Origin of the sequence: uncultured Fibrobacter sp. (assembly GCF_947166265.1) — a bacterium.
Taxonomy (GTDB): domain Bacteria; phylum Fibrobacterota; class Fibrobacteria; order Fibrobacterales; family Fibrobacteraceae; genus Fibrobacter.
This window is the reverse complement of the sequence record NZ_CAMVDO010000005.1, coordinates 57,672-115,342: the sequence shown is the minus strand read 5'-3', so window position 1 is coordinate 115,342 and position 57,671 is coordinate 57,672. Positions and strand designations below refer to the sequence as shown.

General features: G+C 46.2%; 48 protein-coding genes (1 of these 48 only partly in view). 36 read left to right on the top strand and 12 right to left on the bottom strand.

What is annotated here, in order from left to right; genetic code table 11:
* Positions 1 to 90 precede the first annotated feature (90 nt).
* Positions 91 to 900 (top strand): PD-(D/E)XK nuclease family transposase, encoded by an 810-nt coding sequence (locus Q0W37_RS04375; protein ID WP_297699142.1) that lies wholly within the window; start codon positions 91 to 93, stop codon positions 898 to 900.
* Between the two features lie 279 nt (positions 901 to 1,179).
* Here the strand turns inward: Q0W37_RS04375 and Q0W37_RS04370 are convergent, their stop codons facing one another.
* The 4 genes from Q0W37_RS04370 to Q0W37_RS04355 all read right to left on the bottom strand — a co-directional run bounded on the left by Q0W37_RS04370 (position 1,180) and on the right by Q0W37_RS04355 (position 8,206).
* Positions 1,180 to 3,114 (bottom strand): glycosyl hydrolase, encoded by a 1,935-nt coding sequence (locus tag Q0W37_RS04370; RefSeq protein ID WP_297699140.1) that lies wholly within the window; start codon positions 3,112 to 3,114, stop codon positions 1,180 to 1,182.
* Positions 3,115 to 3,183: 69 nt separating this feature from the next.
* Positions 3,184 to 4,944, bottom strand: a complete 1,761-nt coding sequence (locus Q0W37_RS04365; protein ID WP_297699138.1) for a glycosyl hydrolase — start codon at positions 4,942 to 4,944, stop codon at positions 3,184 to 3,186.
* A gap of 157 nt (positions 4,945 to 5,101) precedes the next feature.
* Positions 5,102 to 7,003 (bottom strand): glycosyl hydrolase, encoded by a 1,902-nt coding sequence (locus tag Q0W37_RS04360; protein ID WP_297699136.1) that lies wholly within the window; start codon positions 7,001 to 7,003, stop codon positions 5,102 to 5,104.
* A 177-nt stretch (positions 7,004 to 7,180) separates the two neighbouring features.
* Positions 7,181 to 8,206, bottom strand: coding sequence for an aldose 1-epimerase (locus tag Q0W37_RS04355; protein WP_297699134.1), 1,026 nt, complete (start codon positions 8,204 to 8,206; stop codon positions 7,181 to 7,183).
* Positions 8,207 to 8,382: 176 nt separating this feature from the next.
* Between Q0W37_RS04355 and mnmE the strand changes: the two genes are divergently transcribed.
* From mnmE to Q0W37_RS04305, 10 genes are all read left to right on the top strand, one after another.
* Entirely contained in the window at positions 8,383 to 9,786 is a 1,404-nt protein-coding gene (gene mnmE / locus Q0W37_RS04350; RefSeq protein ID WP_297699132.1) for a tRNA uridine-5-carboxymethylaminomethyl(34) synthesis GTPase MnmE, read from the top strand.
* Positions 9,787 to 9,802: 16 nt separating this feature from the next.
* The gene (locus Q0W37_RS04345; RefSeq protein ID WP_297699130.1) at positions 9,803 to 10,648 is read left to right on the top strand and encodes a GRP family sugar transporter; all 846 of its coding nucleotides are present in this window, start codon (positions 9,803 to 9,805) and stop codon (positions 10,646 to 10,648) included.
* 300 nt (positions 10,649 to 10,948) lie between these two features.
* On the top strand, positions 10,949 to 11,890 hold the full coding sequence (locus tag Q0W37_RS04340) for an aldolase catalytic domain-containing protein (protein WP_297699128.1): 942 nt from the start codon (positions 10,949 to 10,951) through the stop codon (positions 11,888 to 11,890).
* Between the two features lie 231 nt (positions 11,891 to 12,121).
* Positions 12,122 to 12,895 (top strand): phosphatase PAP2 family protein, encoded by a 774-nt coding sequence (locus Q0W37_RS04335; protein WP_297699126.1) that lies wholly within the window; start codon positions 12,122 to 12,124, stop codon positions 12,893 to 12,895.
* Between the two features lie 5 nt (positions 12,896 to 12,900).
* Entirely contained in the window at positions 12,901 to 14,217 is a 1,317-nt protein-coding gene (locus Q0W37_RS04330; RefSeq protein ID WP_297699125.1) for a histidine-type phosphatase, read from the top strand.
* A complete protein-coding gene (locus Q0W37_RS04325; RefSeq protein ID WP_297699123.1) occupies positions 14,207 to 14,692 on the top strand; it encodes an ATP-binding protein in 486 nt (161 codons plus the stop codon). The genes Q0W37_RS04330 and Q0W37_RS04325 overlap by 11 nt, the downstream gene beginning before the upstream one ends.
* A 283-nt stretch (positions 14,693 to 14,975) precedes the next feature.
* Positions 14,976 to 16,934 carry a hypothetical protein gene (locus tag Q0W37_RS04320; RefSeq protein ID WP_297699121.1) on the top strand — a complete coding sequence of 653 codons (1,959 nt, stop codon included), beginning with the start codon at positions 14,976 to 14,978 and terminating at the stop codon, positions 16,932 to 16,934.
* Positions 16,935 to 17,256: 322 nt separating this feature from the next.
* Complete coding sequence (locus Q0W37_RS04315; RefSeq protein WP_297699119.1) at positions 17,257 to 21,123, top strand: MBG domain-containing protein; 3,867 nt, start codon at positions 17,257 to 17,259, stop codon at positions 21,121 to 21,123.
* 38 nt (positions 21,124 to 21,161) lie between these two features.
* Positions 21,162 to 21,305 carry a hypothetical protein gene (locus tag Q0W37_RS04310; protein ID WP_297699117.1) on the top strand — a complete coding sequence of 48 codons (144 nt, stop codon included), beginning with the start codon at positions 21,162 to 21,164 and terminating at the stop codon, positions 21,303 to 21,305.
* Positions 21,280 to 21,426 (top strand): hypothetical protein, encoded by a 147-nt coding sequence (locus tag Q0W37_RS04305; protein ID WP_297699115.1) that lies wholly within the window; start codon positions 21,280 to 21,282, stop codon positions 21,424 to 21,426. Before Q0W37_RS04310 ends, Q0W37_RS04305 begins: the two co-directional genes overlap by 26 nt.
* Here Q0W37_RS04305 and Q0W37_RS15390 read toward each other — a convergent pair.
* Both Q0W37_RS15390 and Q0W37_RS04300 read right to left on the bottom strand, forming a co-directional pair.
* Entirely contained in the window at positions 21,420 to 21,824 is a 405-nt protein-coding gene (locus Q0W37_RS15390) for a GNAT family N-acetyltransferase (protein ID WP_367186238.1), read from the bottom strand. The two genes, Q0W37_RS04305 and Q0W37_RS15390, sit on opposite strands and share 7 nt — an antisense overlap.
* 62 nt (positions 21,825 to 21,886) lie before the next feature.
* Positions 21,887 to 22,042 (bottom strand): hypothetical protein, encoded by a 156-nt coding sequence (locus Q0W37_RS04300; RefSeq protein ID WP_297699114.1) that lies wholly within the window; start codon positions 22,040 to 22,042, stop codon positions 21,887 to 21,889.
* Between the two features lie 510 nt (positions 22,043 to 22,552).
* Between Q0W37_RS04300 and Q0W37_RS04295 the strand changes: the two genes are divergently transcribed.
* The 4 genes from Q0W37_RS04295 to Q0W37_RS04280 all read left to right on the top strand — a co-directional run bounded on the left by Q0W37_RS04295 (position 22,553) and on the right by Q0W37_RS04280 (position 24,959).
* Positions 22,553 to 22,990, top strand: a complete 438-nt coding sequence (locus Q0W37_RS04295; RefSeq protein WP_297699112.1) for a hypothetical protein — start codon at positions 22,553 to 22,555, stop codon at positions 22,988 to 22,990.
* A 36-nt stretch (positions 22,991 to 23,026) separates the two neighbouring features.
* A complete protein-coding gene (locus Q0W37_RS04290) occupies positions 23,027 to 23,464 on the top strand; it encodes a hypothetical protein (RefSeq protein WP_297699111.1) in 438 nt (145 codons plus the stop codon).
* Between the two features lie 2 nt (positions 23,465 to 23,466).
* Complete coding sequence (locus Q0W37_RS04285; RefSeq protein WP_297699109.1) at positions 23,467 to 23,907, top strand: hypothetical protein; 441 nt, start codon at positions 23,467 to 23,469, stop codon at positions 23,905 to 23,907.
* Positions 23,908 to 24,146: 239 nt separating this feature from the next.
* On the top strand, positions 24,147 to 24,959 hold the full coding sequence (locus Q0W37_RS04280; RefSeq protein WP_297699107.1) for a PD-(D/E)XK nuclease family transposase: 813 nt from the start codon (positions 24,147 to 24,149) through the stop codon (positions 24,957 to 24,959).
* 563 nt (positions 24,960 to 25,522) lie between these two features.
* Here Q0W37_RS04280 and Q0W37_RS04275 read toward each other — a convergent pair.
* Entirely contained in the window at positions 25,523 to 26,086 is a 564-nt protein-coding gene (locus tag Q0W37_RS04275) for a hypothetical protein (protein ID WP_297699105.1), read from the bottom strand.
* A 30-nt stretch (positions 26,087 to 26,116) separates the two neighbouring features.
* Positions 26,117 to 28,237: a fibrobacter succinogenes major paralogous domain-containing protein gene (locus Q0W37_RS04270; RefSeq protein WP_297699103.1), complete on the bottom strand. Its 2,121-nt coding sequence runs from the start codon at positions 28,235 to 28,237 to the stop codon at positions 26,117 to 26,119.
* 769 nt (positions 28,238 to 29,006) lie between these two features.
* On the opposite strand from Q0W37_RS04270, the gene Q0W37_RS04265 reads away from it, so the two are divergent.
* A complete protein-coding gene (locus Q0W37_RS04265; RefSeq protein ID WP_297699101.1) occupies positions 29,007 to 29,288 on the top strand; it encodes a type II toxin-antitoxin system Phd/YefM family antitoxin in 282 nt (93 codons plus the stop codon).
* 262 nt (positions 29,289 to 29,550) lie between these two features.
* Here the strand turns inward: Q0W37_RS04265 and thrS are convergent, their stop codons facing one another.
* Positions 29,551 to 31,488 carry a threonine--tRNA ligase gene (gene thrS / locus Q0W37_RS04260; RefSeq protein ID WP_297699099.1) on the bottom strand — a complete coding sequence of 646 codons (1,938 nt, stop codon included), beginning with the start codon at positions 31,486 to 31,488 and terminating at the stop codon, positions 29,551 to 29,553.
* A gap of 696 nt (positions 31,489 to 32,184) precedes the next feature.
* Between thrS and Q0W37_RS04255 the strand changes: the two genes are divergently transcribed.
* The 16 genes from Q0W37_RS04255 (at position 32,185) to Q0W37_RS04180 (ending at position 50,409) form a co-directional block, all read left to right on the top strand.
* The gene (locus tag Q0W37_RS04255; RefSeq protein ID WP_297699098.1) at positions 32,185 to 33,522 is read left to right on the top strand and encodes an ATP-binding protein; all 1,338 of its coding nucleotides are present in this window, start codon (positions 32,185 to 32,187) and stop codon (positions 33,520 to 33,522) included.
* Between the two features lie 158 nt (positions 33,523 to 33,680).
* On the top strand, positions 33,681 to 34,277 hold the full coding sequence (locus tag Q0W37_RS04250; protein ID WP_297699096.1) for a restriction endonuclease subunit S: 597 nt from the start codon (positions 33,681 to 33,683) through the stop codon (positions 34,275 to 34,277).
* Between the two features lie 2 nt (positions 34,278 to 34,279).
* Positions 34,280 to 35,833 (top strand): type I restriction-modification system subunit M, encoded by a 1,554-nt coding sequence (locus Q0W37_RS04245; protein WP_297699094.1) that lies wholly within the window; start codon positions 34,280 to 34,282, stop codon positions 35,831 to 35,833.
* A gap of 67 nt (positions 35,834 to 35,900) precedes the next feature.
* A complete protein-coding gene (locus tag Q0W37_RS04240; protein ID WP_367186240.1) occupies positions 35,901 to 36,755 on the top strand; it encodes a KilA-N domain-containing protein in 855 nt (284 codons plus the stop codon).
* A 30-nt stretch (positions 36,756 to 36,785) separates the two neighbouring features.
* A complete protein-coding gene (locus Q0W37_RS04235; RefSeq protein ID WP_297699090.1) occupies positions 36,786 to 38,819 on the top strand; it encodes a RecQ family ATP-dependent DNA helicase in 2,034 nt (677 codons plus the stop codon).
* A 26-nt stretch (positions 38,820 to 38,845) separates the two neighbouring features.
* Positions 38,846 to 39,814: a DNA-processing protein DprA gene (locus Q0W37_RS04230; protein ID WP_297699089.1), complete on the top strand. Its 969-nt coding sequence runs from the start codon at positions 38,846 to 38,848 to the stop codon at positions 39,812 to 39,814.
* Positions 39,815 to 39,840: 26 nt separating this feature from the next.
* Positions 39,841 to 40,350 (top strand): DUF6680 family protein, encoded by a 510-nt coding sequence (locus Q0W37_RS04225; protein WP_297699087.1) that lies wholly within the window; start codon positions 39,841 to 39,843, stop codon positions 40,348 to 40,350.
* Positions 40,347 to 40,865, top strand: a complete 519-nt coding sequence (locus tag Q0W37_RS04220) for a hypothetical protein (RefSeq protein ID WP_297699085.1) — start codon at positions 40,347 to 40,349, stop codon at positions 40,863 to 40,865. The genes Q0W37_RS04225 and Q0W37_RS04220 overlap by 4 nt, the downstream gene beginning before the upstream one ends.
* 6 nt (positions 40,866 to 40,871) lie before the next feature.
* On the top strand, positions 40,872 to 41,114 hold the full coding sequence (locus Q0W37_RS04215; RefSeq protein ID WP_297699083.1) for a hypothetical protein: 243 nt from the start codon (positions 40,872 to 40,874) through the stop codon (positions 41,112 to 41,114).
* Positions 41,111 to 42,244 carry a restriction endonuclease subunit S gene (locus tag Q0W37_RS04210; protein ID WP_297699081.1) on the top strand — a complete coding sequence of 378 codons (1,134 nt, stop codon included), beginning with the start codon at positions 41,111 to 41,113 and terminating at the stop codon, positions 42,242 to 42,244. The genes Q0W37_RS04215 and Q0W37_RS04210 overlap by 4 nt, the downstream gene beginning before the upstream one ends.
* Before the next feature lie 12 nt (positions 42,245 to 42,256).
* Positions 42,257 to 44,260, top strand: a complete 2,004-nt coding sequence (locus Q0W37_RS04205) for a DUF4435 domain-containing protein (protein ID WP_297699079.1) — start codon at positions 42,257 to 42,259, stop codon at positions 44,258 to 44,260.
* A gap of 39 nt (positions 44,261 to 44,299) precedes the next feature.
* The gene (locus Q0W37_RS04200) at positions 44,300 to 45,130 is read left to right on the top strand and encodes a Bro-N domain-containing protein (protein WP_297699077.1); all 831 of its coding nucleotides are present in this window, start codon (positions 44,300 to 44,302) and stop codon (positions 45,128 to 45,130) included.
* A gap of 406 nt (positions 45,131 to 45,536) precedes the next feature.
* Positions 45,537 to 48,632 carry a type I restriction endonuclease subunit R gene (locus tag Q0W37_RS04195; protein ID WP_297699075.1) on the top strand — a complete coding sequence of 1,032 codons (3,096 nt, stop codon included), beginning with the start codon at positions 45,537 to 45,539 and terminating at the stop codon, positions 48,630 to 48,632.
* On the top strand, positions 48,632 to 49,333 hold the full coding sequence (locus tag Q0W37_RS04190) for a M48 family metallopeptidase (protein ID WP_297699074.1): 702 nt from the start codon (positions 48,632 to 48,634) through the stop codon (positions 49,331 to 49,333). The genes Q0W37_RS04195 and Q0W37_RS04190 overlap by 1 nt, the downstream gene beginning before the upstream one ends.
* 20 nt (positions 49,334 to 49,353) lie before the next feature.
* Positions 49,354 to 49,905, top strand: coding sequence for a ribonuclease domain-containing protein (locus Q0W37_RS04185; RefSeq protein WP_297699072.1), 552 nt, complete (start codon positions 49,354 to 49,356; stop codon positions 49,903 to 49,905).
* A 252-nt stretch (positions 49,906 to 50,157) separates the two neighbouring features.
* The gene (locus tag Q0W37_RS04180) at positions 50,158 to 50,409 is read left to right on the top strand and encodes a hypothetical protein (RefSeq protein ID WP_297699070.1); all 252 of its coding nucleotides are present in this window, start codon (positions 50,158 to 50,160) and stop codon (positions 50,407 to 50,409) included.
* Between the two features lie 90 nt (positions 50,410 to 50,499).
* Here the strand turns inward: Q0W37_RS04180 and Q0W37_RS04175 are convergent, their stop codons facing one another.
* Together Q0W37_RS04175 and Q0W37_RS04170 are read right to left on the bottom strand one after the other, a co-directional pair.
* The gene (locus Q0W37_RS04175; RefSeq protein WP_297699068.1) at positions 50,500 to 51,075 is read right to left on the bottom strand and encodes a hypothetical protein; all 576 of its coding nucleotides are present in this window, start codon (positions 51,073 to 51,075) and stop codon (positions 50,500 to 50,502) included.
* A 95-nt stretch (positions 51,076 to 51,170) separates the two neighbouring features.
* Complete coding sequence (locus tag Q0W37_RS04170; RefSeq protein WP_297699066.1) at positions 51,171 to 51,581, bottom strand: very short patch repair endonuclease; 411 nt, start codon at positions 51,579 to 51,581, stop codon at positions 51,171 to 51,173.
* Positions 51,582 to 52,217: 636 nt separating this feature from the next.
* Here Q0W37_RS04170 and Q0W37_RS04165 point away from each other — a divergent pair.
* The 4 genes from Q0W37_RS04165 (at position 52,218) to Q0W37_RS04150 (ending at position 57,061) form a co-directional block, all read left to right on the top strand.
* Positions 52,218 to 53,393 carry an iron-containing alcohol dehydrogenase gene (locus Q0W37_RS04165; protein ID WP_297699064.1) on the top strand — a complete coding sequence of 392 codons (1,176 nt, stop codon included), beginning with the start codon at positions 52,218 to 52,220 and terminating at the stop codon, positions 53,391 to 53,393.
* 60 nt (positions 53,394 to 53,453) lie between these two features.
* Complete coding sequence (locus Q0W37_RS04160; protein ID WP_297699062.1) at positions 53,454 to 54,473, top strand: NAD-dependent epimerase/dehydratase family protein; 1,020 nt, start codon at positions 53,454 to 53,456, stop codon at positions 54,471 to 54,473.
* Between the two features lie 66 nt (positions 54,474 to 54,539).
* Positions 54,540 to 56,099, top strand: coding sequence for a hypothetical protein (locus tag Q0W37_RS04155; RefSeq protein ID WP_297699060.1), 1,560 nt, complete (start codon positions 54,540 to 54,542; stop codon positions 56,097 to 56,099).
* Complete coding sequence (locus tag Q0W37_RS04150) at positions 56,096 to 57,061, top strand: hypothetical protein (RefSeq protein WP_297699058.1); 966 nt, start codon at positions 56,096 to 56,098, stop codon at positions 57,059 to 57,061. The genes Q0W37_RS04155 and Q0W37_RS04150 overlap by 4 nt, the downstream gene beginning before the upstream one ends.
* Before the next feature lie 24 nt (positions 57,062 to 57,085).
* Here the strand turns inward: Q0W37_RS04150 and Q0W37_RS04145 are convergent, their stop codons facing one another.
* Positions 57,086 to 57,671: the 3' end of an ABC transporter gene (locus Q0W37_RS04145; protein ID WP_297699057.1), read on the bottom strand. 1,946 nt of this gene lie beyond the right edge of the window; 586 of the gene's 2,532 nt are visible here — the last part of the coding sequence; its start codon lies off the right edge, out of view; it ends in the stop codon at positions 57,086 to 57,088.

The following is a 57,671-nucleotide window of genomic DNA, read 5'->3' as shown; positions in this document are numbered from 1 at the left end:
CAAACACTTGTTTGCAAAATTCGGCCATTTTCGAAAATGGGCATTTTTATTTGATAGATTTGCTCTCCTGAACTTAAATGGAGTTTGCAAATGAATATCAAACCTTTTGACGATCTTGACATTACCGACCCGATTATGTTTGGACTTGTTTTTAGCAACAAGCATATTGCGCAACCATTCATCGAACACTTGCTGAACATCAAAATCGATCACCTGGAAACTCCGGTTCCGGAGGCAGTTTTGAGCTATGACGCAGAACACAAGGGCGTCCGCTACGACGTCTTTGCACGGGAAACCGACAAAAACGGCGAGGCAATCCGTTCCTTTGATTTGGAAATGCAGATGGTAGATACCAAGGAACTCCCGCAGCGTGCCAGGTACTATCAGAGCGTGGGCGACGGCGTTGCACTTTCGAAGGGTGGTTTTTATACCAGTCTCAAGGAACAGTACATTATCTTCTTGTGTCCCATGGACATTTTTGGATGCGGACTTCCGGCATATCATTTCGAAAATAGGGCCAAAGAGGACGCTAACATCACTTTGAATGACCGCACCTTCAAAAATTTTTATATCTTTAAAAGGTACGAAGATTTTACAGACCCGGTTGTCAAAGCGTACATGAAGTATTTTGCGACTAGGAATGTTGATTCTCATGAAACCAAAACCATCAACGACCAGGTGTCTTATTACAAAGCCGACACTCTCATAAGGAACAAGTATATGACTTACGAATACGACCTTCATGAAAGCGAGGAAAGAGGTAAAGCTAAAGCTAAGCTTGAAATGGTCGATGCAATGCTCGCGAATCCGAAATTTACGAATGAGGACATTGCTGCTATTTCAGGGTTTCCGCAAGAAGAAATTCAGAAGCGCAGGGCGCTTCGCGAACAAAAACGTTAAGCTAAGTCAGTTTCTGATTTTTATCTATTTTAAGGCGTACTGCGGCTAAGGCCCCTAAGCCTGTGCTGAGCTTATCGAAGCAAGACGGAAAATTTTTTTAGACAACGTTCTGCATTGATTACCGTAGAACTGTTTTTTTGCATGGATTTTTATTGTAATTGTAGATAAACTAAATGTTTGGAGCGAGTAGGTATTTCTTGTTGCTAAAATAAACAAAAAATCGCGAAAAACGTGTTTTTTCGCGATTCTGCATATTCCGATTTGGAATAACGTTTGGTGTTATTTCACCCTGATTCTTTGGGCGTAGCTTGCGTTTCCGATTTTCGCGCGGACAATGTAGTTGCCGCTTGCAATGCCGCCGAGGTCGAATTGGAGCGTCCCTGCGGGGAAATTTCCATTGGCTAGGCTTGCGACTTTATGTCCGAGCATGTCGAAAAGGGCGATGCTTGTGCGGCTTGCCTGCGGAACGGCGATGCTTAGATTTCTGCCCTGCATCTGGATGGTTACGTTGTTGGCGGTGATTCTTTTCGGGGCGATTGCGCTTGGGGCAATGATGGCGCCTTCGCTACTGGTGTCGGCTACGACCTTGTCCCAGCCGGGCATATCGTCGAGGGCGATAATGCGTTCGTCGTCCAGGTTCCGTTTCCACATTTCGGTCGAGGTCTTTTCCAGGAAGTTTCCGCTCCAGGTCTGGCTCCATGTCATCCAATAGCTCCAATAGGCCTTGTCCTCGGCAATGCTGTCGATATCGGGGATGGCGCCGTTTTCACTCAGGGCAATCATCTTGTTCGTACCCACGTCGCTTACGATTTTGTTGAAATAGTTCGCTCCAGAGTTGTGGTCATCCATCGGGTTATAGACATCGACTGCGACAATGTCCACGTATTCGTCGCCGGGGTACCATGCGGCGTTCAGGGCGGAATAGTCATAACCGAGAGACGGGTCGGTATTGATGTTCCACACCCAAATGAGGTTCTTGAGTCCGTTGGTGCCGACCATGCGGTTGAATACCAGGCGGTACAGCTGTACGTAGCATTCGGCGCTGCCGACGCCCCACCAGAACCAGCCACCGCTCGCTTCGTGGAGCGGACGCCATACGACGGCGATTCCCTTTTCCTGCAGTTGCTTGAAGTAGCCCGAAACAATATCTACGTCGGCGACGATGTCCTTGTATTCCTGCGAGGTCTCGTCGAGTTCCTTGCACTGAGCGTCCTTGAAGGCCTTGGTGTAGTTAAAGCAGGTATTGGTGTTCGAGGTTCCCATGACAGTATCGGTACAGCCGCTCGCGTTGAACCCGTTGTTGGGATAAGCGTCCTGGGTATAGAATACGGTGTCTTTGCCGACTTTCCAGTGCCAGGTATAGGTCGGGATGCCGCCCATTTTCCAAAGTTCTTCGGTCATGAGCAGATTGTTTTCGGTGTAGCCCTTGAACCAGCCTTCTTCATGGTGGCCGCCTGCGGCAAACAGCATGTCGAAGCCGCCGATGGCGGGGTAATGGCCGCTATGCTTGTAGAATTCGTCGATGTCCGTCTGGCCTTTCCACGAGACTTCTGTGTCGGAGAACTTGCAGGAGTCTGCGGGGGTGCAGCCACCGGGCGGAATGAGCCGCATGTTGCCGTAGTCGTAGTTGAAATTCTGGTCGCTGATCATCATGCCGCTGATGGTCTTCTTTAAGAAGTTATCGCGGAGGAAGGTCTTGACCTTCATTGCGCTTTCGGTGGCGTTCGGGGTCACCGGCAATGCGCTGATGTTGAATTCGGGGTCCGGGTGGCGTTCGACGGTAATGTAGTCCACGCCAATCGCCTGGTTGCCGACCGTAATCGTGTTTTCGCCGACCTTCATTTTGGCTGATGCCGACATTACATAGCTGGAATCGCAGTTGCGCGGGGTCATGAGCATGGAACCCACATCGACTCCGTTCACCGCAATTTTAGAGGTAATCCAGTCGAATTGCTTGATGAGTACTTTCGTGGTGATGTCGTAGACGGCTGTCTCTTCGACCTTGACGGTAAAGGTGATGCCGCTAGCATCGGCGGGCTTTGCGTACTTTCCACCCGAATAATCGGCATCTTCGACAACGGTTGCGCCAGCCAAATCTTCGGCTTCGTACGTGGTGGGGGCGGCAAATGCGGCCGTTACTCCCATTATGCCCATGAAGCACATTGTACTCGTTGATAGCGCGGTGCTGATGCGCGTCGTGAATTTACATCCCATAACAACACTCCTTTTTTTTGCTTTGCCCCCCCCTTACGTCATCCTCGACCGTCAGGGAGGGGGTCCATTTTACTTTACCTGAATTCTTGTGTTCTGCGAAAATCCGTTCCCCTGCATTTTTACAATATATTGCCCGGCTGCGATTCCGTTCAGTTTAATGCATGCGTTTGCGCCATTAACAATGCGGTTCATCACCTGATGGCCTTGCATGTCGAAAATCGAGACCTTTGCCGTTGAAGCGTTCAGGTTTACCTGTAAATCATGACCGACAAGTCGGATTGCGGGGGAAGCTATTTTCGCGGGGGCGATTATGGTCGTCTCCATTTCGTAATTATCCCAGCCGGGCATGTCTTCGAGCGTCAGGGTATAGCTGTTGTTCATGACCGTGTTCCAGCTTTCGGCCGTATTGTCGTTTGCCCAGCCTTCCATGGCGTAGTCGCCATACCATGGCATAAACCAGCTCCAGTTGGCACCATCGGCCTTCATCTCGTCGGGGTAGGGCACAGATCCGTTTTCGCTGAGCGCTACAATCTTTTTGCCGCCGAAAATTTCCTTGACAGTCTCAAAGCTGCCGATGAGGCTGGAGTGATTGGATTCGCGTGGGTAGTAATAGTAGTCGCGGCCCACAACGTCCACGTATTCATCGCCCGGATACCAGTCGAGGGCGTCGCTCGCTTCGTCGGTGGTCCACACCCAGATCAAGTTGTGCAAACCTTTCTGGTTCACGAAAATATCGAACATGAGCTTGTACAAAGCAACGCACGGCTTGGCGCCATCGGTACCCCACCAGAACCACTTGCCGCTAGCTTCGTGGAGCGGGCGCCAAAGAACGGCGACGCCTTCTTTCTGCAAAGTCAAAAGCGAGTCGGCGATCATTTCCATGTCGCGGACAATGGCCTTGTATTCATCGCTACTTGTTTTCCACTTGCCAGTGGATTCGTCGTAAGCCTTGTTGATACTGAATTCGGTGTAGGGATCGTTTCTGCTAGATTGCGTGTAGAACGCTTCGACTTCGTGCATCGGGTCTTTCCAATGCCAGTTGAATTGCGGAATGCCACCTGCTTTCCAGACCGTCTTTGCCATTTCGAGCGAAGCGTGCGTGTACCCCTGATACCATTGCTGGTCGGAATTCTTGCCCGAGGCATGCAAAAAGTCAAAGCCTACGAGAACCACGTTCTTGCCGCTAGCCTTGTTGATGTAACTGAGTTCGGTTTGCGTTTCGTAGTTTTGCGGGGTGTACTGGCCGTCATTTTCAAACGGGCGTTCCGTCATGACGCCGCTAATCACGTGCTTGCCGAAATTGGTGAGCAAGAAATTGTAGAGCTTCTGTGCGCTTTCGGTCGGTTCTGGCGTGACAGGAGTCGGAGAAATGCTCCACGGACTTGCCTCGTATTCCGTGAGTTCAATGTAGTCGAGGTTGACGTAACCCCAGCTGTGGATAATGCCTATTTTGTTTTCGCCTGCAGCGAGCTTGATTTTGCCCGCACCTTTGATGGTTGTGAATTCGTCGGAAATTCCAAAAGAAATCTGCCCCGCAGAAATATCGTTGACGGTCAAGTTCTGGATTTTGTTGGTCGAATTCGATGGCAACTGGTATGTGGCCCAAAGCGTGTAATAACCTGATTCGGGGACTGTCACTTTGAACTCCAAATCGCCGTCTTTCATGTCAACGGACTTTCCGCCCGAAGCTTTGGCATCTGTGATGACGACGACTTTGTGGTCGTTGGCGAGAACTGCGTCTTCGGCTTCTAAACGGATGGGGGTGGCGGCAAAGGTGAGCGTTGCAAAAGTGGCCGTTGCAACTGTCAGGGCAAAAGTCTTATGCATCATTATACAATCTCCAGGCAGGGCTTATCTTTCTTAAAATAGTTTAATTTCGCGCGTTGCGGTTGTTTGTAGCCTAAAAAGAAGAATCCCCGCGGACAACCATGGGTTAATCCGCAGGGATTCAAGGAGTCAGAATGAAAAGGGAGTTAGGAAACTCATTTTAGTTGCCGTTTCCGACCACGCTTGCTTTGACGAAACTGCCTTGTTCTACCGTGATTTTCTGGGCGGCATCAAAGTCGTTGATGACCGTAGCCCCGTCGACGGTGACGGCGTCGTAGTAGACGGTTCCGCTGAAGCCTTCGGCGTAGATTTCGATGTAGACCTTAGAAACGTTACCCATGAAGGCGGCGTAGTCGTCACCCGTGAGCACGACGTCTTCTTTGACTTCTTTGCCGTCGACGACCTTTGTCACGGACTTAGCTGTTGTCGTAAGGTCGATTTCGCAGGTGGTTTCCTGGCCTGCGTTCACCCAGCAACCTTCGGGTTGAGCCCATGCCCAGTCCGGTTCGCCCGTGAGGAAAGCTACCGTGAACCAGATGCCGGAAAGCTGGTTGGTGTTGTAGACCTTCATGGTGAGTTTCTGTGCAGAAGACATATCCGGGATATTGCTGTCGAGAATGACGACGTTACCCTTTGCGGTTTCACCGTCTGCAGCGGAGAGCTTTGCCTTCAGCCAGCCGTTTGTTTCGAGGTCTGCGGGGTAAACTTCTTCGATGTTGCGAGCGGTGTCAAGCGTTCCGAGTTCGTAGCCGACTTCGCAGGCGGCGACCGGCGTTGTAGAAATGGTGTAGCTGTCCCAGCCGGGCATGCTTTCGAGACTGATGGTGCAGGGGCTTTCCATGTTGGCTTTCCAGACTGCTTCAACCGTGTGGTCGAGGTACTTGCCGTCCCAAGTCTGGTACCACGGCATCCACCAGGCCCATTTGGTTTTGCTTGCGGCCATCACGGACATGTCGGGAATCGGGCCGTTTTCAGAGACGGCGAACATCTTGCCGTTGCCGTAGTTTGTCGTAAGTTCGGCATAGGCCTGGGTGTACTTGCTGCTGTAATCCCACACTTCGTAAATGTCGAGGCTGATCACGTCGTACTTGCTTGCACCCGGGTTCCAGTCGGTGTCGTTGGCGTATTCGGGGTTCCATACCCACACGAGGTTCTTAACGCCCTTTACAGAAACCATTTCGTCATAGACTAAGTTGTAAAGAGCCTGGAAGGCGGCGCCACCCTTGGTGCCCCACCAGAACCACTTGCCGCTTGCTTCGTGGAGCGGGCGGAAGATTGCTGCCACACCGGCTTCCTGCAGACCGAGGAACATGTCGGCGATTTCGTCGATGTCGCTAACGAGCTGCTTGTAAGTTTCGGATTCGGTATTCCAGGTGCAGTTTGCGGTGCAGTTGGGGTCTGCAAAGCCCTGAGTGAAATCAAATTCGGTAAATTCGCTTGCGTTGCCGGACTTGGTGTAGAATGCGTCGATTGCATCGCTCGGGTCTTTCCAGTGCCAAGTGAAGGCCGGAATACCGCCCTGGCTCCACAGGTCCTTGGCGGCATCGAGAGCCATTTTCGTGTAGCTCTGGTACCAGGCATCGCTACCCTTTACGCCGGTGGCGAACAAAAAGTCGAAACCGACGAGGGCGGGGTATTTGCCGGAATGTTCGTTGAACGAGACAACGTCGGGAAGTTCTTTGACGGTAGCGGTGCTCACGTCACCGGTCATCACGCCAGAAACGGTCTTTACGCCGTAGTTCGTGGCAAGGAAGTTATAAAGCTTCTGGGCGCTTTCGGTGGCACCCTCGGTCACGGGCTGGTAGCTGAACGAACCGGGTCTTTCGGGGGGATTCTGGCCGTTGTCGGGGTTGTTTGCCGTGGAGTCTTTTGTTGCGGTAGAATCGTTGACCGCCGTGGAATCGCTGGGGTTGGTCGCGGTCGAGTCGCTCGGGGTCACGGTCGGATTGTCGTCGACGGTGTCTGTTGGGTCGACGCTGCTGCTCGAATCGTCGGAACAGGCGATAAACGTGGTGGCGAGAGCTGCAAGGCCCAGGCTAAAGACGGTTTTTCTGATACTCATAGTAAGACTCCTTTAATTTCGACTAGGAAAATAGGTTATAAAGTGGTGAATTCAAAGAACTTTTTGACACCTGTTGAACAAAACGTTGGGGTTTTCTCAACAAAAAGTCCGTCGGGGCAGACGGACTTTGAAAAATGCTTTTTTTCGCCTTTTGGGGCCAATTTTAGGGCCGAAACTTTAGAGCTCGATGCCCTGCTTTTCGTGGAAATTGAATCCGAACGTGAAGGAGCGTTCTTCGCCGGGCGGAATCACGATCAGGCCACGGTGGTGGTTTAGCACGTCGGGCTCGGAGGTCATGGGCTCGATGGCGATGCTCATACGGTCGGGCGGGGTATAGATCTGGATGGCGTTGTACTGTTCGTGGCCGGCCTTTTGCCAGATGTCAAGCTCGTAGCGGTCGCTTTCGAGTTCGGCGTGGACATTGTTGATAAAGTCGGAGTCGGCGGCATTCAGCTCGGCAACTTCCTTTTCAAGGCAGAAACAGTCGTTGATAAATTCGTCGTAGATCTTGCGTCCGTTGGTGAACCTCGGGTCTTCCTTGTATTCCCCGGTGGGAATGTCGGCCTTGTCCAGAAGGGCTCGCGATGTTTTCGGGAGTTTCAGGGTAAGGTTGTCGATTTTTTCGCCCAAGGTGAAGTAGGGGTGCCAGCCTTCGGAATAGGGCATGTCGGTTTTGCCGATATTCTGTACGGTCGAGGTGACGGAGACGCTTTCACCTGTAAAGGTGATGGAGTTCGTGGCACGGAAGGGGAACGGGAAACCGGCGAATGCACCCGGCCAGTCGCAGGTGAATACGGCGGTGCAACTTTGCGAGTCGCTTTCGTAACTTTCGAACAGCCATTCCTTGTCTTGCAGGAATCCGTGCAGGGCGTGCGGAGCCCAACTTACGTTGTTCACAAGCTTGTATTCGTTGCCTTTCCAGTTGAACTTTGCAAAGGCGGTTCGTCCGGCGAAGGGGGTGAGTCTGCACCCGGCGTTCGTATCGGGGGCAGTTTTCCGGAGAACGGATTCGTCCTGGTAGCCGAACAGCAGGTTGAGCGAAGAAGATGTGCGTGTGTTCAGGGCGTTGTCTACGGGAACGCTCCATGCGTTGAGTCCGCAACCGTAGCCGCTCAGGATTTCGATTTCAGCTCCGTCTTCGCGCTGCAACACAAAGCGGGGGAGCGTTCCCAATGGACGAAAAATCAGCTTAAATTGATTCATATAGAGCTAATCTATAAAAAATCGGGAAAAAATGTGTCATTGCAATAATCATGTAAGAAAATAAACCCTTACGTTGTGATGCTTTGCACAGGGGGTGTGTTCCCTAAGTGCCTATCCAATAACCATTTTGGGGCTTTGTCGCTAAGTTCTGTCAACTTTTTTTTATATTTCGGGGTATGGATTCTCTGACGATCGTTGCACCGATGACGCCAATGGGCGTGAGTGCCGTGGCTGCACTCCGTGTGAGTGGTTCGCAGGTGCGTCGTGTCGTTGCGGAACTGTTCGGGGAAAAGGCGGCATCTTCGCTTGTCCCGCGAATGGCGAATTTGGGGACCGCTCGCGATCCCAAGTCGCACAAGGTGCTCGATAGCCTATTGTACATTTACTTTGCGGCCCCGAATTCGTACACCGGTGAAGATGTGCTGGAACTTTACCCGCACGGAAACCCGCTAATCGTTCGCGATTTGTTGCAGGCGATTCGTGGCATCGAAGGCGTTCGCCTGGCAGAACCCGGTGAATACACGCGCCGCGCTTTCCTGAACGGAAAAATGGATTTGACCCAGGCCGAATCGGTGGCAGACGTCATTCACAGCGCAAACCGTGCCGAACTCGAAAATGCCCACCGGCTCCTTTCGGGGGCTCTTTCCAAGAAAATTGCGACCTTGACGGCGCAGGTCAAGGATATCTCGGCCCGCCTCGAACTCGATGTGGACTTTGCCGAAGAGGAGGCCGACCCCGATTACAATGGTTGGCAGGAAAAGTTCGAAAACATCCGCGAATCAATCAAGGCTATCCTCGAAAGTTTCCGCGGCAAGGCTAGCCTGAGTAGGCTACCGCTTGCGGTTTTGTACGGGGCGCCCAATGCGGGCAAGTCGAGCCTTGTGAACGCTCTCCTTGGAGAAGACCGCGTGCTCGTGAGCAATGTTCCCGGTACGACGCGTGATTTTGTGGAAGTTCGCCTGTTCTTGGACGGTGGTGAAATTCGCCTGGTCGATACGGCGGGAATTGCCGACAAGGCTACCGATGAACTCGATGCGCTCAGCATGAAAAAGTCCCGCGAAATTCTCGACGAGGCTGACCTGAAAATTTTGGTAGTGGATGGTTCAGACGAGAGAACGGGCGGAGCCCTACAGACGAGAGACGAAACAGTCCACCCGGATTTTACGGTGTACTCCAAGTGCGATTTGGCTGTAGTTCGGCAAAAGGTCACTGAGCTTGTTGATGTGCACCAACCCGACCAAGGTCCCCGAGCTTGTCGAGGGGCCGAAGGATCTCTTAGCATCTCCTCGAAAACCGGCGAAGGCCTTGCCGAACTCAAGAGTGCCATGAACGCAGTCTTGTTCAAGAAAACCGAAAACGCCGAAGACCTCTGGATTACGAGCGAACGCGAAAAGTCCTGCCTCGAAGAGGCCCTTGCGGGAGTCGACCGGGTGCTTGCCCAGTTGCGCGAAAATCCGGCGGTGGAGCTTCTCGCTTTCGAGATGCAGCTGGTGCGCAGGGCGCTTCAGAGTATAACGGGCGAAATTTCGTCCGAAGATGTTTTACAATCAATTTTCGCGGGGTTCTGCATTGGAAAGTAGTTACATTGGCGCGTTGATGTCCATCTTTATTTTCGGCACCTACATGGTTCCCCTTAAAAAGTGGCCGAAGTTTTCGAGTTGGGCATTCCTTTCGATGATGACTTGGGGCGTGCTCGTGAGTGCGCTTGTGGTTGCTTTTGTCACGGGAACTTTCAACTTGAGCCCAGTGGGAATTTTCTGCGGTTTCTGGTGGGTGATTGGCGGAACGTTCTGTTTCTGGGCGGTCAAGGCCGAGGCTGACCTTGCGGGAGCCGGTGTGCGTTCCATGGGAATGAGCATCTTGGCGTCGTTCCTTTCGGGGGTGTTGCTGTTCCACGAAAAATCCGCTTTTGCACTTTCGATTCCTGCGATTGTTTGCTTTATGGTGGGGCTTTCGCGGCTTTCGCCTTCGCACGGCGGTTCGATTTTTAAGAACTGGCGCTCGTTTCTGGGGGGCCTTGCTTTTGGTACGTACCTGATTCCCTTTAAACTGGCTACGGCGTCGGGACTTCAGCTGACCGATGTCGAGTTCATGTGTCCGTTCTCGATAGGCATTTTTATCGGAAGCCAGATTCTGCTTGCCATTCTCCAGATTCGTCGTCGCAAGCTGTACTGGTATCCGCTGGCTCCGAGCGTCACGAGCGTTCTGGCAGGATTTTTCTGGATGGCGGGTATGCACGGCTGCTTCTGGGCTATTGATCCGGATGGGGCGCTCGGCTATGCAATCGGTTATCCGCTCACGCAGCTGAACCTTTTGGTGAACCTTGCCTGGGGCGTTTTCGTGTTCGGCGAATACAAGACTGCCCGCGAACGAATCAAGTTGCTCCTAGCGACGTTCATTATTCTTGCGGGTGCAGTGCTCCTTACCCTGTCGAAGGGATAATTTTAATTACGCAGAATGTGCGTTAAATATTGAACGGGGGGCGCGCCTCTATTTCGATTCCTACAGAATTTTGGTTTGCTTGTAGTCGAAAATGAGCCCTTTTTGAATGGTTAAGAGGTTGGAACTCGCTATTGTTGCTTCTGCAAGTCATTGAATTTTACGAAATAGCCGTGTTTTGAATTTAATTACGCAAATTTTGCGTTGAAAATGTAGTTTTTTGAACGGATTATTCTCGTCCTCTTGACTTACGTCCTTGCAGAACCTATCTTTGCCTGCGAAAGTAAAACAAAAGGTAAAACCATGTACTACGAAAGCATCAAAGTCCTCGACTGCACCATCCGCGATGGCGGTCTCGTCAACAAGCACGACTTCTCTCTCGAATTTGTGCGTCGCCTCTACACGCTCCTTTCCGCCGCCGGCGTGGACTATATGGAAATGGGCTACAAGAACTCTCCGGAGCTCTTCGATCCCAAGGAATATGGTCCGTGGAAGTTCTGCGATGATGATCTTTTGTGGAAGGTAAAGGACGGCATCGATTCCAACATCAAGATGGCCGTGATGGCTGACGTGGGCCGCGTGAACATGGACGCCGTGAAGCCCGCTAGCGAAAGCCCGTACCAGATGTTCCGCGTGGCAAGCTACGTGAAGAACATTGACAAGGGTATCGAAATGGTGAACGCCTTCCACGAAATGGGCTACGAGACGACCCTCAACATTATGGCCGTGAGCCGTGACCGCGGTCCGGAACTCGACGAAGCCCTGCACCAGGTGAACGAAGAATGCAAGGCAGACGTGCTTTACCTCGTCGACAGTTTCGGCGCTTTCTACCAGGAAGATATCGATAAGGAACTGGCCCGTTACAAGAGCATCGTGAAGGGCAAGAAGTTCGGTTTCCATGGTCATAACAACCAGCAGCTCGCTTTCTCCAACACGATTCAGGCCATCATCAATCATGTGGATTACCTCGACGGTTCCGTGTCTGGCATGGGCCGTGGCGCCGGTAACTGCACCACCGAACTGCTCCTCGGCTTCCTCAAGAACCCGAAGTATGACCTGCGTCCGGTGCTCGATGCCTACCAGGAACTGTTCTTGCCGCTCAAGGAAAAGTACGAATGGGGTTACATCATTCCGCAGATGATTACCGGTATGCTGAACCGCCATCCGCAGGATGCTATCGCCGTCCGTAAGACCGAAGACCGTGACAACTACCGCAAGTTCTACAATCATATGATGAATGATTAAAGACCGGATTGGCTAAGCCCATCAAGGTTCTTACTCTGGAGCCAATCCTCTCGCAACCGCCCCCAGTTAACACCTGGGGGCTTTGTTGCTCACAGAGGAGCCGAGCGTCGCGGAAAAATGCTTGCACTTTCGTATTGGTGAGCCGACGAGTCGCGGCCTCGCGCAGCGAGGCCCACGACTGATCATTTTCGATATTATTAAAGTTCGCCTGGTTAAGCCGGGCGCTTTTTTTTGGTATTTTTTAGAGAAATGCTTTACCTCAAGAAAACTTTTGCTGCTATAGCCCTTTGCGGGGCTGCCTTGGTGAGCTTTGCCGCCGATGTCAAACCCTATGTAGATGCTGATGCGCTCCCGAATGCGCTGAATTTTTACCCGGCGCCTCCCGATACCACGTCGCCGCAGTTCAAGTACGACATTTCGCAGTACGAGTGGGGCAAGGAAATGCGCCAGGATTCTGCACGTGTCGCCCTTGCGATTGCTCAGACGGTGGAAACTGTTGCCGAGATGGCCAAGCTGTTCAGCGAACCCTTCGGTATGGAAATCTCTGCGCAGAAGACTCCCGCCATTATGAACCTGCTTGAACGCGGGGTCAGGACGCTTAAGCAGCCGGGAAGCTATCCCAAAAGGTATTACAATAGGCGCCGCCCTTACGACCGCTTTAACGAACCGACGCTTATGCCCGCTGACGAAGAAAGACTGAGAACAAACGGATCCTATCCGTCGGGACATACCGTTCGCGCGTGGGCGATGGCATTGCTGCTGGTCGAGGTGAATCCGGCCGCTCAAGATGCTCTGCTGAAATACGCTTATGAATGGGGGCAGAGCCGCGTGATTGCCGGATTCCACTGGCAAAGCGACGTGGACGCCTCCAAGGTGCTTGTCTCGGGCGCCTACCCGAGCCTGCATACAAACGAAGCCTTTATGGCCGATATGCGCAAGGCCCAGGCCGAATTCAAGAAGCTGAAGGCTGCAGGGAAAAAGAAAACTGAAGGGACGAAAAAATGACGAGAATGAATTCTGCGCTATGGGCAATTTCGTTTGCTGGGCTTTGGGCTCTTTCTGCCTGCAGCGATGGTGATTCGTCTAGTAGTGCGTCCAATAGTTCTTCTGCCGAAAAACAGTGTATCGCCAATTTTGACTGCGGCGACTATTCGCTGGAAGGTGTTGTTGTCTTGAGCCGCCACAACATTCGTGCTCCGCTTTCTGACAGCAAGTCAACCATCGGTCAGCTTACGCCTCATGAGTGGTACGCCTGGCCCGTAAAGCCCAAGAGCCTCTCGCCGCACGGGGAACTCCTCGAAGAAAAAATGGGTGCCTATTTCCGCGAGTGGATTTCGCAAAACGGTCTGAAGGCCGCCCTTGAAAATCAGGGCGACGCCGTGCGCATCTACGCCAACTCGATGCAGCGAACCATCGCGACCGCGACGCATTTTGCGGCGGGCATGTTCCCGAAAGCGAATGTGGAAATTGAACATCACTGCGAAGTGGATGTCATGGATTCCATTTTTACGCCGCAGTTTACGTTCCTGAACGATGACTACAAAAAACGCGCCTTGAAACAAGTCGAAGATATGTTTGGCGATGGCTCGCTTGCGGGAATCGGCCGGAAACTGACTGAAAATTACGCCTTGCTCGGCTCCGTCTTGGATATGGAAGAAAGCGTCAGCTGCAAGGAAAAGCAATTCTGCGAATTCGATACCGACGATACAGAATTTATCATGGAAGTCGGCCGTGAACCGAGCGTGAAAGGTTCGCTCACAACGGCGACGGGCGCTGCGGATGCGCTCGTGCTGCAGTACTACGAAAATGCTGAAGAAAATGCCGATTTCGGGCATAACCTGACTGTCGCGGAATGGGAAAAAGTCTCTGCAGTCAAGGACTTTTATGGCGATGTGCTGTTTACCGCACCCTTGGTTGCTGTGAATGTCGCGCGTCCGCTTCTGAAAGAAATCTTGAGTGAGCTGAATGCCAAGGGGAGACTGTTCTCATTCCTGTGCGGGCATGATTCCAATGTCGGTAGCGTCTTGGCCGCTCTCGGTGTGAGCGACTATACGCTCCCCAAGACCATTGAATCTAAGACCCCAATCGGAGTAAAGTTTGTTATCGAAAAATGGCGCGGCAAGGACGGTGTCGAATACGCCAATATGAGTCTGGTATATCAAACGACGGAACAGCTGCGCAACATGACGACCCTTTCTCTCGAAACTCCGCCGGAATCGTACAAATTAACATTTGATGGCTTGTCCGCAAACAAGGACGGTCTCTACAAAATGACGGATGTCGAAAGTCTCTTCGAAAAAGTAATCGCGAAGTACGATGAATTGTAGTGGCATTTTGCCGGGAATGGTCCGCCTAAACAACATCCGCCAAATCCACTTTTCGCGAAACCCCAAAATCGCACAATTCATGCACGATTATGAATTAGTCAAGGAATTTGGCGAAGGTGTCGATAGAATGTTTCGAGAAATGGAGGCTGCAGGCAATCCTGCCCCCGAATACAGACAATGTGATTTCATGCTGAAAGCCACCTTGATATCATCCCATAACGAAAAATCTAACGACAACAATGAAGATGGCAAGGGTGGTCTGACAGGTGGTCAGACAAATGATACGGACCGCACGGCAGTTGTGTTGCAAGCGATAATAAATGACCCTTACATCACCCGAATAAAACTTTCCGAATTCATGGGAATAGCCCCTTCTGCAGTCCAGAAACACATCAACAAACTGAAGAAACAGGGGATAATCAAGCGAAACGGCGGAGATTTCGGTGGACATTGGGAAATCTTAGAGAAGAAATAAGCACTAAAAAAGCCCCCTTTTGACACCCACTCCAAATTTTTGTAACTTTTTCATATGCTTTTGATGGCCCCTGACTACCCACGGTGCTTTGACCTCGACAGTATGTCTGCCTTGACTTTGGCGGACCTCGCCCCTGCGTCGCTAGGCACGAATTTTGCAAGGGTGGGGGGGGGGCACAAATGTTCACTAAGAACTAAAATTTTCAAAATACAAACTAAAAGTCAACACCAGACGGTTACGCTGTTTGGTGTTTTTGGCGTTTAAACCATAAGAAGGAAAAAATATGGAAAAAAATTATTTTATAGCAATTGTTCCTGAAAACGAAGAAACTTTTCAAGAATCGGCCAAACATGGGGATGGAACAATCGATTGTTCTGGCGAACGTGAAGCTATTTATTGCAGAATTCATAATGGGGATGAAAATGGAAATACAACTTATAAATGGGGTGAAATCGTTCTTGTAGATGCGGAAAATAGAAAAATTATTTCTGCTTACAAAGGTAACGAAATTACAAGTGATTTTAAATTATCCCTAACAGATAAAACCAGTACCGAATTTGAAAAAGAAAGTCGCAGTGACTGGATTGCTGCATCTGATTATGTCATGACTGGAAGAATCCACAAAGGGGATGAAAATGGGAAAAGTACAATAATATCAAAAAAAATAAATATTCAGTACAAAGACACGTCTTTGGATTTTAACATTATAAAAAATGAACATCAAACAGTAAAAGAAAGTTCTGGCGAAATAGTGCAGTACCCCATTGAAAATTGCATAGACCCCAATGGTAACGAAATAACACTTTATCTGCCAATAATTGGAAGGACTCATGAAGGAGACGAAAATGGAGATACAACTACGATGTTTGCCATGTATTCGTCCGACGTTCCCGAATATATGCCTCGGTATTGTATGATTGGGCGTTGTCATAGTGGTGATGAAAACGGAACAACTCAAGTAAAATTCGCTGCAATTACATTACCACAACGTGCTAAGGATTTAGGCTATGATGAAGTTTGGTTAGCAAATGCAAGTTTTCTTTCACAAAAAGAATCTGCTTCCGATTTTATTTTAAAAACGAAACCAGCACAAGTCATTACACGCAGATTCCATAATGGAGATGAAAATAAAGACACAGGATACTATTTTGCTGAAGTATGGGCAAAAAAAGATGGACGAGCTGCACCTCTGAGCTGTGCCATTGATATAGTTGACGTTTACACAGAAAAAGAATCCAATGGTTGTTGGGTTGAAAAAGAAGGCTACGTCATAATTGGTCGTAAACACAATGGTGATGAAAACGCCCCAACAATAACACGATTTGCAAAATTATACCTTATGGCACCCAAAGTCAAAGATGGTAAAATAGAAGAAGGGTTTGAAGCCATTCCACTTGAACTTACAGATACACAAATATTGGAACAAAAAGAAAGCAAATCCGATTTTTACATAGATAAGGTATCTTTTGCAAATCAGTTCAAAGTACATTATTCCCCTGCTTTCTCGGAAAAATTTAAAAAAGTAATGGATCACGTATGGGTTGAAAGTGTAAATCCTAAAGGTGTATTTTGCTGTAACGGTTCTACAGAAGGCGATGATATTGTTCAAATAGCAAATGTTGATGGCGATGCCTATTCAATAATGGATCAATGCCGTGGGAAAAATGATTTCACGAACATGACATACGCTCTTGATGGAGTATGCCATCAGGCCGCAAACCGCTTTATATATCCAGTAAGTGGAACCCTCATTATAAAAGGCGATCATCCTAAGGCATACGGACTTTCATGCTTTTTCTATGGAAAATTGGGCAGACGATATTCTGATTGGTTCAACAACACCGTTGTACCTGCAATGCGCAATATTAATGACCAAAAAAGCGTAGTTAAAAAAAGCCAAATTAAATATTTGCAAGAATCAGTACAAGAATTGTTATCAGAATATTCTATTAATTTTGATTATACAAAACTCAAACATATACAGCAGTTCTGGTTGGATAATTCCAATAAAATTGCCTCTAAATACGGAATTACTAATTCAAAGCAAAAAAATTCATTTTCTGAAGATTGCATAAGAAATTTTATTTCCGAATTAATTGATCTTCAACGTACATCTTTGTTGGTACTAAAAAATACTATCGGAGAACAGTTGTTTAATATTCTAAATGACGGACAATCAGAAATTCCCGATATTATAGATGTTCAAACCGCAATCGATTTCTTTTGCAAGAAAAAAAGATAGAGGTTAAAATGAATACCTTTGTTTCCTTTTTCTTTCTCTTCATGCGTTTCGATGGCAGCACATCAACATCCAATTATTTCTCTATGTCAATCATTGGATATCAAGTTATCAACAATCTGAAGAAGTAAGAGAATATGAAACAGATTCATTAAATATTTACGAAAAAACATCCCCGCCCTTCGGCATGTTTAGGACAGGCTCGGGCGGGGATTTCCTTCCCTTGCGTCATCCTCGACCGTTAGGGAGGGGATCCAGTGCAGAATTGTCTTGCTTTTATCAAAATAACAACCCCTAAATTCTTATGAAATCCAAATCACTTTTTTTGACATTCCTTCTCCTTCTCTCCATGCTTTCCACCGCATGGGCGGATGAAATAATCACCATTGTGGCTGATGGTCAAACAATTTCCGATGCTACAACATGGGAAAACAGCACAGTCAATATTACGGGCAGCGGCAAGGTTACTTTTTCCAAGCGTATTACCATCAGCGGCGATGTTACGCTGAACCTCGGTGCAGGTGCTACCCTAACTGCATCTTTTGGCATAACCGTAAATGAAGGAAACAGTCTGACGATTGCTGGCGATGGAACTCTTAATGCCGGAGCCAATAATATGTTTGCCGCAATAGGAGGAACCTTTAGACAAAACAGTGGCACTATCAATATTACAGGCGGAACCATCAATGCAACAGGAAAAAATGGTGGTGCCGGTATCGGTGGTGGCGACTCCGGCTCTGCTACAATTATCAACATTAGCGGAGGAAATGTCACTGCGACGGGCGATAGTTGGTCTGCAGGTATTGGTGGCGGTTATAAGGGCAATGCTGGTATGATTACCATCACTGGTGGTGTTGTAAGTGCCACAGGCAATTATAAAGGCGCAGGAATCGGTGGCGGTGGCGATTCGGAAAATCCTGGTGACGGCGGCACAATTACTATCAGTGGTGGTCAGGTTAATGCAACCGGTGGCAAGGATAATGGTAACCCATGTGGTTATGGCATTGGACCGGGCAAAGGTTCTTCAATAGACGGCACGTTAGGTACCATCTCATTGTCGTGGACCGAAAGTACGGACTTCATCAATGCGAGCAGTTACAAAGGCACAATCAGTTTTGAGGACGGTAAGCGTTTCTATTACGATGGGACTACAGACTATGTCACGGCGGATGAACTTGCGAATAAACTAAATCAGAAGATCGTCCCGGCAGTGGCAGACAACAATTCGCTTGCTTATGCCGATATTCAGATGCCGCTCTATTACATTACCACGAACGGAACTGCGGTCGATGTCAGTTATGATGTATATGACTACAACGGCAACAAACTGACACTGGGCACACATTACACGGCTGTCATCAAGAACAGCAGCAACGAGGAAGTTTCGACCTTTGATCAACTGGGCGACTATACGCTGACGGTTACAGGAACAGGAACGACCTACACGGGCAGCAAGTCGGTTACATTCAGCCTCGTGGAGTGGGACGCAAATTTGTCGGTAGATGGCAGTGACCATTACATCAACTTCCCCAACGACGGAACAAAGAAGACGGTTTACCTCGGCAAGGACCAGACCATCAAGGTATATGATAGCGAAGGAAAGAATGGAAACTTGGTGCCTTCCGACGGACGCCTGATGCTGTATGCTCCGGAGGGATACACTTTGGAAGTAACAGGTAAGACAGATGCACAATTTTATGCATCTGGTGAATATTTGACTTGGCTGAAGGCATACGACGGCAATGATGAGACGGAGACGGCACTGATTACAAAGATAGATCAGAATAGTGAAAACATTTTATTTGCCAGTGCGGCAGACGGGATGCTAATGAGATTTTATGTATACAATGGTCAAAGTGCTAAAGAAAAATACGGACTTGATTTGACGGTAAGGGTAGTCGAGGCTACACCGCACAACATCACCGTGGGAACGGCAGATAATGGTAGCATCGCAAGCGACAAGACATCTGCCAAGACTAACGAGACCGTTACGCTGACCGTGAATCCCGCAGATGGCTATCTGCTCAAGCGCATTATCGTCACGGATACGGATAATGGTACGACTCTTTCAACCATCGGTGAAGACCATTGGTATTCGGGTAGCAATACGGTGACATTCAAGGTGCCCAACAAGAACGTCACGATAACGCCGGAGTTTACGAACGACCTAACCGCAAGCGGTTTGTCAACAATCAGCATATCGCCAGATGGCGTAAAAGAATGCGTAATCCCAGAGGGTGTTACATCGTTTAATATTGGAGGTTCGCCTGTGAAAAATGGTGCTTCCACCACGGTGCTTCAAGTGCCCAATGGCTACCGTTTGCTGGCTGCGGGGAATGTCAAATTCTATGGTAATAGTTATGATGACTCTGAATTATGCATATATGACGGTGCGGACATATCAGCTACATTACTTAAGAAAAAGATAGGATATATCACTTATAACAATGGAAACCCAGACATCGGCACGCAGATATCATCGTCAAACTATATGACGATATATCTCTATGAACAAGATATATATAATGTTAGTTTTACCGGAAAAATCAACATGGTGTACAGCATTGACTACGACCTTGCTGGCGGTAGCGTGGCGATAGAGAACCCTGCGACATACACCTACGATACAGACACCTTTACGCTAACCAATCCCAGTAAGACGGGTTATAAGTTTGTGGGGTGGTCAGGAACGGATCTCGATGCAGCAAATACAAGCGTAACCATCGCAAAAGGCAGTTACGGAAACCGCACCTACACTGCGACATGGAAAAAACCGCTAACGAACTCAGACATCACCATCGCCGCCATTCCCGACCAGACCTACACAGGCTTGGCAATTGAACCCGAAGTTACTGTAACTGATGGAGAAACTCCACTCACGCTCGGCACGGACTACACGGTTTCATATTCCGCCAACATCAACGTAGGCACAGCTACCGCCACTATCACCGGCATCGGCGATTACAGCGGAACAGTTGAGAAAGAGTTTGCCATCACCAAGGCTCCTTTGACAATCACCGCCAAGAACAAGACAATCGCTTACGGCGATGAACCTGCAAACGACGGCGTTGAATACAGCGGCTTTGTCAATGGCGAAACCGAAAGTGTCTTGAACGGAGAACTTTCGTATAGTTACGACTACGCAAAACTTGACAATGTAGGCACATACGCGATTACTCCTAGCGGCCTGACCGCCGACAACTATGATATCTCATTCGCAAGCGGAACGCTGACCGTTGAACCGAAGAAAACCGATTTCGCCGCAGTCCAAATTCTCGAAGACGAAAACGGTGCTCGTGCGATAATTGACGGAGATTATACGGCCGACAATGCCGCCGTCAATATTCCCGAAAACATCGAGGTCGCATCCGTCGAGTTCACTCGGTCGTTTACGCCCGAAGTCTTTGCGACCGTCACCTTCCCATTCGAGGTGAATACGAGTTGCCTTACGGGCGTTGACTCCATCATCGAATTCCAGGGCATCACCGCAGATTATGAAGTCGATTTCGGCGTCATCTGGAAAAAAACGGAAAACGGAGAACAAACGCACATAACACTGCAACCGTATCACCCTTACATGATTTCGATGAACTCCACCAAGCTCGGCATCAATTGCCAAGATCAGGAACATACTTCCTTGACGCTCAAGGCGACAAGCGAAGAGGCTGCCGAAGATATTGTGCAGAGATACGGAAACTGGATTTTTACGGGAACGCTCGCCTACAAGCAGTGGCAGGCAGGCGACCCCGACCTGACTCCGACAAGGGTTGTCTATGGCTATGCTGCGGAAGCTGACGGAAAATACGGTGTCGGTGCATTCGTAAGGATCGGGAGCGACGCGTCCATCAGCCCGTTCCGCGCATATATCAAATACAGCCCACTCCCCCAAATGAGCAACAAGCCCGCCCCGGCCCCGGCAGGTGTCATGATGGCGAACTCTGCGGTATCGGGCAATGCGACAGCAGGCATCGACAACCTCCCCGAAAGCATGGATGTCGTTATCGTCAGCAAGGACGAGAACGGCAACGAGCACACGACCGTCATCGGCAGCATCAACACGCGCACGGGCGAAATCCGCTTCAACCGCCACACGGCTGACCGCTGGTTCGACATGCAGGGCCGCGTGCTCCAAGGCAAGCCCTCCGTAAAAGGCCGCTACCTGCACAACGGCAAAGTGGAAATCGTAAAGTAGAAACCGGGAACTAGAAACCTATAACCTAAAACAGACCTATGAAAAACGAAAACAGCAAGAAAGAATACCGCGCTCCCGAAATGAGCGTCATTCAGTTGAACCATCGTATTGACCTGCTGCAAGACAGCGGTTATCACAAATCCCTGGGAATGATCGATGAAAACGAATACGACAGAGCCTAAAAAGGAATACGTCAAGCCCAAAATCGAGACGGTCGAAATCCTGCATGAAGCACGCCTTTTGTCCGCCAGCAGCGACGGCCCCGATGATTTGCCGGACCAGATGGACCTAAAAGTTCACTGATTTCGGACAAGATACAGCGAAGAACCTCGGCGACGGGGTTCTTTTTTAGTCCAACGCTTGCCCCTTCTTATATAAAAAGGACTGCATCGCTGCAGTCCTTTAAATGTTTTTAGATCCTTCGGGAACAAATCGCAACACATCATGCGAGTGCGTAAAGGTTCGCTCTCGTGCAACTGTAAACTAGCTCGCTCTTCGTTTTCGGATTTGAAAATGAACGAAAACTCATTATTCCCATAGAATTTTAAGACAGATTGGGCGTTGTAGGCGTCAACAGCAAGAAACCTGCAAGCAGTCTTATTGTGAGAGTCTGAAAACCAAATCTTTAGAAAGTCCAAAATTTCTGAACCGATACCATGTCCTTGAAAATCCTTGCTTACAGCAAGGCGACCGATTAGCACCGAAGGATAGTTGTGGATCAGCCTTTATCAACCTGCAGTTGGTCGAAAGATAATTCATTTGGCTAAATCTTCGCTGTTTTGAGAATAGAAAGGGTCGCCTTGGCCTTTTTAGACAGGTCAAGCTTTCTATTTGCCCTCAGCATACGGTTCGCTTTCTTCACGAAGCGGTTTGCCGCAGCGTTTTCCAAGACAGGTAATGGACGAATTGCTAATGCCATACCCTAAATATAGATTTTTCAGGTCAAAAAGACAAGCGTTAGGGGTTTACGCACTATTTTTGTTCGCTATAAGAAATTTCCAAAGAAAAACATAACTTTTCGTAAAACAAATTTTGCGAAAAAAATGCGGTTTTTTGAGGGGGTAAAAGCCTACTAATACATAGAAGTCGCCTGGCGGGCGACCAAAATCGGCAACAGACGGCCTAAATTCATTTTGTTTTTGAATAAGTAGAGCAGACGATGCTATATTTATGGAGACATAATGATTTTAGAGTAGAATCTTGTTCCTGTATTGAAAAGTCTGGTAAACTTGAAGTTAGCAGGGAGCAGGACATCGCTCGCACCCATGTGGTGCGGGTCGTCTGTTGCTTATCGCTAACGGGTTACCAGAGCCTTCAATACGTAAGCCTGCGACTTCGCACCTTTTTTGTATCCCTAAAAATGTGCGAACATGGCAAGGCTAGGTTCAAAATCCTCTCGCAAGCCGCCTTTGGCGGAAAGGAATAATGTATGAAAAAAATTGCGATTGTAATGATTTTCCTGTTGTCTGCATTTTCATTTGCGGAACAATGCTATTTCCAAATAAGAAGGAAAAGCTACGATTCGGGTACAACGGTCAAGAAAATATCTTGCGAAACAATGAAGAAAATCTATCAAGATATTCGATTCTACGATAATCAAGGAAATAACTATGTTCGCAAGTATGAGCAACAGATTGGCAAGGAAGGCAACCTTATCGTAGAGGGAAATGGATACACTTCGATTATGAAGTTCTACTACGCATTAGGAGAATATAGGTATTACGGATATATCACATATTACGGCGGAAACGTGGTGGAATGCACTACTACGACAAGTACTGGAGTTTGCGATCAAGTTGAATATACGGAGTTTGGAAATTATTTGCGTGATTTCCTGAGTTCGTCGGCAAGGAAGAAAAGTAGATAGTTTGTCATTACAATGCGTTTAACAAAGGAGTGAAAAATGAAAAAAATCCTAATCGTAGTCGCCTTTTTGGCGTTCTCTCAAATACAAGCTTGGGCACTCTCTTGTCCATTGACTAGCTACGAAAGCAGAAAGGAATTTCAATATAACGGCGTTCGCTTGATATGCGATTATCGGAACGGAAGTTTGAGTTCGCGGTTTCAGCAAAACGGCAGTGAATCTGAATCTATAGATTACTATTCAAATGGAATGCCTCGTGAATACAATCTGCGATCTACGAATATGGGAGGCGGTCTCTACATATCAAATAAAAAGTACAACTCCTCAGGAATGATGATCCATAATACCTTGATGAGCGGAAGTTATGGTTACGAATGCTCTTATGCGGGTGGCTATCGGATGAAATGCATAAGTTACGAGAACGGTGCTGGTTATGATTCTTCTGTAGAATATGCCTCTCAATATGAAGGAAACTAGTTATGTCCTTCATTGACGATATGTTTTCGCCGCATCCCCAAAGGGATGAAGTGCTTTTTGCCGTAGTCAGTGGCGGAAATTGGGGACGTTTGCCTTCTGGATACGTCTTGTGTTCCGATGGACGAATCTTTTTGTATAAGAAAGCCACGTTAAACACCTCATGGAATCTGCTTGGAACGAATTCCAAAATGGCAGAAGAGGTTGCGGAGTTAATAAAGGTGAACGACAATCGGATTTCGGCGTTGCCGGAGGATACATTTTGCCAAGGCATTACGGATGGCTGCTTTACAGAAATCCTTTTTTCGGGAAAACACTGTGTGTCGTATATGATAGAACATTGCCCTGATACAGAAGAAATTATCTTCTGGCACAATGAAATCGTTCGTTGCATTAGAGAATACGGTTATCTTCAAGATTATCCCCTTCTGAAACGGCGTTCTTAAGAGAATGACTAAAAGAAAAAGACGCAGGCTCAATGAGTCTGCGTTTTTAATTTTATCGGATGTCACCCTGGAGGGAGCCCGCAGGGCGACCGATAGGGCTATTTTTTGTTCTGCATATGGATCTTTGTTGATTAAATACAGATTTTACAAAATTTTTACAAAAATCTTGGCTTTGAAGGGCTGAAACAAACGTGTTAAGTAATAGGGACTAGCCCTAATTTAACACGTAAGGAATATTCATGAATATTAAGTCTTTTGACGACCTTGACATTACGGACCCGATTATGTTCGGGCTCGTATTCAGCAACAAGCATATCGCGAAGCCTTTTATTGAGCACTTGCTGAACATCAAAATTGATCATTTGGAAACGCCAATTCCAGAGGCGGTTTTGAGTTACGATGCAGAACATAAGGGCGTTCGTTACGATGTCTTCGCGCGGGAAACCAATGAAAACGGCGAAACGGTTCGTTCCTTTGATTTGGAAATGCAGATGGTTGATACCAAGGAACTCCCGCAGCGTGCTAGGTACTACCAGAGTGTGGGCGATGGCGTCGCGCTTTCGAAGGGCGGTTATTACACCAGTCTCAAGGAACAATATGTCATCTTCTTGTGCCCTATGGATATTTTTGGACGTGGACTTCCCTGTTATCATTTCGAAAACAGGGCAAGTGAAGATCCGAGTATTACTTTGGGAGACCTTTCTTACAAAAATTTTTATATCTTTAAGAAGTACGAAATGTTTACAGACCCGGTTGTCAAGGCGTACATGAAGTACTTTGCGACTAGGAATGCGGACTCTCGTGAAACAAAAACCATCAACGACCAGGTGTCTCTTTACAAGGCCGATACTCTCATTAGGAACAAGTATATGACTTACGAATTCGACCTTCATGAAAGTGAAGAAAAGGGCAAAACCAAAGCTCAAGTTGAAACTGCTGTAACCATGCTTGCAGATGGTGAACCTGTCGAAAAAATCGTCAAGTATTCGCGACTTTCCGAAGAGGAAGTGCTTAAATTGCGTGAATCTAGTATGGAATCGGCAGCAAAGTAATTTAAGATTGTCCCGTAAAAAACGCCTTGCTACATTTCTGTAGCAAGGCGAAATGTTTTAGATCCTGCTCCTTCGAACCTATATGAGACTAGACTCTTCAGAGTCTTAGTCGAATTATCCTCTATGGGGATAACTCAACTAAGGCTACAAGTAGCCAAGTTTCGTATATCGACTTCGGCGCAACGCGCCTCCGTTCAGGATGACAATTTGCGATTAGCGAACAACCTTGCGATCTTCTGCGGTCATTTCGAGGAACTGGGCGACGGTCATCTGACCCTTGGGGACTCCTTCGGAGTCCTTCCCGCTCGCCTCGGTCATGCCGGTGTGCAAACACCCCGTCGCGACACTCGGCTTGCACGCTTTCCTTCACGAGGGCGCAGAAGTCAGCCACTTCGCTTGCGATTATTTTGGGCGTTCCCCACTTCGTGGGTTGGGCTATATTCTGGGGGCAATCGACTGCACTTACGCTTGCCGCTCACCTCCCAGAACCAAGCCTCACTACGCGGGTCTTGTCCCCAAAGGGTCACTATCCCTAACGCAGATGCCGAAATATTTTTCTGATTTTACAATTCTTCAACATAACAGAGAATATAGTATCGCTCTTTTTCTGTAAGCGGACCGTTTTTCGTCTTTACTTCTTTTATTATTGCGTTTTTGAATTTGTTGTTGAATTGTTTTAATAAGTATTCTTTGGCCTTTTTTGCCTTTTCATTACTATGAGGAATCCATATGTCTGCAATAATGACTGCATGTTTGGAATATCCTTTGGTTTCCTCATCAATATTAATATTCTTCCAGTTGTTTCTTATTCTTTTCAAATCAGATTCAACGGAATCAATTTTGTTTTTGCTGTTTATTCTTTTCGCTTCAACTAGATAAAGTTTTTTCGCTTTTCTACTTATAATTAGAGAATCAAAGTGTTCTTTCTTATTGGACTTACTATTTTCTATCGGAACTTCTTGCCATATAACTAAATCTTTTTCAGCGGCTATATTGTAGAAACAGCTGCAAAAATTAAAAGTTAGATTTCGTTCTGTAAACCCGGTAGAACCAAACGATGGATAGTAGTTATCCAATATTTTTTCATATCGTTCTACAGTCTTGTTTGTTACTTTGTCTAAATTCATTTTTTACTCCTTTAAAAAAATCTAACAAAATCAATCTTTGACGCAACGGACGGAGTATTCATCTTTTTTTGGGCTTTCATCAATGTACGCTCGATTACTGTAACGAGCACAGTTAGAAAGAGCACACTCTGTATATGTTTCATAAGCTTGCAAAGATAGTCCGTATGCTTTGTTCTTATCAAGTTCTGTCGAACTCCAAAAGTGAGCATATTCGCCAATACCGTTGTAAGAGGAACCGTATCCATATCCAGCAGGAAACGCCGTGAAAGAGTATGAATCCGCTCCATTATTTGCTTCCCATCTTGTCGAAGATTTGAGCATCTTTCCCGCTACAGATTGTCCCCCAACAGCAGAGATTAAGGTTTCGAATTCTTCCCGTGACGGAAGGTGCCAACCTTCAGGACATGCATCCATCGCCCCGGACCATGTATAATAAAGTCCCCATGTCATTTTTGCGTTTTCGCAGAGTTCTATGTTGGTGTAGCAAGATGATCCTGTTTTTCGGTATCTTAAGTTTTCAGACATCCAGGTTTGCTCTCCTATGGTGACGGACTTGTATGTTTTGTTATCCCTTTCGTCAATGAAAGAACCTATTGTTACATGAGCTCCAATAGTTCCGTCCCAAACACTATTCTGATTTGGACATCTATAAATCGAATCTTGATTTTCAGATATTTGTTTCCTGATTTCATCTTCTACAGTGTATCCCGTGCAGCCTTTTTCAAGTGAAATTTCAATTTCAGTTGCTTTCCTAAAAAAAGCTCCTTTTGAAGTAGTGCTGTCACAAACATATTTGTTTTCTGTAATAACTTCTCCATCGACAATGCTTCCGTCTGCGGAACATACTTTCCCGTAGGTGTCATATTCCAATGTTGTCATCTTATACCATTCGGAACGACAGATATAATACTCCTCATTCCATTTTTTTATAATTCCAACATAGTTCTTTGAACAGGGGCCTAATTCGTACTCCTTTGCTGGAATTTCTGTCCAATCACCATTTTCACAGGAGTAATACATGGTGTCGATTCGTCCCGTTGTGCCTTCATTTGCGGCCGTACAATATCCCAACACAAAAATTTTGATTGATATTTCTTTCCATTTCTTATTTTCGCAGGTAAAGTACTTTCCTCCCGTGGAAATTTTTTCACTTTCTCTGCTAGCAACGCATGCTCCATATTGTTTTTCGATATAATCTGCGGCTTTACGCCATATTCCATCTTCATAAACATAATAATTTGTCGGTTTTACTGAACCGGCTCTCACCTCACCATCTTTTCCCGCGTCCCATTCATAAGTATCATATTCTATGACTGAAGCTTCTCTCCAGTTGCCGTCATCGCAGATAAAATAGGAAATGTCATATTCTACGTATTTTTTGACTTCCCCCTGATTGTTGGCTGTACAAAGTCCCAAGGCTGTTTCTTTTTTGGCTTCGCTCCATTTATTTTTCTCAAAGATGTAGTAAGTGCTTGTGACGTTGCCTTTCTTGATTTCCCCATCTTTACCATTCGACCATTGGTAAGTATCTATTTCAATTTTGTTTGCAAGATCCCAGCCTTTTGCTCTACAGATATGATATGAGGAATCGGCACGTGCAAAGGCGCAGAGACCGATGTTTGTAGAATTACATTTTCCACCAAGACTGCCTTTGGCGTTTACTTCCATACAGATTGAGTTGCTTGAAGAACTTGATGAGTTGTTGTCGCTAGATTTTATGATGACGGAAGAACTGCTGGAATTTGTTGTATTCTTGGCTATGCTTGATGAAGAGTTGAATTGTTTGATTTCTGAGCTGCTGAAAAAAAAGATACTTGATGATGATGTAATGGTTTCGATTCCTGAACTGCTATAAACTGGGTTAACGCCAAAGGAACTTGAAATTTGGACATTGGTTATATCAATCCAATTGTTGTTTATGCATAGATAATCTGTGCTTTGTGATGCTACGAAAATGGAGTCTCCTTCGCGATCCGTGGTGCAGTAACCAAGTTCATCGTATGAGACTACTTCACGTTGAGGCATTTCGGGCGATTGACTTTGATTGCCGTTTTCATCGCCACATGCAACGAGGAGCGGTATCGCCATCAAAATTTCAATGAGTCTAACGGTCGAATTGATTGTAAATACATTTCTTTTTTTGATGACCATATAGCCTCCATTATTAAAACCTGCGGAGTTCGCTCCGTTCTGCAAAGAACTTCGCCAATTTTTGTGTAAATACAAAAAAGGCGTAGATCGTTGCATCTATCCAAACGGGGCTCTAGACTTGCCTCTGACGGATAAATGCAAACGACCCACGCCCCAAAAGGGCTGTTGCCCTTGGTCATATGACCAACAACCGGCTAATAAGCCGGCACAGCAAACCGAGATACGCCGAAAGACGGCATACCTGCGTGAGCGTTCGCCTTGTCCTCAGTCATAAGAAATTGTCTAGATTTCGTTTGGAGAACAAGAGCTAAACTCTCTATTTCATTCTAAAAATAACTTAAAAAAACAGTAATAACACAATTTTACTCAAAATTCTAGCGAAAAAGATGCCAAAAACGCATTTTTTCAAGCAAACAAATGCTCCGACTTGGAATGTAGTTGGCTTTTTTCTGGAAAAATGTATTTTGTAGACGAGGATTTTTATGGAAGATCTTGTTCTGACAATTCCGACCCAAGATTTGGGGATTATGGAAACGCTGGCAACTCGCATGGGCTGGACTGTGCGGTCTAAGCGGAGTATTGTCCAGAAATTCGTCGATTCATGTCCCAAGACCCCGATGATGACTGACGAAGAAATCGCCGCTGAAGTCAACGCTGTTCGATACAAGAAGTCGTATAAAAGCCCAGATTGTTTTTGTAACCCCCTTAAAACTTGCCTTTGATAGGCGAAAAAGGTATATTTAGGGAAGTTTATCGACAGAAGTCAATCATGCTTGATGTGTGCGAATGCATAAAGCCCGATTCTTACGTCAGTTCCAACATCGACGAAGTGATGAATTTTGTGAACGATCGCAGGGAACCGATGGTAATAACCCAGGATGGAAAATCTCGGGCGGTTCTTGTTGATGTCGAGACATACCAAGACATGAAGAAAGCCTTCAGCCTTCTAAAAATCATTCAACTTTCGGAAAAGGATGTCCAGGCAGGACGGACAGAACCGGCGACGATGGTTTTTCAGGATTTAAGGCGGAAGTACAATGTCGGAAAATGATTTTTACAACGTTGTCGTTTCATAATTCGCAAAAGAAGATTTGAACGAAATCATTCAGGGCTTGTATCGTATTGTGTATGAAATTCGAGAAAAAGATGTCGTCATTCATACAATTATTGATAGCCGAAGAAATTTTGATGAAGTGCTAATCGCAAAGCTGATGCGATATATAAAGAAATAGAAAATAAAACGCAGGCTCGGGTCTGCGTTTCAAATTTAAAAGGCGATGCCGGAACGGTGTCCGGCATGACATATTGGGCGATTAGCGAACAACCTTGCGGTCGTCTTCCGTCATCTTGAGGAAGTCTGCGACAGTCATTTGACCCTTGTCGCCTTCCTTTCTCTTGTTGACTGCGATAACGCCTTCAGCCTGTTCCTTTTCGCCTACAATAATCTTGTAAGGAATCTTCTGCAGTTCGCACTGACGGATCTTGTAGCCGAGTTTCTCATTCGACTCATCGACTTCCACGCGGACGCCGGCGTTCACGAGTTCCTTCTCGACCTGCTTTGCGTAGTCCACGAACTTCTCGGAAATCGGGAGCACGCGGGCCTGAACCGGAGCGAGCCACAGCGGGAAATCGCCCATGAATTCTTCGATCAAAATGCCGAGGAAGCGTTCGATGGAACCCACGGCCGCACGGTGCAACATCACCGGAATGTGCTTCTGGTTGTCCTTACCGACATACTCGGCACCCAGACGCTGCGGGAGGTTGAAGTCCACCTGGATGGTACCGCACTGCCAGTCACGACCGAGGCTGTCCTTCAGCGTGAATTCGAGCTTCGGGCCGTAGAAGGCGCCTTCGCCCGGATTCAGGATGTAGTCGAGGCCGGCGAGCTTCGTCGCTTCGGCGAGGGCGGCTTCAGCCTTGTCCCAGATTTCGTCGGAACCCACGCGCTTTTCCGGGCGGGTGGAGAACTTCACCACGATATCGTCGAAACCGAAGTCGTGGTAGATTTCCTTGACGAGGGCGCAGAAGTCGGCCACTTCGCTTGCAATCTGGTCTTCGGTACAGAAGATGTGGGCGTCGTCCTGCACAAAGCCGCGCACGCGCATCAGGCCGTGCATGGTACCGGCAGGTTCGTAACGGTGGCACTTACCGAATTCGGCAAGGCGCATCGGCAGGTCGCGCCAGCTGCGGAGCCCGGTGTTGAAAATCTGGATGTGGCAGGGGCAGTTCATCGGCTTCACGGCCATTTCCACGTCGCCAGCCAGCGTCTTGAACATGTTCTCGTTGTACTTGTCGGCGTGGCCGGACTTGATCCACAAAGTCTTGTTCACGATTTCCGGCGTAATCACTTCGAGGTAGCCGCGACGGTCAATCTTGCCGCGGATGTAGTCCTTGAGGGCGTTCACCATCTTGGTGCCCTTCGGGTGCCAGAACACCATGCCCGGAGAATGGTCTTCGATGTGGTAGAGGTCCATTTCCTTGCCGATCTTGCGGTGGTCGCGCTTTTCGGCTTCTTCGAGGAACTTCAAATAAGTTTCGAGACCTTCCTTGTCAGCAAAGCAAGTGCCGTACACGCGGGTCAGCTGGTCGCTGTTCTGGTCGCCATGCCAGTAGGCGCCCGACATCGAGAGCACCTTGAAATTCTTGAGCTTGCCAGTAGAAGGCACGTGGGGGCCGGCACAGAGGTCTTCAAAGTTCTTGCCCGGTTCGCCAGTCACGTAGAAGCTGAGAGTGCCGTCGCTACCTTCGCGGGCGAGAGCGCGCTGCGCGTTATCCGTCTTGTACTTGTCGCCTTCGGTGCGCTTCAGGCCATCGGCGGCGCTGACTTCGCAACGGGTAAACGGACGGTCTTCCTTGATGATTTCCTTCATGCGCTTTTCGATGCGCTCGAAATCCGACTGCTGGATCGGGGTCGGTGTCATCAAATCGTAGTAGAAACCCTTGTCGATAGCCGGACCGTAGGCGAGCTTGGTGCCCGGGAACAGGTCGCAGATGGCTTCGGCGAGCACGTGGCTGCAGCTGTGACGCAGGAGCATCAGAGCATCCGGGTCGTCGTTGCTCGGCGTGATAATCTTGATCGTGCCGCTCTCGGTGAGCGGGCGCGTGAGGTCGAGGACCTTATCGCCGAGTTTGACGCCAAGCGCCTTGCGTGCAAGACCTTCGGAAATGCCCTTCGCAATTTCGAGGCCGGTGGTGCCCGATGCTACGGAACGTACGGAGCCATCGGGGAAGGTGAGTTCGATTTGAGACATAAATAATCCTTTTTGTGGGCGGTTCTCGCCCGGTTCCCCAGAAATACGACATCTGGCGGTGAGGCCAAAGATAGAATATAGGGTGCGCAGTGGCAACCAAGACACCTTTTTTCTTCCATAAAGGGGGAAGAATCCCCCTGATTGCAGCCCGCTACGCGGTCTTCCATCACCCCTTCGCCTAGAGGCCCGGCCCCTAAAACCCCCGATAAAACTCTACACCCTATATCGCGCCCTTTTCTCGGCGACGCAAAGTTCTTTTTGTTTGGTACGCTTAGCCTGGATAGGTGCATCGAAAAAATGCCCTGCTAGGTGAAGGCGTAAGGTGCATACCGTTGTCCTCCCCAACTTGAGGTGAAAATTTTGCACCTCAACTTTTCTAGTTCTTTATGGGATAGCTGAAATTTCAGTTTTTTTTTGGGGGGGGGCGAAATTAAAGAAAAACAGCAAAATATGCAAAAATAATTCCTAGAAAGAGGACGTTCGGTATTATTTCTTGATGGAGCCGAAGATTTGACTGAAATTGGAGAAAATGGCGTAAAATCGGAAATTTTTACCACAAAAACACGCAACGAAATCCGGCATATATATGGATAGTACACTTTTTCATACGAAAAAGTGCGCTCATAACACACTAATTCGGTTGAAAAAGTGCAGTAAAGTATTGACAATTCGGTCGGAAAAGTGTAGTTTTGGGATATGTTCAAGCGAAAAATCCTTAAAGAATTTGAAAATTGGAAGATCTCGGGGGGCAAAAAGAAGGCCCTGGTCGTCAAGGGAATGCGCCAAATTGGCAAAACGTCCAGCGTCCTGGAATTCGCCCATAGCCACTACGAGAACGTCGTCTATATCAACTTTAAGGAAAACGAAAACGCAAAGCGTGTCTTTGACAGTGACCTGAACGTGGGCAGGATTACCATAGACCTTTCGGCGCTTTTCCCCAACGCGCATTTTGTCGAAAACAAGACAGTCATCATCTTCGATGAAATTCAGGAATGTGCGAACGCCCGCGCAAGCATCAAGCCTTTTATGGAAGACGGTCGCTACGATGTCATCTGTACTGGATCCCTGCTTGGTATTAAGGGGTACAACCGTAAAAAGGGAAAAGGCGTCCCAACCGGTTTTGAAAGAATAATTTATATGAAACCCATGGATTTCGAGGAATTTCTGTGGGCGAAGGGAATCGACGAAAATGTCATCAGTTACCTGAAGGAATGCTTCGCGAAAAAGGAACCCGTAAGCGAGGCGACGCACAACGCCATGCTCCGCTACTTCAAGGAATACCTTTGTGTAGGCGGGCTCCCTTATGTCGTTTCTCGATTTGTCGAGACGAACGACATGAACGTCGTTTGGCAGGAACAGCAAGACATTCTTGAAGAATACAAGGACGACTTTGGCAAGCACCTTGACGAGAACGAAAACGAGGAAATCGACCGCACGCTTCTTGGCCGCATCAATCGCGTTTTTGATTCGATTCCCGCCCAACTTGCGAAGGAAAACAACAAGTTTGTCTATTCGCAACTAGAAAAGAAGGGTCGTTCCGAAAATTACCAAACCGCAATCCAATGGCTCTACGACTGCGGCATAATCAACATTTGCCACAACCTGACCAACATCGCAGAACCCCTTGAAGGCTACAAGATCGAGAATACGTTTAAGATTTATGTGCAGGATTCCGGCCTGTTTGTCGCCATGCTGGAACGTGGCACCGCGGCCAAGATTCTAAGCGGCGATTTGGGATTCTATAAAGGCGCCATCTACGAGAACATCATCGCAGATTGTTTCTCTAAACAAGGTCGCAAACTATTCTACTTCCGCAAAGAATCCGGGCTAGAAATTGACTTTGTAGAAAATGTCGGCGGCGAACTCGCCATTATTGAAGTCAAGGCGACAACGGGGCGCTCCAAGTCGGCAAAGACCGTTCTGAGTAACGACAACTACGATGCAAAAGTTTGCTACAAGCTCTCCGAAAACAACATCGGTGTTGCAGGCAAAATGGTTACCCTGCCGTACTACATGGCAATGTTCTTGGAGTGATTTATAAATTGGCAGGGGAACGCGTTAGACTTTCGCGACAACCACCTCAAAATAAATCACAAATCATCCATAACAAAAAATTTCTTTTAAAAACTATTGCATTTCCGACTGAAATAACTTATATTACCATTGTAAAATCACAAATTGACCATTGCAAAATGTTTTTAAAAGACGTTTCGAACATAAGAACAGGGCTGGTCACAGCCCGAAAACAGGCAAAAGGGCCCGAAAACGGCGGTTTTCGGGAATATCGCCTGCTCAGTCTGCGCTGCATCAAGGAGCCTGGCGTTTTGGATGTGGGCCTTGCCGAACCCTACGCCGCTAATGATGAACTGAAACCGGAGTTTTTGACCCAGCAGGACGACATCCTGGTTCGTCTTAGTGCCCCCTACACGGCGGCCTTGGTCAGCAACGAATCGACCGGCTATGTGGTGCCGTCGCATTTCGCTATCATTCGCGTTGACAAGTCGAAGGTGGATCCTGCTTATGTGCTGTGGATTTTGCGCCAGCAATCCACATTGAAGCAAGTCTACCAGAACGTAAGCGGCTCAGTCGCTTTTGGCACAATCAACTCCAGTTTCTTCAACGATTTGAAAATAGACATCATCCCGCTCGAAAAGCAGCGGTTAATCGGCGAGATTCTGAAGCTTTCGGAACGGGAACAGGCCCTGCTTTCGGAACTCGCGAGGGCGAAAGCGGAGTTGAACATGGCGATAATGACCAATGCGTACAAGAATTTAAATAAAGGAAAATAGCAATGACGACAAAACAAAACATCGAAAAAGTCCTCTGGAACGCATGCGACAGCTTCCGTGGTAAAATCGACAGTTCCCGCTACAAGGACTACATCTTGTCCATGCTCTTCGTGAAATACCTGAGTGATGTCTATAAGGAAACTCGCGAAAAATACGAGAAGCAGTACAAGGGCGACAAACAACGCGTAGAACGAGCCATGAACCGCGAGCGTTTTGTGATGGATGAATCCTCCACGTTCGATTACCTCTACGAAAAGAGGAACGACAACCAGATTGGCCAAAAAATCAACGTGGCGTTGGCGGCAATCGAAAACAACAACAGCGCCAAGCTGCACGATGTGTTCCGCGCCATCGACTTCAACTCCACGGTTGACTTTGGCGAGCCCAAGGAAAAGAACGCGACCCTCAAGAACCTGCTGGAAGATTTCAAGGATCTTGACTTGCGTCCGTCGCAGTTGGACAATGCCGATATTATCGGCGATGCCTACGAATACATGATTGCAAACTTTGCATCGGATGCGGGCAAGAAGGGCGGCGAATTTTACACCCCGAACAAGGTGTCTGAACTTGTCGCGCGCTTGGTGAGGCCCAAGGAAAACGACCGCATTTACGACGGCACCTGCGGAAGCGGCGGCTTGCTGCTCAAGGCATTTGCGCAAATCAAGAACCGCAAGGCTCGTATTTACGGCCAGGAACAGAACATGCAGACTTGGGCTCTCTGCCGCATGAACATGTTCTTGCACGGAGTTGACGATGCCGTGATTTGGCAGGGTGACACGCTCTCGAACCCGGGCAACATCGAAAACGACCAGCTGATGAAATTCCAGTGCATTGTGGCGAACCCGCCGTTCTCCTTGGACAAATGGGACAGCGGCTTCTTGGGCGATGCATCTGAGAACGACAAGAAGGCGAAAATGTCCGCCGATCTCGATCCGTATAAGCGCTTTGATTGGGGTGTTCCGCCGACGTCCAAGGGTGATTACGCCTTCGTGATGCATTTCCTCCACAGCCTCGATGACGCGACGGGCCGTATGGGCATTGTGCTTCCGCATGGCGTGCTGTTCCGTGGCGCAAGCGAAGGCAAAATCCGCCAGACAATTATCGAAAAATTCAACTTCCTGGATGCAGTTATCGGACTCCCGGCGAATCTGTTCTATGGAACGAGTATTCCTGCGTGCATTCTAGTATTCCGCAAAAGTCGTGGTGCCAGCAATCGCGTGTTGTTCATCGATGCCAGCGGCGACGAGCATTACGAAAAGGGAAAGAACCAGAATGCTCTCCGAGAACAGGATGTCGAAAAAATTATCGAAACCTACAAGACGTATCTTGAAGACCGGAGTTATGGCGGCGAAGAAAAGTACAGTTACGTGGCGACACTCGATGAAATCAAGGAAAACGACTACAACCTGAACATTCCGCGCTACGTAGATACCTTCGAAGAGGAGGCTCCCATTGATGTGGACGCGGTGCAGAAGGATATCGACCGTCTTGAAAAGGAACTCGCCGAAGTCCGTAAGCAGATGGCCCAAAAACTGAAGGAGATTAAGCGGGGATAAGGATCGTTTTGCATCGGCTAAAAAAATAAGGCAGAGATAGGAGCGAAATATGGTAAAAGTAAAAAAGATGATTCAGATGAAAAAAGAAACGATTCATGCCTTAGGGATTGATATTGGCATTTATACCACAGATTTTGAAAATGAGTATATTTCAATGACTGATATCGCAAAATACCGTAATGAAGATGATCCCCGTTTTGTCATCCAAAACTGGATGCGTAATCGAAATACAATAGAATTTTTAGCTGTATGGGAGTGCCTCCATAATCCAGATTTTAACCGTGTGCATTTCGACACGGTTAAAAATGACGCCGGTTTAAACCGATTTGTTATGACCCCTACAAAGTGGATTGAACAAACAAATGCTAAGGGTATTGTTTGTAAGTTTGGTCGATACGGTGGCGGTATTTTTGCGCATAGCGATATTGCTATGGAATTTGCATCGTGGATATCTCCTGAATTCAAACTGTATATTGTCAAGGATTATCGACGCCTAAAATCGGACGAAAGCAGCCGCCTGTCCCTAAATTGGAACCTGAATAGGGAAATTTCCAAGCTGAACTACAGGATTCATACTGACGCGATTAAGGGAAAACTCATTTTGCCGCAGTTGACCCCGATGCAGAAGAGTTTTGTTTATGCCGATGAAGCTGATCTATTGAATGTGGCTCTTTTTGGAGAAACCGCCAAGGAATGGCGAACTAATAATCCGGGCAAAAAAGGAAATATTAGGGATTACGCCGATATCCCGCATCTTTTGGTTTTGGCGAACCTAGAAAGCTACAATGCCATTTTGATAAAGGAAGGAATGGCGCAATCAGAGCGACTCGTAAAACTGCGTGAAACAGCAGAGAATCAACTAGAAACTATTCTGTCGCTTGATTTACAGAAGCCGATTTTGATAGGAAACGAAAAGAATTGATAATTCAATAGAAGGGAATGGAGTAAGTTTATGAACCGTCAAGAAGCTGAGCAAAAATTAAAGGAAATCTTTGGATTCGCCCATTTTCACGACGCACAGTGGGCGGCGATTGAAAAAATTTTAAATAATGAACGCGTCTTGATGATTCAAAAGACTGGCTTTGGCAAGTCTCTCTGTTACCAGTTCCCTGCAACACAACTTGATGGCCTCACAATTGTCTTTTCCCCATTGATTGCCTTGATGCGTGACCAAGTGAATTCACTCAATGAGAAAGGGATTGTCGCTAAGTGCATCAACTCGAACCAGACTCCCGAAGAAAATGGGCAGATTCTTGAAGATGCGAAGAATGGGAAAATTAAGATTCTGTATATCGCCCCGGAGCGCCAAGGCAACCTCTCATGGCAAGAAACCGTCCGTGAAATCAAGGTGGCCATGGTCGTTGTTGATGAGGCACATTGCATTTCGCAATGGGGGCATGATTTTCGCCCGGATTTTCGACGTATTGTTGACCTTGTTAGAATCTTGCCAGAAAACGTCCCTGTGTTGGCTGTGACTGCAACAGCGACGGAGCGTGTCCAGGACGATATCCAGGAGCAAATCGGCAAGAACATGACTGTCTTGCGCGGCAACCTCCTGCGAGAGAATCTTCGCCTGTTTGTTGTTAAAGTCAAATCGGAAAACGAAAAGAAAATCCGCATTGCAGAATACTTGCAGCATTGCGATGGTTCTGGCCTTATTTATACGGGAACTCGCGTCAACACGCAAGTATATGCGGACTGGTTGAAGTTTGTAGGAATAGATGCTGAAATGTATAACGCCTCTTTGGAGGGCGAAGACAGGATTCGGATAGAACAGGGGCTTAAAGAAAACCGCTGGAAGGCTATTGTCGCAACGAATGCTTTGGGAATGGGCATAGACAAGCCGGATATCCGCTTTATCATCCATACGCAGATGCCGCAGTCCCCAATTCATTATTACCAAGAAATCGGTCGTGCCGGTCGTGATGGCAAACCGTCGGATATCATTCTGTTCTACAATGAAAATGTGAACAAAGAAGGAATCCCCTACGACAAAATGTTGCCCCTCAATTTTATCAACGGAGCAAAACCCAAAACGGCAGATTACGGACGCGTTATAAACGCCTTGAAAAATGCTCCCCTTGGCGAGCGGGACGTAATGCGCGAATTGAATATGAAGCAGACACCCGTAAGGACCATTCTTGCTGATTTACTCGAACAGAAGATCGCTGTGCGCAATGAAAAAGGTAAATACGAATATCGGTTTGACGCTCCCGAACTTGATACAAAATCTTTTGAGGAACTTCGTCAATCCAAGATGATCGACTTGGATGCTATGATGGGCTATATTGAAACAACTGGCTCTCGAATGGATTATCTCCGCAGGTATCTCGGCGACACGATAACAGTATCTTCTGAAAATTGCGATAATACTAATCTGGCAGATTATATGCCCAAGCGCTATTCTGAAGCGACATGGCTCAAAATACGCGATTTCAAGCAAGACTATTTCCCAGAAATAGCAAAGAAGAAATCCTCCAAACTTGAGCTTGGATTTGCGTTGGCTAATTATTCCCTAGAAGATGGCGAAATAGGCCAGATGGTGCATAATTGCAAATACGAAGGTGCGGGAGATTTCCCGGATGATATCGTTCGGCGAATGGCACGAATGATCCAAAAGAAGATGATGAACAACAAGATAGATATGCTGCTTTATGTGCCACCGACGGAATCGGGAGACCTAGTCAAGAACTTTGCCATAAAAGTTGGTGATTTGTTGGGCGTTCCCGTATGCCATAATCTTAAAAAGATGAGACAGACAACGGCACAGAAGATTCCCCAGAATGCTATTTTGAAAAGAAAAAATGTGGAAGACGCGTTCGACTTCGATTCGCCCGAAATACTCGAAGGGAAAAGCGTTCTTTTGCTAGATGATATCTATGATAGTGGTGCGACATTGAACGAGATTGCAAAAATGTTGAAAGAAAAAGGTGCTGCAACCATAACCCCGGTAGTTATCGCTAAAACCGTTGGAGGCGATTTATGAACAACCTGAACGAATATGCCTACTGGATGGCCCTTGCCCATGCCGCAATCAAGACGGCGGTAAAAAACAATATACTCAGCTGGTGCCATAAGCAAAAAAAGACGGTTGTTGACTTTTTTGCTCTGAACGAATCTGAGTGGAATTCCGAACTCGGTCTTGATATCAAGGATATTGACGCCCTTTCGAGAGCAAAAGAACAGCTGCCCAATAACGCCTTTATGGCAGAAAACCTAATCAATCAGGGGTATTCGCTAATTCCTTCCATGTCGCCAGAATTCCCGCAGACACTTAAGAAGAACCTGAAAATGAACGGTTGCCCTGTATTGCTTTATGCAAAGGGGAACATCGCTCTGTTGAACCAGCCGACAGCAGCCGTTGTCGGTGCCCGCGCAGCCAGTGAAATTTCAATTGACTTCACTCAAAAAATTTCAAAAAAAGTTGCCGAAGAAGGCAAGGTTGTTGTAAGCGGCTTTGCCAAGGGTGTCGATCGCGAAGCATTGGATGCTGCTGTCAAAGCGGAAGGCTCTAGCATAATCGTATTGCCGCAAGGAATATTGACTTTCTCGACAGGTTTCAAGCAATATTACAAGCAAATTGTGGAGGGCAAGGTCTTGGTGGTAAGTGCGTATGCCCCGAAAATGCCTTGGTCCACTTGGTTGGCGATGGATAGAAACACACTGATTTACGGCATGGCCGATGAAATTTATGTCGCTGAATCGAACAATGGTGGCGGCACTTGGTCTGGCGTTATGGAAGGTCTGAAACGCGGTAGGAAGATTTTTATCCGCGAGCCCGGTGCAGACGAAAAAAACGCTAACAAAGCACTTATAGAAAAAGGATGCATCCCCATAAAAATAGAGGACAATATCATTGAGCTGTCCAAGACTGTGCCCGCATTGCAGCATGTTTCTGAAAAGCAAGCGAAGTACAGTGCGAAGAAAAAGAAAAAAGATTCGGAAACGCTAGACTTATTTGGGGGCGGAGATGGGAAATAGACAAATAAAAAATGGAGGTGCAAATAATGGATGAAATGATTCTTGTCATTGTTTCCGCTTTAGTATCTGGCTTGATTGCTACGATTGTTACGCTTTGGTGGCAAAAGAAAACAGAAGCGTATAATCGAAAGATGAAGGCTTTTGAAACGCTGATGATATATAGAATTCCTGGTGTTCTTCATTTTAAGGAAAATGTTCACACATTAAATTCTATTGATGTCGTATTTTATAACGACGAAAATGTAAGAAGGGCTTATAAGGATTTCTTAAATGAAACTGATAAACCTAAAGAGATGAACCCGAATATACAAGACAAACATTTAAGATTGCTAGAAGAGATGGCAAAATCTTTAGGCCTAAAAAAATTGTGTTGGGAAGATATCAAACGCCCATATTTCCCTGTTGGGTATAGCGATATTTTGAAAGATGAAGAAGCGATGCGAAAAACGTCTATTATGAATAATTTAGAATCTGCAAAATTTACTCATGAACTCAATAATCGCCAAACAGTAAAAGATGAGGAGAAGAACAAATGACAGTTAACGAATCCGAAGAATGGGTCGATAAACTTGTTGTTGGTATGGAGTGTTCTCTTGAAAAAGATGGCGTCCCGTCATTAAAAAATCGAGTGTTTTATTATGGCGAATCTACCTGTCAGGAATTAAATTTGACGCAAGAGCAAGTGAATGTAGCGATCAATAAGAGTGTAGCTCTTGGTTTGATTGAAAAATTTGCATTAAATCGTAATAATGGGTATCGCCTAACCGAAGAAGGTCGTGCTCGTGCTAGGTCTTGCATGCTTCGAAAAAACGATGGCGAAACAGGACACTCCATAGTCATCAACGGAAATAATGCGAATGTTCAAGTAGGAAATAATAATGTTCAAAACGTTTCCAATGCATTTAACTACTTGCTTGAACAGATAGATAAGTCAAGTGCGACTGCACAAGAAAAGAGCGATGCCAAAAGTCTTATGAAGAAGTTTATTGAACATCCTCTTGTCAATACTATTTTAGGGACTGCAGGCGGAGCTTTAACTAGTCTGTTGTGAGGCGGTATGGAAGAGAAAAGAACTATTCCATTAAAGTGTATTTTTTGCAAATCGACTAGCTTCGATGTGCCCTATGAAGGATATGAACCGAAACCAGACGAGCAAATCAAATGTGCAAATTGCGGTCAAAGCAACGATTATACTTCTTTACGGTCTTTAGCTCGTAAAGAAGGCGAGAAAATTGCGAAAGAAATTATGGGCGATAAAATCAAAGAGTTTCAAAAGAATGTAAGGAAAATGTTCAAATGAGTTTGCCTAATGGATGGAAAAAAATAAAGTTAGGTGAAATCTGCAATAAGATAGGTAGTGGCTCTACTCCGAAAGGCGGAAGAGAAGTTTATCTTGACGCAGGTATTCCCATTATTAGAAGCCAGAATGTTTTAAACGGTTTTCTTGATTTAAATGATGTAGCCTTTATTTCAGATGAACAGCATAGTAAAATGAAAGGGACATGGGTTCATCCAAACGACATTTTATTGAATATTACAGGTGCATCTATTGGTCGTTCTTGTGTTGTCCCTGCAACAGTGAAAACGGCAAATGTGAATCAGCATGTTTGCATAATAAGGTTGAAAGAATGCGCTGACGCTTGTTATGTATGTAATCTTATTTTGTCAAAAGATGTTCAAAAACAAATAGAATTATTATCAGTTGGCGGCGGAAGACAAGGCTTGAATTTCCAGCAAATAGCATCATTTAGTTTCCTTTTGCCCCCGCTAGAAGAGCAGAAGAAGATTGCGGCGACGCTTTCGGTCTGGGACTCCGCCATTGAAAAAATGGAAAAATTCATCGATGCGAAGGAAAATGAGCTTAACATCGTTTTAAGACAGAACTTACTTGGAAAAGGGATTGCGTTAAAATGGAAAGAAATCCCTTTGACAGAAATATTAAAGAGCGTAACGCCGCCATCTAAAATCCATCAAGATTCTTATTTGAATAGTGGTAAATATCCAATAGTTGACCAATCTAAGGATTTAATTGCAGGGTGGACAAATGATGAATCTAGCGTGCTGAAAATAAACAGCCCTTTAATAATTTTTGGAGACCACACTTGTGCGTTGAAAATAGTGCATATGCCGTTTGCGCAAGGTGCGGACGGAATAAAAATATTATCTGCGAAAGATGGTTATGATCCCACTTATATATATTATGCAATAAAAGCGAATCCTGTTATTCCGGAAGGGTATAAAAGACATTTCTCTGCGTTAATGCTAAAAAGCATTCTTTGTCCTAGTCTTGAAGAGCAAAAGAAATATGCAGTCTATTTTAAATCGCTTGATGAAGAAATTTCTCTTCTCAAACAGCAACTCGAAAACTACAAAAAGCAGAAACAAGGCTTAATGCAAAAACTCCTCACCGGTCAATGGCGAGTGAAATAAGGAGGGAATGTTATGGCGAATGAAGGCTTAATTAGACAAATAAAAGATTATGCGAGAGAGCAAAAGGGGTATCGCGATACAATAGATAGTTGGCTCAATGTTATTTTTGTGCCAAATAAAAACACAATCATCGAATGGATAAAAAGAATCCGACCGGATTTTCAAAATTGCGACGAAGAATTGGAAAATCTAATTCGTCGACTGCAAAATATATGTAACTCTTATGATAGCATAAAATTTTATGTATCTCAGATTGACAATTCTTGCGATTGGTCTAAGAGTTATTTGGATTTATTATTTTACACAATAAAATTATATTCGTTATCTTCATTAGTCATCAATTTCTATGATGCTGATCTTTTTCGCAAAGCCTTGGATGTTGAAATTTTCCAGCATGATTTTGTGAATATGACCCTTCGATTGAGAGACGAAAGTTTAAGGTATGAAAATAATGATTTAGAAAAAGCCTTTGATCATCTGAAAAATTTTACGCTTTTTAAGTCCCTAAAAAACAATGTTGTCATTGTTGGTGCGAATGGTTCGGGGAAAAGTTCCTTTTCTCGAAGAACACGTGAAATTCTTGGAGGGAATGTTGTTGTTATCGCTTCGCAAAAAGTATTTTCTTTTAAACCTGTTGAAACAATGTCTTTGGGCAATAAATATCGCCAAGAGCTATGGAATTATCAAGCACAAGACAAATTATATAAGGGTGAACCACATAATAATCAAATTGGAGAGGATTTAATTACTGTTGTTCGAGCCCTTTTTGAAGAAAAGAATGAATTGGCAAATGACTATTATGAAGGCAAAGTTGATTTTCGAAAGGAATCAACACTTGAAAAGGTGATCAAACTTTGGGATGAAATACTTGTTCATCGCAAATTAGAAGCGATAAAAGGTGATATTCGGGTTGTGACAGCCGAAGGCTCCAAATATCCATTTATGTTTTTAAGTGATGGAGAAAAAGCTGTCTTTTATTACATAGCTCATATTCTATTGGCAAAAGAAAACAGTTATATCATTGTTGATGAACCGGAAAATCATTTGCACTTGGCTTTGGTGACGAAATTGTGGGATGTGCTGGAACATGCAAGACCTGATTGCCAGTTTATTTATCTAACGCATAATCTTGAGTTTGCCGTTTCACGTAACAATGTTAAAAAAATATGGATGAAAAAATTCATTGCCCCCGATAGATGGGAAATGGAACCGCTTCCAACAAATAAAGATTTGCCTGAAATTTTATATATGGGGCTTCTCGGAAGCCGTAAACCAATTCTCTTTTGTGAAGGAACGAAGGCTAGTTTAGATTATAAACTGTATACAAGGCTTTTCCCGAATTACACAGTAATTCCTGTTGAGGGGCATCTTCAGGTTATAAATTATACAAGAGCGTTCAATAATTCTTATGAAGTACATGGCAATAGGGCTATAGGCATTATTGATGGTGATTTCCATAAGCAAGATCAGAAGAATGCATGGAAAGAAATCTCCATATACTCTTTAGATGTCCAGGAAATTGAAAATGTTCTATGCGATGAAGATGTGCTGAATCGAGCTGTTGAATATTTCCATGCGGATCAAGATGCTCTTGAAAAGGCTAAAGAAAAATTATTTGTAGAATTGCAAAGGCATATAGATTGCCAATGTGCTGAATACACTGTGCAAATGATAAATAACCGTTTCAAAGAAAACATGTTGAAAAATTCTAAAGATTTAGCAACTTTAAAGAATAGCGTAAAAGACTTGGCTGATAAAATGCTTGAAAATGTAGATGCTTTTGTCGAAGAAAGAAAAACATGTTTGCGACAGATTGTAGAGACTAAAGACTTTGCGGAGGGCGTAAAAAGATTCAACAATAAAGGCTTAGTGGCAATTCTTACGACTGATATTGAGAAAGACTATAGAAATCGAGTGTTTAAAATGCTGGATGAAAATCCTGATTTGTTGGAAATTCTTAGAAGTAAGTATTTTGCAGGTGTTCCACAGAGTTTGGAGCTTTTTGTGGCAAAATAATGTCTAAGGTCACAAATTGTGACCATAAAGAGGTGCGATATGAACAATAAAGATATACAGCAGATAAAACTCTTTGAATCAAGCCAAATACGAACAATTTGGGATGAACAAATTGAAGAATACTTCTTTGTTGTTGTTGATGTAGTAGCCACATTAACAGAAAGTTCCAATCCGACTGACTACATCAAGAAAATGCGTAAACGTGATGAAGAACTGGGTAAAGGGTGGGGACAAATTGTCACCCCCCTTTCTGTGCCAACGGCTGGAGGAATTCAAAAGCTTAATTGTGCTGATACAAAAGGTATATTAAGGATTATTCAGTCTATTCCGTCTCCTAAGGCAGAACCATTCAAACAGTGGCTTGCTCAAATCGGAAAAGAGCGAATTGATCAAATGCAAGATCCCGAGCTTTCAATAAAGCAGGCTTTGGCGGACTATAAACGCTTGGGGTATTCAGACAATTGGATTAATCAGCGGTTAAAATCCATAGAAATTAGAAAAGATTTGACCGACGAATGGAAACGTGGTGGTGTGTCTCAAAATTTTCAGTATGCCACTTTGACCGATATCATTTATAAAACATGGGCAAATAAAACAGCAAAAGAATATCGCAAATTTAAGGGCCTAAAAAAAGAAAATTTGCGAGACAATATGACTAACAAAGAACTTGTTATAAATATGTTGGCCGAACTGTCCACTACAGAAATATCTAAAAGTAGAAATCCCGAAAATATGGACGAACATAAACGAATCGCAAAGGAAGGTGGGCAAATTGCAAAAAACGCAAGGGTTCAGCTTGAAAAGAAAACAGGAAAAAAGGTTGTAACATCTCTAAATGCTAAAAACGGTATTATCAAGATAAAAGGTTGATTTTATGTCGAAGTCCCGAAAGATAACCCCAATTTCCATTCGCAGTTCGGCTGCGGAGTATTCAGTTATTAAGAAATACTTAATAACTGCCAGCGATGGGAAATTGCCAGAAAATTCAACTATCCGGAATTTCCGGATAGTTCAAACCGAGTGCTCGCGGCAACTATTAAGAAAAACTTAATAGTTGAAAATACGTTTGCGATTTAAAATAAAAAAGGATAGAGCTGATATGGATGAAAAAGAATTGCGAAAAATTATACGTCAGGGCAAAAAAAATGAGACCGGTTTGACATACTGTTTTTTTTAGGATCACAAAGGTGATAAAAATGGCGAATTATTTGGCGGATAAAATGGCAGATTATTTTGGCACATTAAATGGCACATTAGGTTAAAAGGAACGAGGTTTATGAGTTTTACAAATCAATCGGACTTAATGCTCGAAGATAATGCGAGCAAGTACCCCGCCATCGAAGTGCTGGCGAAACTTGGCTATACCTACATTTCGCCCGAAGATGCTGCCCAGGAGCGTGGCACGCAATACAATGTATTGCTCAAGGATATCCTCCGCAAGCAGCTCCAGAAAATAAACCAGTTTGAATACAACAGTATTGTTTACAAGTTCTCCGCCGAAAATATCGAAAGGGCTATCGCAGAACTCGATGTGCCATTGACCGAGGGCCTGGTAAAAACGAGCGAACGCATTTACGATGCGCTGATGCTCGGCAAGAGTTATCAGGAAAAATTGGTGGATGGGACAACGAAAAGTTTCAACCTGAATTATATTGACTGGGACAATTTCGAAAACAACGTTTTCCATGTGACGGAGGAATTCTCTTGCGACAGTTGGGACAAACAGAAAAATGCCCGCCCCGATATTGTTGTGTTCGTGAACGGAATTCCTTTTGCCGTTATCGAGTGCAAGGCTCCCGATATTTCTGAAGAAAAGGGTGTTGAGCAGAATATCCGCAACCAAAAAGCGGAGTATATTCCGCAGCTGTTCAAATACGTGCAGATGGTTGTCGCGACAAACAAGAATGCGGTCAAGTACGCGACTGTGGGCACTGGGAAAAAATTCTGGAATATATGGCGTGAGCAGGACACGGAATGGCAAACGAACCTAGTCGATCAGATTGTTGCGGGGCGTGTCCCGACGGAACAAGACAAGACGTTGATTTCGCTGTTCGAAAAAGAACGCTTGCGCAAGTTCGCGAAGTATTTTGTCATTTACGATGCCAACGTAAAGAAGATTTGCCGATACCAGCAGTTCTTTGCGGTAGAGGCGATTATGAAGACCATTGCCGAAAATGACCCGGCAGGCAACCGTCAGAGTGGCGTCATCTGGCATACGCAAGGCTCGGGCAAGTCGCTTACCATGGTGATGGTTTCCAAATATATTCTTGAAGAACTGAGTTCGGTAAGTCCCAAAGTGATTGTCGTGACCGACCGTAAGGAACTTGACAAGCAGATTGCAAAGACGTTTGCGCACACGCGCCTGACGCCGGCCCGTGCTACAAGTGGCAAGAACCTTTGCGACTTGATTAACGAGGGCAAGGCTGATGTTATCACTTCGATTATCAACAAGTTCAATACGGTAGATAATCAGGGTGTCAAGAACAATTCCAGGGATATTTTTGTCCTTGTCGATGAAAGCCACCGTTCGAACTACGGTTCGCTCGCGACCAAGATGCGAACGGTATTCCCGAACGCCTGCTACATCGGCTTTACCGGCACGCCACTTCTGAAAAACGAAAAGAACACCTTGCATAAGTTCGGCAAGCTGATTCACAAATACACGATTAAGGATGGTGTAGAAGACAAGGCGATTGTACCGCTGATTTATGAAGGCCGCTTTGTGGACCAGATAGTCGATGAAGAAAATATCGATTTGTGGTTCAAGATGGTGACGAAAAAGCTGAACAAATCGCAGATTGCAGAACTGAAAGCAAAATGGAGCAGCATCCAGAAACTTACATCTAGCGATTCGCGTATTCGGCGTGTGGCAATAGATATTTACCAGCATTTTATGGACGGTTTCAAGGAATCGGGATTCAAGGCGATGCTGGCGTGTAATTTCAAACGCGATGCCGTGCGCTACAAGCAAATTTTCGATACCCTTTGCGACATCAGGACTGAGGTGGTGATTTCGGCCCCGGATATGCGCGAAGGTCATGATGATGTTGACGAAAGTTCCGATGACCTTGTCGTAAGCTTCTGGAACAAGATGATGAAGCAGTATGACGATGCCGACGACTACGAAGATACGCTGAAAAGCCAGTTCTACGATGGCGAAATTGACATCTTGATTGTCTGCAGCAAGTTGCTTACGGGTTATGACGCCCCGAGAACGCAGGTCCTTTACATAGACAAGGAACTTAAGGATCATGGGCTGCTACAGGCGATTGCACGCACAAACCGCCTTTACGAAGGCAAGGATTTCGGCCTCATTGTAGATTATCGAGGCCTAATTAGCAAGTTGGACGCCGCCATGGAAGTGTATAGCGGTGCCGGACTTGAAAATTACGATTCGGCAGACATCAAGGGTGTCGTTGTCGATGTCATGGCTTGCGTGGCACGCCTCCGCGAAACATACTCGCAGTTGTGGGATATTTTTGCATCTGTCAAGAACAGGAAAGATACGGAAGAGATTGAAATCTTTTTGGCGGATACAGAAGTCCGTGCCAAATTTTACGATGCACTCTGCGCATTTGGCCGCGCTTTTACGATGGTGATGAACTCCGTGAAGGCTTTTGCCGCGTTCGAACGCAGAGAAATCGAAATGTTCCGAGATACCTTCGTATTTTTCTCGAAGATTCGCCGCAGCGTGAAAATCCGCTATGCCGATGCGCTCGATAATTCGGAATACGAACCGCAAATGCGAAACCTGCTAGATACTTATATGTCCGTGAAGGATGTACAGCAGATTTACGAACCGATAGATATCATGAACATCGGCGATTTTGACAAGGTTGTTGAAAAATTGCCGTCGGACAGGTCTAAGGCCGATGCGATTGTATCGCACCTTACAAAACGCATAAAGCTGAACCGTGATGAAGACCCTGCCTTTTACGATAGCTTCTCCAAGAGAATCAACGCAGTCTTGGAAGAATTCAAGAATCGAATTCTTTCGGAAAAGGAATACCTCAAGCAGATGTTTGAAGTGCTGGGAGATTTCCGAAGAGGCGACACCAAACAGAAATTCCCCGAAAAGATTGCCGGAGATTTGGATGCGCAGGCATTTTATGGCGTTACCATGCCCGTACTTTCTGAAAAATACAATATGGATTCTGAAACCATCGCGACTATTTCGCAGAAGATAACGCAGATAGTGCGGACGCACGATACCGTTGACTGGAAGACGAATATCGACATCCACAACCGTATTCGCCAGGATATCGACGACCTGTTCTATGAACTAGAAAACGACAAGGGTGTTGCAGTTGATTTTGACGACATCGACAAAATCACGGAAAGCGTGCTGAATGTCGCCATGAGGAGATTCTGATGCTCCGTACCGTTGAGGCCGATGGCATCGCGATAAGTTATACGCTTGAGCGAAAGCCTGTCAAGAATATTAATCTGCGTATCCGTGCCGACCAAAGCGTGTATGTGTCGGCACCCAAAGATGTGGCAGCGAAGATGGTTGACGCATTCGTTGTGGAAAAATCGGCGTACATATTGCGTGCACTCAAAAAGTTCAAGGACAAAAACCGTGAAGCTGATTCAGAGAACAACTTTGTTAATGGCGAAACGGTCAAGTTCTTGGGCCGCAACTTGCGTCTCAAAATAAAGAATGCATCGCGCAGTAAAGTAGAATCAGACGAAAGTTATGTAACTTTATATGTTAAAGACGTGCAAGATGCCGATTTAAAAAAGCGTGTGCTCGAAACATGGCTCCGCAAAAAATGTAAAGACGAAATAACGGCAATTTGCAAGAAGGTTTATCCACAAGTAAAAAAATATGGCGTCGCGTTCCCAGAAATCCAGCTTCGCGAAATGGTTTCTCGCTGGGGTTCCTGTTCCCCGAAAAAGGGATTCATGACATTCAATACGGCACTAATCGCCATGCCAGTGTCGTGCATCGAATACGTGGTCACGCACGAATTTACGCATTTCCTTTACCCAAATCATTCCAAAAAGTTCTACCAGCAACTGGCGACATTCATGCCTGACTGGGAAGAACGGAAAAAACGGCTGGAAGGGTGAGGATATTTTATATTTACGCTATGAAAAAACTTAAGAATATTCCTTGTTTTTTTGTTTTCTTGTACTCCGCATTCCTCGTTGCGTGTTCTACACCGACGGTTTCTAGCGATGATTCCGATGAAATTGAATGGATATCTTCCGATAGCGAAAAAACGACTTCTTCCTCTAGCGTTGCAACAAAATCGATTTACGAAGCGGTGGAAGAATCCGGTTTGTATACCACGAAGGATTCTGTGGCCGCATACCTCTGCAAGTTTGATAAATTGCCGAGCAACTATGTCGGCAAAAATGAGGGGCAGTCCTTGTACGAATCTAAAACAGGGAACACTTTCTCGAAGTGGAATTTTAATCCGTGGACAACAATCGGTGTGATGATTGGCGGCGATACGTTCAACAACTATGCGAATAATCCAGACAATTACCACTCCACGTTGCCCGAAGGAGATTATCGCGAAGCGGATGTTGATTATTCTGCGAAGAATCGTGGTACGAAACGCCTAGTTTATCAATCAGATTGCGTTATCTATTATACAGCAGACCATTACGAAACTTTTAGTAGGTTGGATTTTTAACATATTCGTTTTGTGTTTTTTTTACATAATAGCTTATATCGTTGTTATGCAATTTGAAAACTGCGTTTTCTGTGAAATTTTGCGGACTTGGAAAAATAATCTGCTGTAAAAACCTCCGAGCAAGCTCGTTTTAGGCCTTTTTTTGCGCATAGTGAATGGGCTTGACTTTTTGAGTATGTCAGAATTAGATTAAGAATGTTCAGCAAGTTGTTGGACATTTGCAAAATGAATCGAAATGGAGGTTGTTAAAGTATGGTTTCTAATTGTGAAAAAGAATTGATCGGTAGAAAGATGTCGCTGGGCGAATTCCTGAAAGAAAGGATGGCTGATATGGATATGAGTGTACGCGATATGGCTATGCGAATGGGCTGTTCTACTAGAAAAATTCGCGGAATATTAGATGGGAAGATTTCTGTTTCGGTAGACCTTGCGATTGATTTGGATTATGTGATTGGCGTTCATGCTATCAAATCGCTAGAAATACAAAGAGACTATGAACTTTGAGTGTTCGAAAATAAAAAAGTTTGTGAATCCCAAAATGAGTTCACAAACTCTTAAAGTACAGAAAAATCTAGCTGGTTTAGTATTTCTTCGCTAGTGCTCTTTAGTTTCCTTGCGGATTTCTTGTAAAATACGGTTGTTCCATTCGGTATCGTTGGGGCGCTGATAGCGGTCATTGCCCTTCGTATCTTTGGTGAAGGTCGTAATGCCATTCTCGTCAATACTCACGCGTCCGTTGTCCGAAAACTGGAACAGCGAATCCCCCTGTACGGCGTTCAGCACCGCCATGACATCCCACATCTTCTGCCCCGTATGGCATTCGTTGTTCATGTAAATTTGCTTGATGGGGTGCGTGTCCGTCCACGAGATGTCTTCGATAACTTGTTCTGGGACGTACTCAATGCCATCGCCGACCTCGTCAGGGGAGAATACGCGGGGGACTTCGACAGGCCAAAGTTTGAAGAAGTCAAGACTAAAATCGATTGCCTGCGTAAAGTTGTAGTCCGGTTCCACGGCATCCCCGAATACACCGCCCATCACATAGAGGGTCTTGACCTTCGCTTTCACGAGTTCCACGCCCGAAAGGTTGGAATAGTCATCGGCTTTTGAATTCAGCAGGTTTGCAAGTGTCGTCACGAAACCGGTAGAAGAACCGATATCTGTATCCAATATGATTGTGGGTATGTATTTTCCTTCTTTTCGCATTGATGTCGCACGTAATTTCCAGTGTCAAAATTGGAGCGAGTGGGCGTGTGAATACAAATTTAAATTTCGATTGTTTCATCGTCGCTTGTGATGAACATTTTTAGCCGCTCCAATGTGTGTTCAAAATCGTTCTTGATGGAACATTCCCACACGGTGGCGACTCTATATCCTTGCAATGAAAGTTTCCAGCTTGTTTTGATGTCGCGAACAGTGTTGTTTGTGAATTTGTTGTCCCAAAAATCTGGGTTGCTTTTCGGACGGCTTGTTAACTTGCAACCATGCTGGTGCCAAAAACATCCGTTCACGAAAATGGCCACTCCGTACTTGAGAACGAAAAGATCTGGTGAACCTGGTAAATCGTGACGATGGAGTTTGTAACGAAAGCCTGCATGAAATAGCGCCCTACGTACCAAAATTTCTGGCTTCGTATCTTCGGAATGGACCGATTGCATCATCTGCGAGCGGTTCATGGGAACGTGTTTTTTTCGACGGCGTTTCATTTTGATTTATGGCGTTTTCTACAAATATAGCTTGTGAAATGGTTTTGATAAAGACTTCGGTTTATCCCGTCCAAGTTGAACTTGGGCATCTGGGTTGTTTTTGGCAGGTGTATTTGAGGCTTAAACAAATAAAAATCCTGCTTTTTTGCTACCAAATAAAGATTTTGAAGAAAAAAATTTATTTTGTGTCCTAAGGTTGTTAAAAAAAGGGAAAACTCATGAGAAATACTTTTAGGATGTTACTTTCTGCCGCGATGTTCGGCGGAGTGGTTTCGTACGCTCGACTTCTTCCAGACGCACTATTATCCGTATTGGCAAGGTAACGATGTTAGTCCGTTTGTGAACACGGCTGCACAATCGGAGAGGAAGGTGGTGACGATGCCCAGATTGAATACCAGAAAACGTGGGACTTGGGGTGTCTATTTGCTGAAAGTCTCTGGAAATGATCTGCGTTTCTCGCAGAAAATGATCATCAAGTAATATCCCTGAATCCCGAGAGAAATCTTCGTTGTCCTGTTTTCTCTTGTGAACAAATTTCAAGATAAAATTCTGCTTTCGGGCAGGATTTTTGTGTATTTTTAGAGAAAACATAAAAAAGGATGGAACATGGATAATTTCAACTTCTACAGCCCCACGGAATTCGTATTCGGCAAGGACCGCGAAAATGAATGCGGTGAACTCGTTAAAAAGTATGGCGGCACCAAGGTGCTGATTCATTACGGTGGGGGCTCTGCGGTACGTTCGGGCTTGATTGACCGCGTGAAGGCATCGCTTGATGCCACTGGAATTGCCCATGTAGAACTCGGTGGCGTGAAACCGAATCCGCGCGATACGCTCATCTACAAGGGCATCGAAATGGTGCGCGCCAATGGGGTAGACTTTATCTTGGCCGTCGGTGGCGGCTCTACGATTGATAGCTCCAAGGGCATTGCCGTGGGTAGCCTTTACGATGGCGACTTCTGGGATTTTTATGCGAAAAAGTTGCCGGTCACGAAGGCGCTCCCGATTGGCGTGGTGCAGACGATTGCCGCTGCGGGCTCCGAAGGCAGTGGCGCTTCTGTGGTGACCAAGGAAGAGGGAATGCTCAAGCGCGATATCGGTTCTGACGTGATTCGCCCGAAGTTTGCGGTGCAGAATCCGGCGCTCCTTTGCACGTTGCCGGCTTACCAGACGGCTTGCGGCATTACCGACATTATTGCCCACATTTTCGAACGCTATTTCACGAATACGCTCGAAGTCGAAACCACAGACCGTCTTTGTGAAGGCCTGCTCTTGGCCATGCTCAAGGAAGGTCCGCGCGCCATTGCCGACCCGACCAATTATCAGGTTCGCGCCAACATCATGTGGGCGGGGACGGTTGCCCACAATGATATTGTGGGCTGCGGGCGCAGTCAGGATTGGAATAGCCACGCCATTGAACATGAACTCTCGGGACTTTATGACTGCGCCCATGGCGCGGGGCTTGCGGTGATTATGCCTGCGTGGATGGAATACGTTGTAGATCATAACGTGATGCGTTTTGCGCAGATGGCGACGCGCGTATTCGGCTGCCAGATGAATTTCGAGAATCCGAAGGCGACCGCCCTCGAAGGCATCAAGGCGTTCCGTAAGTTCCTGCATTCTATCGGTATGCCGATTAACTTTGCTGAACTCGGCGCGAAAGAAGAAGATATCCCGAAGCTGGTTGAAAAGCTGAATCCGGGTGACGGCTGGGGCTTTGTTCCGCTCAAGGCGAAGGATGTGACCGCGATTTACACCATCGCGGCCCACGCAACGGTGTAAGAAATGTGTAGTGTGAAGTTCGACCCTAACCACTAATCACCAACCACTAACCACTTCTTTATGATTGCTCTCTTTATCGGCGGTACAGGAACCATCAGCATGGCGATTACGCGTCTTGCTGCTTTTCAGGGCTGGAAGCTTTACCTGCTCAATCGCGGGAACCGCCCCGCAGAAGACATCCCCGCAGGTGTCGAAATCATTCAGGCAGATATCAACGACGAGGCTCTCGTTGCTGAAAAAATCAAGGGCATGCAGTTCGATGTCGTCTGCGACTTCATCGTATTTCACCCGAGTGCGCTTGAACGCGACTACCGTCTGTTTAAGGGCCGTACAAAGCAGTTTATGTACATCAGTTCCGCGAGCGCCTATCAGAAGCCGCTTTCGGACTACCGCATTACCGAGGGCACGCCTCTTGCGAACCCGTACTGGGAATACTCCCGCAACAAGATTGCGGGGGAGGAATTCCTGATGCGCAAGTACCGCGAAGAAGGGTTCCCGATTACGATCGTGCGCCCGAGTCATACCTACGATGAACGCCACATTCCGTTGGGTGTTCACGGCAAGAACGGTAGCTGGCAAATCGCGAAGCGTATGCTCGAAGGTAAACCCGTGATAATCCATGGCGACGGCACGAGCCTTTGGACGATGACCTTCAATACCGACTTTGCCCGTGGCTTTGTGGGCCTGATGGGCAACGTGCATGCCATCGGCGAATCGTTTCAGATTACAAGCGACGAAACTCTCACTTGGAACCAGATTTACAAGGCAGTTGCCGATGCTCTCGGCGTCGAACTTAAGCCTTACTATGTGTCTTCGCGGTTCCTTGCAGATGTAAGCGATTACGATTTGCTGGGAAGCCTGATTGGCGACAAGGCGAATTCCGTCGTGTTCGATAATTCCAAGCTTAAGCGTGCCGTGCCCACGTTCCGTACGGAGGTACGCTTTGATCAGGGAATCCGCCGCACGATTGACTATGTGCTTTCGCATCCAGAATTTCAAAAAGAAGATCCTGAATTCGACGCCTGGTGCGATAAGGTGATTGAAACGCAGGAAAATGCGAAGAAATCCTTTAAACGGTAATTGCCCGCCATAAATTCTTTCTTGAAACGGCTATGCAATTTTGAACAAAATTGTATATTGTGAGTGATGAAATATTTAGTCACTCTTTTTATTCTGCTTTTACTTGCGGCTTGCGCTGCGCAAGATGAACCCCGCAAAAAGGTGCAGGATGGTTTGACGAAGTCCCATTATCCTGATGGAACCCCCGAGATTGAAACCCTCTATGACAAAGGGACCCGTGTAAGCATAAAGCATTTTTACCCTTCCGGTCAACTCCATACGGAAATAGATTCGCTCGGAAATTATAGACAGTATTTTGCGGACGGGACCTTGGCGATGGAATTCACCGAAAAAGATGGCAAGAAAATTGGTGAAGAGAAAATCTATTACTCGAATGGAAAACCGCACTCGATCCTCAAGTATAAGGACGATGGCGTCTGTTTTCTTCGCGAAGATTTTTATGAAAATGGAACGATGAGCAGTTCCTGTAAAATTGTTCGAGAGCCCAAGCGTCATGAAATTTGCCAGACCTTCTACAAGTCCGGAAACAGGCGAACGGTTACAACAGATGATGGTCATCGTACCTACTATTATGAAAGTGGGGCTCTTGAAAAAGAATCCGTTTATCGCGGCGATACGTTGGTCGAGGAACGCGAAAACTATCCGTCGGGTAACCCTAAACGAGTGACGAAATACAACAACCTGGTTCCGAAGGGTTGCCGTTATTGTTCCTTAGAAACGGATGTGTCCTATTATGGTAACGGCAATATGAAAGATTCCTGTTATGTTGAAAAGCCTCTTGACTGGGATGGAAAAACGGATAAGGGTCTGTTTCGAGCTTGTAAGAAATTCTATGAAAATGGGAATGTTGAAAAGGCTCCCGTTTACGAAAACGGTAATTTGTTGGAAACGAAGAAATATTATTCGTCGGGGGAGTTGGAAAAATATGTGGCTTACGATGGTATTGGCCCCGAGGGAAAAAACACTGTAGAAATACGGTATCGAAAAGATGGAATGGTGACGGATTCTTGTTTTATAAGTCTTGGCCGTATGGTCTGTAATTGCTACCGTAACGATGGCTCGCCGTCTATTCTTTATACGGAAAGAGACGGTGTGCAGCGTGTTCAGGAATTTTATGCCAATGGAAGTGTGGAATCGTCGAAATATTATAGTGCAGATGGTGAACTCGCCCGAGCCCATTACGATATAAAGGGAACGCTGAGAGATACTTGCTTTTCGCTTTACCATGAAAAAGACCGATTTGATGTATGCAGTTACTATGAAACTGACGGAACACCTCGTACAATACAGACGCTAGAAGGCGATACCATTTTCGAGAAGAGATTTTATAAGGAACAACTGATGTCGGAATGCGCGATTGTGTGGCACAGTAAGGATGATGAACTCCGTCGTTGCAAGTCCTACTATAAAAATGGCGTATTAAGGGATTCTTCGATTAAAATCCATAAACCGGATTCCATTTATTATCAAACCTATGGATGTGATAAAGAAGGTAAGTTTGACCGGTATGCGGAAAATCGTTACCGGAGAAATGGAAATGTAGAGCAGAATGACAATAAGTACTGCAAAATTGTCAATGGCGAATTAGTCGATTGCAGAGAAGAGCATAGGAGGAGGGAAGAATGAAGTATGGAAATCTCTTGCTTGCTCTGGTGTTGTTTTCCTCGGCCTGTTTGTTTGGCGGCTGTTCTGGAAAAGTGAAGGATAAGCAGACTGTAGATCCCAACGAAGTACGGGTTGTTTTGCGTAAAAATGCTGATGGAGTCGTGTGCAGAACGGTCTATATCTTGAAAGATCATGGTGGAGTCATGACTTGCCGGGATTCCAGCGGAACGCTTGTGCAGATGCGTGATTCCTATTATGCAACTCCTTGGGGACGCGATATTCAGTATTATCCGAATGGTCAAATCATGTCGGAGTCTTTTTATGAATCGATGTCCGTACAGCCTGTTTATCGAAAGGAATTCTATGAAAATGGCAATCTGAAGTATCTTGAAGATTCGGTGGGAAAGAGAACCTTTGATAAAAATGGCCGCTTGCTCGAAGCCGATACGGTGGCGCTGAATTGGCGGTATAATCGTAGCGTAATGCAAGATGGAAGCTTTTCTATAAATAAACAATCGCTGGATGGGGATTCTTCTTATTGGGCCAGCTATAATTCCAATGAAGTCTTGCGTTCCGAGGAATCTCGCTCCTCTAAAGGATGGTGGCGTAAATATTACGACTCGACGGGAGTCCTTTACTATTCGAAGTCAGAAAGCGAAAACTTGAAGGTAGAAACGGATTATTACCCTGATGGAAAAATCTGGATGAACAAGGTTTTTGCGATAGGTGAATCGGCGTGGGGAAAGGGCTTGTTTGTCTTGAAGGAATTCAAGGAATATGCGGAAAACGGGGTGGCGCTTCGCGAGTATGAATTGGATACGACAAATCCGAAGTCTGTGCCGGTGTGTCATTTTCGCAATGCTGCGGGAGATTCTCTCGCTTTCCCGGAGCCGCGTGAAAAGAACCCTTATAGTTTACGTGATAGTTTCCGCTACAAGCCGCTTTATGCGTTTGTCGATAGTTGCACCGTTCCCGGAAGGTAATTTACTGCTGTTTCGACTTTTCCGTTATCGGCTCAGTTCCACCACATAGTCGGCGGCGTTTACGAAGTCTTGCGCATGCTCGATGGCGATGACGGTGTGACCTGCTTCGGTGAGGCCGCGAATTAGATCGAGCAGATGCTGGATGTCCTTTTGATGGAGACCGCGTGCGGGCTCGTCGAAAAGGAAAAGCGTGTTTGGAGCCTTTGCACGGGCGAGCGCGATGGAAAGACGCAAGCGGGCGCGTTCGCCGCCGGAGAGGTGTGTCGTGGTCTGCCCGAGTTTCAGGTAGTCTAGGCCCGTGTCTACGAGCGGTTTGAGCTTGTCCGCAAAGGGCTTCATGTTGATGAACAACTTGTAGGCGTCGCCGACTTCTAGGTCATAGATGTCGGCGATAGAAAGCGACTTGAAGCGGACTTCGAGAATTTCGTCCTTGAAGCGTCTGCCGAGGCATACGGGGCATTCGGATTCCTCGTAGCCCGCAGGGTCGAGGATAACGCCTTCGCCTTTGCAGTTTTCGCAGCGGCCCCCGGGGGCGTGCGTCGCGAATTTGCTAGCGGTGTAGCCGCGGACCTTGCTTTCGGGGAGTTTTGCGAAAAGGTCGCGGAGAATC

What these genes read in the sequence shown, in the direction of transcription:
- Q0W37_RS04230 (WP_297699089.1), top strand. Translation starts at nt 38,846, where the DNA reads ATGGCCCTTGCCCATGCCGCAATCAAGACGGCGGTAAAAAACAATATA.
- Q0W37_RS04180 (WP_297699070.1), top strand. Translation starts at nt 50,158, where the DNA reads ATGGTTTCTAATTGTGAAAAAGAATTGATCGGTAGAAAGATGTCGCTG.
- Q0W37_RS04300 (WP_297699114.1), bottom strand. Translation starts at nt 22,042, where the DNA reads ATGGCATTAGCAATTCGTCCATTACCTGTCTTGGAAAACGCTGCGGCA.
- Q0W37_RS04250 (WP_297699096.1), top strand. Translation starts at nt 33,681, where the DNA reads ATGTTTTTAAAAGACGTTTCGAACATAAGAACAGGGCTGGTCACAGCC.
- Q0W37_RS04165 (WP_297699064.1), top strand. Translation starts at nt 52,218, where the DNA reads ATGGATAATTTCAACTTCTACAGCCCCACGGAATTCGTATTCGGCAAG.
- Q0W37_RS04200 (WP_297699077.1), top strand. Translation starts at nt 44,300, where the DNA reads ATGAACAATAAAGATATACAGCAGATAAAACTCTTTGAATCAAGCCAA.
- Q0W37_RS04155 (WP_297699060.1), top strand. Translation starts at nt 54,540, where the DNA reads ATGAAATATTTAGTCACTCTTTTTATTCTGCTTTTACTTGCGGCTTGC.
- Q0W37_RS04220 (WP_297699085.1), top strand. Translation starts at nt 40,347, where the DNA reads ATGACAGTTAACGAATCCGAAGAATGGGTCGATAAACTTGTTGTTGGT.
- Q0W37_RS04280 (WP_297699107.1), top strand. Translation starts at nt 24,147, where the DNA reads ATGAATATTAAGTCTTTTGACGACCTTGACATTACGGACCCGATTATG.
- Q0W37_RS04345 (WP_297699130.1), top strand. Translation starts at nt 9,803, where the DNA reads ATGTCCATCTTTATTTTCGGCACCTACATGGTTCCCCTTAAAAAGTGG.
- Q0W37_RS04245 (WP_297699094.1), top strand. Translation starts at nt 34,280, where the DNA reads ATGACGACAAAACAAAACATCGAAAAAGTCCTCTGGAACGCATGCGAC.
- Q0W37_RS04325 (WP_297699123.1), top strand. Translation starts at nt 14,207, where the DNA reads ATGAATTGTAGTGGCATTTTGCCGGGAATGGTCCGCCTAAACAACATC.
- Q0W37_RS04370 (WP_297699140.1), bottom strand. Translation starts at nt 3,114, where the DNA reads ATGGGATGTAAATTCACGACGCGCATCAGCACCGCGCTATCAACGAGT.
- Q0W37_RS04235 (WP_297699090.1), top strand. Translation starts at nt 36,786, where the DNA reads ATGAACCGTCAAGAAGCTGAGCAAAAATTAAAGGAAATCTTTGGATTC.
- Q0W37_RS04365 (WP_297699138.1), bottom strand. Translation starts at nt 4,944, where the DNA reads ATGATGCATAAGACTTTTGCCCTGACAGTTGCAACGGCCACTTTTGCA.
- Q0W37_RS04330 (WP_297699125.1), top strand. Translation starts at nt 12,901, where the DNA reads ATGAATTCTGCGCTATGGGCAATTTCGTTTGCTGGGCTTTGGGCTCTT.
- mnmE (WP_297699132.1), top strand. Translation starts at nt 8,383, where the DNA reads ATGGATTCTCTGACGATCGTTGCACCGATGACGCCAATGGGCGTGAGT.
- Q0W37_RS04185 (WP_297699072.1), top strand. Translation starts at nt 49,354, where the DNA reads ATGAAAAAACTTAAGAATATTCCTTGTTTTTTTGTTTTCTTGTACTCC.
- Q0W37_RS04205 (WP_297699079.1), top strand. Translation starts at nt 42,257, where the DNA reads ATGGCGAATGAAGGCTTAATTAGACAAATAAAAGATTATGCGAGAGAG.
- Q0W37_RS04375 (WP_297699142.1), top strand. Translation starts at nt 91, where the DNA reads ATGAATATCAAACCTTTTGACGATCTTGACATTACCGACCCGATTATG.
- Q0W37_RS04240 (WP_367186240.1), top strand. Translation starts at nt 35,901, where the DNA reads ATGATTCAGATGAAAAAAGAAACGATTCATGCCTTAGGGATTGATATT.
- thrS (WP_297699099.1), bottom strand. Translation starts at nt 31,488, where the DNA reads ATGTCTCAAATCGAACTCACCTTCCCCGATGGCTCCGTACGTTCCGTA.
- Q0W37_RS04305 (WP_297699115.1), top strand. Translation starts at nt 21,280, where the DNA reads ATGAAAACGAATACGACAGAGCCTAAAAAGGAATACGTCAAGCCCAAA.
- Q0W37_RS04360 (WP_297699136.1), bottom strand. Translation starts at nt 7,003, where the DNA reads ATGAGTATCAGAAAAACCGTCTTTAGCCTGGGCCTTGCAGCTCTCGCC.
- Q0W37_RS04340 (WP_297699128.1), top strand. Translation starts at nt 10,949, where the DNA reads ATGTACTACGAAAGCATCAAAGTCCTCGACTGCACCATCCGCGATGGC.
- Q0W37_RS04160 (WP_297699062.1), top strand. Translation starts at nt 53,454, where the DNA reads ATGATTGCTCTCTTTATCGGCGGTACAGGAACCATCAGCATGGCGATT.
- Q0W37_RS04150 (WP_297699058.1), top strand. Translation starts at nt 56,096, where the DNA reads ATGAAGTATGGAAATCTCTTGCTTGCTCTGGTGTTGTTTTCCTCGGCC.
- Q0W37_RS04195 (WP_297699075.1), top strand. Translation starts at nt 45,537, where the DNA reads ATGAGTTTTACAAATCAATCGGACTTAATGCTCGAAGATAATGCGAGC.
- Q0W37_RS04290 (WP_297699111.1), top strand. Translation starts at nt 23,027, where the DNA reads ATGAAAAAAATCCTAATCGTAGTCGCCTTTTTGGCGTTCTCTCAAATA.
- Q0W37_RS04210 (WP_297699081.1), top strand. Translation starts at nt 41,111, where the DNA reads ATGAGTTTGCCTAATGGATGGAAAAAAATAAAGTTAGGTGAAATCTGC.
- Q0W37_RS04190 (WP_297699074.1), top strand. Translation starts at nt 48,632, where the DNA reads ATGCTCCGTACCGTTGAGGCCGATGGCATCGCGATAAGTTATACGCTT.
- Q0W37_RS04270 (WP_297699103.1), bottom strand. Translation starts at nt 28,237, where the DNA reads ATGGTCATCAAAAAAAGAAATGTATTTACAATCAATTCGACCGTTAGA.
- Q0W37_RS04225 (WP_297699087.1), top strand. Translation starts at nt 39,841, where the DNA reads ATGGATGAAATGATTCTTGTCATTGTTTCCGCTTTAGTATCTGGCTTG.
- Q0W37_RS04215 (WP_297699083.1), top strand. Translation starts at nt 40,872, where the DNA reads ATGGAAGAGAAAAGAACTATTCCATTAAAGTGTATTTTTTGCAAATCG.
- Q0W37_RS04295 (WP_297699112.1), top strand. Translation starts at nt 22,553, where the DNA reads ATGAAAAAAATTGCGATTGTAATGATTTTCCTGTTGTCTGCATTTTCA.
- Q0W37_RS04170 (WP_297699066.1), bottom strand. Translation starts at nt 51,581, where the DNA reads ATGAACCGCTCGCAGATGATGCAATCGGTCCATTCCGAAGATACGAAG.
- Q0W37_RS04285 (WP_297699109.1), top strand. Translation starts at nt 23,467, where the DNA reads ATGTCCTTCATTGACGATATGTTTTCGCCGCATCCCCAAAGGGATGAA.
- Q0W37_RS04355 (WP_297699134.1), bottom strand. Translation starts at nt 8,206, where the DNA reads ATGAATCAATTTAAGCTGATTTTTCGTCCATTGGGAACGCTCCCCCGC.
- Q0W37_RS04255 (WP_297699098.1), top strand. Translation starts at nt 32,185, where the DNA reads ATGTTCAAGCGAAAAATCCTTAAAGAATTTGAAAATTGGAAGATCTCG.
- Q0W37_RS04265 (WP_297699101.1), top strand. Translation starts at nt 29,007, where the DNA reads ATGCTTGATGTGTGCGAATGCATAAAGCCCGATTCTTACGTCAGTTCC.
- Q0W37_RS04320 (WP_297699121.1), top strand. Translation starts at nt 14,976, where the DNA reads ATGGAAAAAAATTATTTTATAGCAATTGTTCCTGAAAACGAAGAAACT.
- Q0W37_RS04310 (WP_297699117.1), top strand. Translation starts at nt 21,162, where the DNA reads ATGAAAAACGAAAACAGCAAGAAAGAATACCGCGCTCCCGAAATGAGC.
- Q0W37_RS04275 (WP_297699105.1), bottom strand. Translation starts at nt 26,086, where the DNA reads ATGAATTTAGACAAAGTAACAAACAAGACTGTAGAACGATATGAAAAA.